The following is a 54606-nucleotide window of genomic DNA, read 5'->3' as shown; positions in this document are numbered from 1 at the left end:
GATCGAAGCCTATGACGACCCGCAGGTGGATGGCATTACCTGCTACGTGTCGCGCGCCCGCACCGGCGGCATCAAGGGCCAGCTCGGCATGGCCGAAGACCCGCCCGAGGCCTCGATCGCGTGCCGGCAGGTCGGGCCGATCGGCTTCAAGGGGCCGATCAGGCAGCAGGACAATGTCTTCTCCGAGCGCATGTCGATCCTGTTCAAGGCGCTGCACGTGGTGCGCGCCGTCGACCGCAAGCGCAATACGCTGGTCTACCTGACGTATTCGGATCGCATCGTCAGCGGCAGCCCGCAGAACAGCGTAACCGCCGTACCGGTGCCGGCCGGCACGGTGATCCCCGTGAAGTAGCCGGCCCGGACATCGGGCGGGTCAGGGCGCCAGCGCCGCGCTCTCCGCCTGGCAGTCGCGCGATGGCCGCGCGCCGGCGGCGCGGGCCTTCGCCACTTCGCGGCGGGCCTGTTCCAGGTCGGCGCGGAAGGTGGGATCGGCTTGTAGCCGCGCCACGGTGGCCGCGGCCATCATGCGGCCCTCGTTGACATCGCTCTGCCAGTGCACGTTGCACACCACGCGGCTCTGCCCGAAGGCGCGGCCGCGCGCCAGGATCTCATTGGCGCGCGCCGGCTCGACCTCGGTCAGGATCAGCGCCCAGGCCCAGCCGATGGCGCTGTGGCCGGACGGATAGGAACCGTCCTTTTCCAGCTTGGCAGCCTCTGCCGGCGTGCACATCGGGGTCTTGTTGGTCACGAAGGGGCGGGTGCGCTTGTAGTGGTCCTTGGCCTTGTAGGTGGACAGGCCGGCATCGACCAGGCTGCGGCGCAGCAGGATGTTCAGGTAGGGCGTGTCCTTCTCGCTGACCGGCACGCCCAGCGCGCAAGAGAACGCGCTGGCGGCTTGCGGGAACGTCAGCACGGCATCGTCGGCCGCCAGCTGCCAGCGCGGCGAGCCACGCAGCGGGCCGGCCTGGCGCGCGGCGTCTTCATCCAGCGCCAGCGCAGCAGAGCCCTGCGCCGGCGGCGCGGGCAGCAGCTTCAGGCTGTCGGGGCGCGCGTCGGCCGCCAGGTAGCCGGCAGGCACGCCTGGGCGCAATTCGGGGACCGCCGACAGGTTGGTGCCGCCGGTGGCGCAGCCCGCCAGCAGCGCGGCGAGCGCTGCCGCGGCGAGGGCCCGGACGGGGTTGGACAGGGATGGGTCCGGTTTGGTGGCTTGGTCCGTCACGTCGTTGTTCCTTGTTGTAGTGTCCGCGTTGGAGGCAGCCGTGCCAGCTCGGCCTAGGCTGCTGCGTCGAACAGCTTGCGCAGGTTCGACTTCATGATCTTGCCATTGGCATTGCGCGGCAGCATCTCGTGGTAAATCAGGATACGCACCGGCACCTTGAAGGCCGCCAGCCGCGCGCGCACGAAATCCTGCAGCTCGGTTTCGCTCGCTTGCATGCCCGGTTTCAGGCTCACCACGGCGGCCGGCTCCTCGCCCAGCGTCCGGTGCGCCAGCCCGACCACCGAGGCGTCCATGACCGCGGGGTGCTCGTACAGCGCGCTTTCCACTTCGATGCAGTAGATGTTCTCGCCGCCGCGGATCAGCATGTCCTTCATCCGGTCGACGATATAGACGTAGCCCTCTTCGTCGAGCCGGGCAATGTCGCCGGTGCGCAGCCAGCCGTCGACAAAGGTCTGGGCGGTGGCTTCGGGCTTGTTCCAGTAGCCGCGCACGACATTGGCGCCGCGCGCCATCAGCTCGCCGGTTTCACCGGGCGGCAGCGCCTGGCCGCGGCCATCGACCACCTTCATCTCGCCGATCGGCAGCGCCGGGCCGCTGCTGTCGGGCCGCATCACGTATTCTTCGGCGCTGTGGCTGGTGAAGGTGGACGAGGTTTCCGTCATGCCCCAGCCGATGCCGGGCGCGGCCAGCGGGAACACTTCGCGGATGCGCCGCACCAGCTCGGGCGAGGCGGGCGCGCCGCCGTAGTTGATGTTCTCCAGCGACGACAGGTCGAAGCGGCCGCGCTCGGGATGCTCCAGGATCTGCCACGCGATGGTCGGCACGCCGCCGGCCGCGGTGCAGCGCTCGCGCTCGATCAGCTCCATGCCGCGCAGCGCGTCCCAGCGGTGCAGCAGCACGATCTTGCCGCCGGTGGCGATGGCGCCGTTGAGCACCGCCATGCAGCCGGTGACGTGAAAGAACGGCACCGCCAGCAGCATCGACTTCTGCGGCGCGGCCGGATCCGGCGCCGGGATCGGCTCGCCCCGGCGCAACAGGTTGCGCAGCGGACTGAAGCCTCCGGCCACCGCCACCGAGGTGGAATTGCGATGCGTGCCCAGCGCGCCCTTCGGCTTGCCGGTGGTGCCCGAGGTGTAGAAGATGGTGGCGTCGTCGTCGGGATCGAGCTCGACGGCTGGCGGCGCCTGGTCCGGCAGCGCCGCCCAGCTTGCCGAAGGGCCGATCACGCTTTCCAGCGCCGTCACGCGTGGATCGGCCGGCGCGCCGCCGGCGCGCGAGACATAGATGCGTTCCAGCGCCGGACAGCCCGGCAGGTGTTCGAGGATGCGGTCGAGCCGCTCGGCATCGACGATGGCGATGCGGCTGCCGGAATCGGCGAGGCCATACTCCAGCTCCTGGCCGGTCCACCACGCGTTGAGCGGGGTCACGATGGCGCCGGCCAGCAGCGCGCCGTAGAACGCCACCGGCCACTCGGGCAGGTTGCGCATGGCCAGTGCCACGCGGTCGCCCTTGCGCACGCCGTCGCGCACCAGCGCATGGGCCATGGCGATGGCGGCGCGCACAAAGGCATCGTAGGAGACGCGCTCGTCCTCGTAGACGACGAAGGTACGGTCGGCAAACGCGCGCGTGGCCAGCAGCAGCTCGCGCAGCGTGGGCGGTGCGTTTTTCCAGACCGTGGTGGGGATGCCGCGGATCACGCGTATTTCCGTTTCGAACGGCGCGCCGGGCGCGGTCAGGCGCGCATGGGCCTCGGCCAGCGACATGACTGGCCAGGTGCCGGCCAACTGCGAATTGCTCGACATGGACTGCCTCCCGGAACTGCACTGCAGGTTGAGGGAAATGCAGGAAAGCGGCCGGCGCAGTCAGCGCCGGCCGCCTGGCAACGCTTGCGCCAAAGGCTCAGATGGTCACGCCGCCGTCCACCACCATGGCCTGGCCGGTCATGAAGGTGCTGGCCGCCGAGGCCAGGAACACGGCCGCGCCGGCGATCTCGATGGGCTCGCCGATGCGGCGCAGCGGGGCGCCCTGGGTGGATTGCTTGTAGCGCTCGGGGTCTTCCCACAGCGCGCGCGCGAAGTCGGTCTTGATCAGCCCCGGTGCGATGCAGTTCACGCGCACATTGTGCGGCCCGAACTCGACCGCGAGGTTGCGTGCCAGCTGGAAGTCGGCGGCCTTGGAAATGTTGTAGACGCCGATGGTGGGCGAGCCGCGCAGGCCGCCGATCGACGACACGATGATGATCGAGCCGTCCTTGCGGTCGATCATCTGCGGCGCCACCATCTGGATCAGCCAGTGGTTGGAGATGACGTTGTTGTCCAGCACCTTGCGGAACTGCTCGTCCGAGACGCCGCTCATCGGCCCGTAATAAGGGTTGGAAGCGGCATTGCAGACCAGCACGTCGATCTTGCCGAAGGCGCGGTTGGTCTCGTCGACCAGCCGCTGCAGGTCTTCCTTCGAAGAGATGTTGGCCGGGACCGCAATCGCGGTGCCGGCGCCATGGCGGGCGTTGATGGCATCCACCACCTCCTGGCAGGCCTCGGCCTTGCGCGAGGAAATCACCACCTTGGCGCCCTGTACGGCCATCTGCTCGGCGATGGCGCGGCCGATGCCGCGCGAAGAGCCCGTGACGATGGCAACCTTGCCCGTCAGATCGAACAATGACATGGAGTCTCCTGTATGGCTGCGCCGGCGTCAGCGCTGCTGGCCGGCTTGTGCTGCGGCGGGTGCCGCGCTGTTGTGCTGCGGACGCGCCCGCAGGCGGCATCGCCGGGACATTATGTGGCGCTGCCATGGCCGCGTCCACAGCGCGGGGTGGCGCATAACGGCCTTATCAGCATTCTTTCTGCGGGCAATGCGCGCGGTGCATGGAGCTGGGGCGGCATCGCGCCAGGGCGCTCTTCAGCTGCCTGCGGATGCCGTCGCAGGCGCCAGCAAGGCGGGCAGCGCGGCCATCAGGCCGTTGCGCAGGTCGTCATCCAGCCGGATGCCGAAACGGTCCGACAGCGCTTGCACCACGGCGTCGGCATGCTGCAGGTGCGTGCGGCGCACGCTGCCGTCCGGGGCGCGCTCGGCCAGTTCGCCGTTGGCCAGCGTCACCCGCGTGCCGCCATCGGTGCGCGCCGCCATCAGGCGCTGCAGGAAGACGCTGTCCGGGTGCGTCGAGACATACCAGTTGCGCGCGACGAAATCGATCGCCGGCTGCGGCGTCAGGTCGAAACGGTAGATCGGGATCCAGCCCGCATCGCCGCGCGCCTGCAGGTCGTAGCTGTGGAAGGCGCTGGCGGCGGCTTGCGCCGGGGAGGGCGCAAGCCGATAGGGGAAGGCATCGTCGGCCGGCTCGGACAGCGGCATCGCGCGGAACGGCGTGGGCCCGCCGAAGCCGACATCGGCCAGGTAGCTGCGGTGCGCCACTTCCACGCGCAGCAGCATGTGCGAGGTCATGGTCGGCACGTCGTCCGGCACGCCCCAGCGCACGCGCGCGGCCAGCGGCGTCACCACATAGCCCAGCGCGCCGAGCCCGGCCCCAAGCAGCGTATTGAGTTCGAAGCAGTAGCCGCCACGCCGGCGCGTGACCAGCTTGTCGAACACGGCATCCAGCTCGATGCGCACCGGGCGGCGCAGCAGCGGGTCGACGTTCTCGAACGGAATGCTGGCCAGGTGCGCGGCCAGCACCGTATCCAGCGCTTGCAGCGTGGGCGACGGCGGCGCGGCGATGCCCAGGCGTGCGAGCCAGGCGTCCAGTTGGGCGGCGTCCAGGATAGTCATGGTAGGCGGGGCTCCGGTACGGTGCGGTCAGTTGAGCGCTTCCAGCGCGGGCAGGTCGAGCAGTTCGATGCCGCCATATTGAAGACGCAGCAGGCCGTGCGCTTCCAGGTCGCGCAGCGCGTGGTTCACGGTCTGGCGCGACAGGCCCAGCATCTGCGCCAGTTGCTCCTGCGCAATGCGCACACGCCGCGTGGCACCCGCTTGCGGCAGGCTGCCGTAGCCATGCGCCATCGCGGCCAGCCGCCGCGCGACGCGGGCCGCCGGCGGCAGCAACTGCGCTTCCTCGACATAGTGGAAGGCCTCGCGGGTCTTGGCTGCCAGCAGTTGCCCGAACGCCTGCCACCATGCCGGCTGCTGCGCCAGGCGCTGCGCCAGGGCGGCGCGCGGCACATGCCAGAGCGTGGTTGCGGTGGCCGCGCACGCGTCGTGGGTGCGCGGCAGGCCGTCGAACAGGCAGATCTCGCCGAACCAGGTGCCGGGCTCCAGCAGGCCCAGCACCCCGGCCTTGCCCGATGCGGCGCTGGCGTGGATCTGCATGGTGCCGCTGGCGACACAATACAGGCCATCGAAGCGGTCGCCACGCGCAAACAGGGTCTCGCCCGCGACCAGCCGGCGCAGGCTGCCGTCATCTAGCAGCGCCTGGCGCAGCGCCGGCGGCAACTGGCTGAACCACGCGCCAGCGCGCACCGCGGCGAGTGGGTCGCTGCTGGGCAACATCGGGCCGGACATCGTATCGGGGGGGCGCATGTTGGGGTGGTGTGGAGGGAGGCGAGCGCGCCGTGGCTGGCGCGCTCCGGTCGCATCCGGTCTCGATTCTCGGCACCCGGCGGAATGTCAAAAACCTGACAGACCGGCCGATGCACGCCCACTACTATAAATCCACCTCGCGCCAGCCGCGCGCGCGCCCTAGCGCAGTCCAGGAGACACCCCGTGAAAACCCTGATCGAACATCTCGCCAACTACGCCGCCTACCATCGCGACCCGCGCAACGTCTTCACGCATTTCATCGGCATCCCGATGATCGTGCTGGCCGTGACCACGCTGCTGGCGCGGCCGGCGCTGGCGCTGGGCGATGGCAGCGCCGTGCTGACGCCGGCGATGCTGCTGTATATCCTGTCGTGCCTGTTCTACCTGCGCCTGTCGCTGGGCTTCGGCGTGGCGATGGCGCTGATCCTGGCGTTGTTCCTCTATGCCGGTGCGCGGATCGCGGCGATGCCGACAAGCTGGTGGCTCGCGATCGGCATCGGCCTGTTCGTGGTGGGATGGGTGATCCAGTTCATCGGCCACTATTACGAAGGGCGCAAGCCCGCCTTCGTCGACGACCTGGTCGGCCTGCTGATCGGCCCGCTGTTCCTGGTCGCCGAAACCGCCTTTGCGATGGGCCTGGCGCGCGATACGCGCGACGCCATGGCCGCCCGCGCGCACTGATCGAGGCTGCCGTGCCGGCGCGCGCAGCGCTGTCCGCGCGAGCGCGAACGGTAGCGCGCAGACACGCGCGCAGCGTTGCGCGCGGGGCTTCGCCCCTCGGCTGCGAATGCCAAAACGGGGGGACGTAGGCCGTTTTCGCGCTTGCACTGAGGCAAAGCCGCGACAAAACCCGGGGTTTTTACCGGGTTTTGCGCGTCGCATGCACGAAAACCCCTTGACTTACGGCACTTTCCGCTATGATTCAGTGGGCGTCGATCAGGCGATTGCGCAACGCTCAGTAGCAATGCATGACACCTGCCGGCATCCATCTGTTCAACCTACGAATATCGATATGGCGACCAAAGCGAAACCGACCGCGAAGACTGCAACCAAGCCCGCCGCCAAGAAGGCTGCGGCAACCAAGGCACCCGTGAAGGCTGCCGCCAAGAAGGCCACGCCGGCCAAGAAGGCTGCTCCCGCCGCTGCGCCCGTTGCGCGCCCGCTGAAGGACACCTTCAACAAGTCGAGCCTGGTCGCTCACCTGGTAGCTCAGACCCAGCTGGAAGCCAAGGCCGTGAAGACGGTGCTGGCCCATCTGGAAAACACCATCGTCGGCGCGCTGAACAAGAAGGGCGCGGGCGAATTCACGCTGCCCGGCCTGCTGAAGGTCACGGCGCAGCAAGTGCCGGCCAAGAAGAAGCGCTTCGGCAAGGACCCGTTCACCGGTGAAGAGCGTTGGTTCCCGGCCAAGCCGGCCAGCGTCAAGGTCAAGGTCCGTCCGCTGAAGAAGCTGAAGGACGCCGCAGCCTGATCTGCGCCAGTTGTCCAGAAAAAAAGGAGCCGCTTGCCGGCTCCTTTTTTTATTGCCTCCGGCACCAATCCGGCAGCGTTTAATCCAGGTCAAGTCGGTGGCCAAGTGCCCCACCTAGAATCGACTACGTCATGGGTGCGGGGGCGCTCCCCATGACAGAGCTTCCGGAGTCTTCCTGAAGCTTCCGCCCGCGGCCGCAACGGCCGCGGGTTTTTTATTGGGCGGCCGCCCGACGGCGCGGCGGCTCAAGCCACCAGTTGCTTGGCGTAGGTGGCGCGCACCATCTCGCACACTTCCACTGACACCTGCACGTTCTGTCCGGTGCCGCCGCCCGAGCGCACCGCTTCGGCAATCACATCGCAGACCGCCTGCGCCAGTGACTGGCGGACGGCGGTATCGCGCCCGTCCAGGATCGACAGGCGCGCATGGACAAAGGCCCGCTCGACGGCATCGATGCCCTGGCGGTAGGTCTGCAGCGTGATGCAGCGCGACTTGATATCCGCCTCCTGGAACTGGCCGGAAGCCAGCAGGGCGGCATTGGCTTCATCCAGCAGTTCTTCCTGCGAGCAGTTCAGGCGCGTGTTTTCAGTCAGTTCGATGACGAGGTGAGGCATGGCGGGTCCTGGCACAAAGCTCCGGCACGGGGCCGGCGACAGCGTGCATGATACGGGATCGCTGCGCCGGGCAGGCGCCAGGGCGGCGAAGCGGGGGCCGTTGGTATCGCGCGTTCAGCATCGCCGGATGCAAAACGGGGCGCCGGTGGGCGCCCCGTTGGCACTGCGTGGCAGCGGCAATTCAGGCGTGGATGGCCGTCACCTCGCGTGCCGGTGCCAGTGCGCTGCCGAAGCGGGCAGGGTTGTCCCGTGCCAGTTGCTGCAATTGCGCCAGCTTGGCCTTGAGCCCGGCATCCAGCTTCGGCGCCGGCATGACCGTCGATGGGCAGGCCACGCCCAGGATATCCAGCGCCTGCTGGAAGTTTTCCAAGGTCAGGCCCACGGCGGGGTCGACCGTGACCAGATGCTCGCGCAGCGCCGCGGGCATCGATTCGGCCGTGGCGCACGACAGGATCACGTAATGGACCGGGCGCGCGCCCTGGGCGAAAAATGCTTCGATCTCGGCGCCGTGGCCACCCGTGACCGGCGGCGTCATGGCTTCGACCTGCAGGTCCAGTTGCTGCAGGATCGCGGCCGGCGTGCCCCGGCGCCAGGCATCGGATACCACCACACGGGCGCCAGCCACGCCGAACAACCTGCGCACGAAGCCAAGCGCGACCGGGTCGAAGAACCTGACGTCGCGCGCCGTGCCCGAATCCGGAATGCCGCCCAGGCGGGCGCGGGAGCGGTCGGAGTACAGGACGCCGGGTACGTCCAGCATGATGATTCGTTCAGCCATGGTTTCCTGTGCGGGTGCCAGTTCAGTTGGTGTGAAGCAAGGTTACTCGCCGCAACCGGGCTGTCACGTTACCGGGGCTGGTTCAGTTGCAACATATCTGTAACTTCGTCGCGGAAGACGTAAATGCGGGTTACGTCGTCATGACAAATGTTTCGACCCGACACATCTTTGTCGCGGCCGCCAGCTCAGGGCTGCCGGAAGCGAAAGCGTGCCACGTCCGCGGCCAGCGCGGCGGCCTGCTGGTCGAGCCGCGCCGCCTGGCCGGCCAGTTCGTCGACCAGCACGGCGTTTTGCTCGGCCGTCTGGCGCAGTTGCGCAGCCGCCTTCTTGGCGTCCTCCACGCTGTCGGCCTGCTCGTCCGCGAGCGTGCGCAGGCCCTCGGCCAGCGCATGGCTGTGGCCCACCGTGGCGGCAATGCGGTCCATCGCCGCCACGACGCTGGCGCTTAGGCTGGCGCTTTGCCGGATCTCATGCGTGGCATTGCCGACGATGCCGCCGATCTCGCGTGCCGCATCGGCGCTGCGCTGTGCCAGCGCGCGCACTTCCTGCGCCACCACGGCAAAGCCGCGGCCGGCCGGGCCCGCACGCGCCGCTTCCACGGCGGCGTTCAGCGCCAGGATATTGGTCTGGAAGGCGATGCTTTCAATCACGCCGACAATCTCGGCGATATGGCGCGAATGCCCATGCAGGGCATCCATGGCGCCGCGCATGCGCTGCACTACGGCAGCGCCGTCATCGGTGGCGGCGCGCGCCGCGCTGGCCATCTCGCTCGATTCGGTGGCCTGCGCATGCGCCGCGGCCACGTGCGCGGCCAGCGCCTGCATGCTGTCGGTGGTTGCGTCCAGGGCACTGGCCTGCTGCTCGGTACGTGCCGACAGGGCCTGGTTGCCGGTCGCGATCTGCTGGCTGGCCGCGGTGATCTCGCCGGCGCTGGCATGGATACGCGCCAGCACGCCGGCCAGCTGGTCACGCATGCCGGCCACATGGTGCAGCATGCTGCTGTGGTCTGAGGGACGCAGCGCGATCCGGGCGGTCAGGTCGCCGGCGGCAATGCGGCGGGCGATGTCGGCGGCATCGCGCGGCTCGCCGCCCAGTTCGGCGCGCAGGCTGCGCGCGGCGATCCACGCCAGCGCGGCGGCAGCGAGCAGGCTGGCGCCGAGCAGTGCCGCCATCCAGGCCTGCGCGCGCAACTGGCTGGCGGCCACGCTGGCGACCGTGGCGGCGGCCTGTTGCTCCTGCTGGCGGCGAACCGCCTCGACCTGGCTGCTGAGCCGCTGCAGCTGCTCGGTGACGAAATGGCCGTCGACCGAGACTGCGCTGTCGAACTGCAGCGGATCCAGCGGCTGCTTGCGCAGCAGCGCCACGTAGGCCTGTGCCAGTTCGCTGGCGCGCTGGCGTTCGCGCAGCAGTGGCGCCGCCTGGGCCGGGGCGGCCCGCTGCACGCCGGCCAGGGCCGCGTCCAGTTGCGACAGGGCCGCCGTGATCTCGTCGGCGGCGCCGTCGCGCTCGGTGCCGCTGGTGGCCATGGTCAGCGCCAGCTGGGCCCGCCCGAGCGCGGCCAGTGCTGATTGCGCCCGCTCTGCCGAGATGGCGCCGTGCATGTCGCGCTGGTACAGGGTATCGGTGCGCGCCTTGATCGAAACCAGGTTGGCGATGCCAGTCAGGCCGACCGCGGCGCCGAACAGGTAGACCAGGGCAAAGGCGGCGCACAGGCGCGCCACCAGCGGCAGGCGGCCCAGCCGCGCCAGCCAGCGCGCGGGGGCAACTGCCCGGCGCTGGCCGGGCAGGGATGTCTTGAACACTTGCAACACGGAGATGACTCCAGACGGGCGCACCGGCGTGAGCGGCCTGCGCAGCCCGGGCTTGACCCGGTTCGCCGCTGGCGCCGTCCTCTGTACGGGACAGTCGCTGCGGCGCACGGGATCGTCGTCGATCAACGTGACGCCGACGTGACATTCGCGCAAGATCGACTGTCATCGTGCTGTCATGTGGATGTCATGCAATGTGGGCCGCGCTACGCCCCCCGAGCGCTTCCGCTCCATCCCCCGCTTGCACCTATGAATGGCCTGACTGTCGCCACGCTCCCGCACGATCCTGCGCCCGACGCCGCCGGCGTCGCCCCGGGCGGCAGCGTGCTTGCGCCGGCGCGTCTGCCGCCGCTGCATGCCGTGTTCCAGCCGATCGTGCAGGCAGACAACGGTGCCATGCTGGGCTACGAAGCGCTGATCCGCGGTCCGGTGGGCTCGCCCTGGGCGGCGCCGGACGCGTTGTTCCGACTGGCCCAAGGCGTCCCCGCCACCATCGCATTGGAGGTGGAAGCGGCGCGCACCGCGCTGGCCGCGTGGCGCAGTTTCGACCTGCCCGGCAAGCTCTTTCTCAATTTCAGCCCGCTGACCTTGCGCCACCTGCTGGCGGACCGTGGGCGCCTGATGGCGGCCCTGCTCGAAGCCGGCATTGCACCGTCGCGGCTGGTGATCGAGGTCACCGAGCAGACGCCGATCGGCGACGCGGCAAGCTTTGGCATGGCCATGGCGGTGCTGCGTGAGCTCGGCATGCAATACGCGCTGGATGATTTCGGCACCGGGCACGCCAACCTGGACCTGCTTGCCCACCTGTCGCCGCATTTCGTCAAGATCGACAAGTCGCTGGTGCGCGGCATCGCGTCCTGTTCGCGCCGGCTCGAGATCCTGCGTGCGCTGCTGCGCATGATGAGCGCCTTTGGCGGGCGCGTAATCGCCGAAGGCATTGAAGACGAAGATGAGCTGGCGGTGGTGCGCGACCTGGGCGTGACCGGTGCCCAGGGCTATTACGTGGGACGGCCGGTGACGCAGCCGGCGCCGCAGGCCGCGCTGCACGTGCGGCAGGCGCTGGCCTCGCGCCGCATCGCCGTGTTTCCGCAGATGGTGCGCTCGGGCTGGTCCGGCATCACCGCGGGACGGCTGTTGCGGCCGGCGCCGACGGTGTCGCCCGCGGCCAGCAACGATGCGGTGCTGCGCACCTTCCAGGACCAGCCCGAACTGCAGGCCGTGGCGGTGGTCAATGACGAAGGGCGGCCGCTGGCCATCATCGGCCGCCAGGCGTTTATCGACCGCTACGCGGCGCCGTTCCACCGCGAGCTCTATGGCAAGAAGGCGTGCATCGCCATGGCCAGCCGCGATCCGGCCTGTTTTGACCAGCGTGCCAGCCTGGAGGACATGGCGCAGATCCTGTCGGGCGAGAACACGCGCTCGCTGGCCGACGGCTTCGTGATCACCGACCAGGGCCGCTATATCGGGCTCGGCACCGGCGCCGACCTGATCCGGGCGATCACCGAGGTGCGCATGGAAGCGGCGCGCTACGCCAACCCGCTGACCTTCTTGCCGGGCAATATCCCGCTGAACCAGCATATCGAGCGCCTGATCGAGGCCGCCAGCGAGTTCCATGCCTGCTATGTCGACCTGAACCACTTCAAGCCGTTCAACGACAAGTACGGCTACTGGAAGGGCGACGAGATGCTCAAGGGCGCAGCCGCGATCCTGGCCGAGGCCTGCGACCCGGCCCGGGATTTTCTCGGGCACGTGGGCGGCGACGATTTCCTGGTGCTGTACCAGAGCGCCGACTGGGCCGAGCGCATGCGGGCCGCGATCCTGCGCTTCAACGATGCGGCGCGCGCCATGTATGCGCCACCGGACCGCGCCGCCGGCGGCATGCACGGCGAAGACCGGCACGGGCGGGCGGTGTTCTTTCCCCCGGTCTCGATGGCGGTGGGCGTGGTGTGCGTCAGCGGCGAGGGCGTGGCCGGCCTGCAGCGCCTGGGCAGCCAGCAGATCGGCGCCGCGGCGGCCGCCGCCAAGCGCGAAGCCAAGCGCTCCGCCGACGGCATGGCCGTGCTCGACTTCCTGGCGCTGTCGGCAACGCTGCCGGCGTAGCGCGCGTCAGTTGCCCGAGGGCCCGGACCTGTTGGTCCGCGTTGCCGCCCTGGGCAGCCTGGGTGCGATGCTCTCTTCCAGCACGTCAAGCCGGTAGCCGTGCGCATAGACCACTGTGATGACGATGCCGTTGGCGACGCCGATGCGCAGCGTCTTGCGCAGGCGCGAGATCAGGCCCGCCAGCGCCCGCGACAGCGGTGGCAGCTCGTGATGCCAGATCGCCTGCTGGATGCGCTCGCTGGCCAGCACGCGGCCGACGTTGGAGAACAGCATCATCGCCAGATCGAATTCCTTCGGCGTCATGGCGATGCGCTCGCCGTGCAGCGTGGCGAAGCGCCCCATGCTGTTGAGCTGGTAAGGGCCGGCCTGGACCACCAGGCCCTGGCGCACGCGTTCGCCGGTCACGCGCCGGCGCAATGCCGTGATGCGCGCCATCAGCACGCGCGCATTGAGCGGGCGGCAAACGTAGTCGTCGGCGCCCGCATCGAGCGCATCGACCAGTTTGTCTTCACTGTTGTCGGCAGCCAGCAGGATGATCGGTACATCGCGCGAGCTGGCGCTGCGGAGCGCGCGCACCACGTCCAGCGCCGGCAGGTCGGGCAGGGCATCGTCGATCAGCAGCATGTCGTAAGGCTCCTGGCCGACGCCGTGGATCAACTCCCGCCCGGTCTCGAACAGCCGGCAACGGAAACCGGCGCCCTCGAGCAATTCGGCAACGGTACGGAGATGGGGCGAAAAGCCCATGAGCAGCGCAATATTCATCGAAGGCGGACCACAGGGCAGGATACGAGCCGTCAGGCGAAAGCGGGGCAATGAACGCTCGGGCCGCGGCAGGCGAACGGCGGCGCCGCGCCCAGCCAGGAAGCGTATTAAAAGTGCAGTCGACAAAACAATCAGACATTGCTGAAATATCTGTCGATTTTCTTAATTCGCTGTGAGTGAAAGGCAGGCAGCCGAGGGATCGGCCGGCTCGCGGGCGCTACGGAAAGTTGTCCACAGCTCCTGTGGACAAGCGGAGCGGCGCGGCCCTGACAGCGGCCTGGCACCGTCATGCCATCGGCGTGCCAAAAAAGAAGGCAGCGCAGGCGAGCGGCAGGCGGCGGGCGCGCAGCCGGTGCCTACATCCGGACCGCGCTGTGCCAAAATAGCGCGCATCGCGACCCGGTCAGCGGACACAAGCCCACCGATGCTGCAGAGCCCGAGTGTCATCGCCATCATCGTGCTGGCCTTTCACGTCGTAGGCGTGGTGGCCGCGCTGCATGCCGTCATGACGGTGCGCACCGCGCCGGGGGCGATTGCGTGGGCGGGCTCGCTGCTGATGATGCCGTACTTCACCCTGGTGCCTTACCTGATCTTCGGGCGCAGCACCTTTGCCGGCTATGTCGATGCGCGCCGCTTCAACGACGACCGGCTGCGCGAGATCCGCCACGGCATGACGCCGCGCGAGCGCGAAGCGCGCAGTGCCTGCGTGGTCCACGCGCCGGTCCAGGCGTGCATGCGCGCGCTGCCGCGCCTGACCGGCATGCCGTGCCTGGCCAACAACGATGTGCGCCTGCTCATCGATGGCGAACAGACCTTCGAGGCGATCTTCGCGGCGATGGCGCGCGCCAGGCAGGTGTTGATCGTGCAGTTCTTCATCGTCCACGACGATGCGCTGGGCCAGCGCCTGCAGGCGCTCATGTGCGAGCGCGCGCAAGCCGGTGTCAAGGTGTACTTCCTGTTCGACCGCATCGGCTGCCATGCCATGTCGCGCCGCTACGTGCGCACGCTGCTCGATGCCGGGGTCGAGGCGAGGGCGTTCTCGACGCATCGCGGTTTCGTCAACCGGTTCCAGCTCAATTTCCGCAACCACCGCAAGCTGGTGGTCGTCGACGGCTGCGAAGCGTTCCTCGGCGGCCACAATGTCGGCGTCGAATACCTGGGCCAGCGCCCGCCGCTGGCGCCCTGGCGCGACACCCATATCGCGCTGCGTGGCAGCGCGGTGCTGGACCTGCAGATGGCCTTTGCCGAAGACTGGTACTGGGCGGCGCGCGAGGTGCCGCACCTGCTGATGCCGCCGCCCGAGGCGGGCGGGCGCATGACCTGCCAGGTGGTGCCGTCGGGGCCGGCCGATGCACAGGAAACCTGTTCGCTGTTCTTTGTCGAGGCGATCCAGTCGGCGCGCCACCGGCTGTGGATCACGTCGCCGTATTTTGTCCCGGACGAGGCCGTGTTCGCGGTGCTGAGGCTGGCGGTGCTGCGCGGTGTCGATGTGCGCATCCTGATCCCGGCGCGGCCAGACCATCTGGTGGTCTTTGCCGCCTCGACGCTGTACGCCCACAAGGCCATTGCCGCGGGTATCAAGATCTACCGCTACCAGCCCGGCTTCCTGCACCAGAAGGTGATCCTGATCGACGACGAGGCCGCCGCGATCGGCACCGCGAACCTGGACAACCGCTCCTTCCGGCTCAATTTCGAGCTGATGGTGATGACTGCCGACAAGGGCTTTGCGGCGCAAGTGGCGGCAATGCTCGACGCTGATTTCGCGCAGGCCCGTCGTGTCGGGCTGGATGAGTTCCTCGCCGCGCCGGCGCCGCTGCGCGTGGCGATGCACGTTGCCACGCTGTTCGCGCCGATCCTCTGAGCGCCGGCCTGCCGCCACCCCTGCGTCCTCGATGCAGCGAGCTTGTGACAGCTTGATTGTGTACACTGTTCACTATAAGACTGCGCACATCATGAACTGTCATTCGATTACCGGGAGGCTCGCATGAACCGGGAAGCCTCCGCACCGCCCGCGCGTGCAACCTATCGCCATGGCGACCTGCGCCGCGCGCTGCTCGACGCCGGCATCGACCTGGCGCGCGAGGGCGGCCCTGATGCCATCGTGCTGCGCGAAGCGACGCGGCGCGCCGGCGTGGTGCCCAATGCCGCATACCGCCATTTCGCCAGCCGGCAAGACCTGCTGCAGGCGGTGCGGGCCTGGGCCCTGTCTTCGCTGGCAATCGCCATGGAGGCCGAGATCGGCGGACTGCGCCCGGGCCGCGGCGCCGCCGCGCATGCGCGCGCCTGCCTGCGCGCGGTCGGCACCGGCTACCTGCGCTTTGCCCTCGCGGAAACCGGCTTGTTCCGCACCGCGTTCTCGGTACCGGACCAGGTGGAGGACGACGCCGACCCGGCCAAGGCGGGCAACAGCGGCCTGAACCCGTTCCAACTGCTGGGTGCGGCGCTGGACCAGCTGGTGGAAGCGGGCGTGCTGCCGCCCGAGCGCCGGCCGGGGGCCGAATACCTGGCGTGGTCGGCGGTGCACGGCCTGGCGATCCTGCTGATCGACGGCCCCCTGCGCGGACGCGCCGGCGAGCAGGTGGAGATCTTGGGCCAGCGCGTGCTCGATATGGTCGAAAAAGGGCTGTAGCCAGGGCTGCGGGCGCCACCAAAAAAATGCCACGATGGCGGGGACCATCGTGGCAATGCAAGGAGCCAGGAAGGGGGGCAACCTGGCTCTATCGGGCACCCAGGGTCGGGTGCAAGAGCAATGTATTCCGCTGATTCTCATATGAATATCGGACAGTTCTTAAATATGCCTTTGTTTTGTCCCGATATAGGCACCCGCGCAGCCATGGCTTAGCCCGGCGCGTCAGGCTGGGCGGCACACCGGAATGCAGCGCCGGCCGCGCGGTCTAACTTCCGTGCCTGGCAGGTCGGGCAGGCTGAACGCTGACGGTGGGAGGGTCATCATGCAATACGGAATCGGAGTCATCCTCGCGGCGACCGCGCTGGCAGGCTGCGTGGCCTACCCGTATGCCGGCGACCCGTATCCGGCCGCCACGTATGCTGCATATCCCGCTTACACGGTGTCGACGCCGTACTACCAGGCCTATCCCGCCTACCCGGCCTATCCGACCTACGGCTATCCGTACTACCGTCCGTGGCCGGCCTATGGCAGCTTCGCCTTCATCTATGGCGGCGGCGGACGCGGGGGTCATCACTGGCATGGCAATGGCCACCGCGGGCGCGGTGGCTGGCATGGCGGCGGGCGTGGCGGTGGCAGGGGAGGTGGCGGGCGTGGCCACTGAGCCTGGGCGTCCGCATGGCAATGCTGTGCCGCCAGGGTTACCATCGGCTCACGGTCGCCAACGGAGCCCTATCGCCATGAGCAAGCCCGCACAGAAGCACCAGCCCCAGCCCACGAAGCCCGCGCCGCAAGCCATCCAGGGACGAGCCATCCCGGGACGAACGGATCGAGCGCGAGCTGGATGAGGCGCTGAAGGAAACCTTCCCCGCCAGCGACCCGATCGCGGTCGATACCGACGTGCCACGCCGGCCCGGTAAGTCGAAGCCGGGGAAGTAATGCGTGGGGACGCGCGGGCGCGCTAGGGCAGCTGACGCAATTGCCCGATCACGGACATCAGCCGCCCGTGCGCGACGATGACGCCGGACTCATCCTGCAGCGCTTCCTGGTAGCGCTTGCGGAAGGCGGGATCGGCCCCATCGCTGAAGAGTTTCTCGGCGGCGCGCCCGACGGCACGGCAGGTGTCGTCGTGATGTTCCTTGGCCTCCAGCTCTTCGTCGATCTCGATGATCAGGCGCGACAGCGGGTCGAGCCAGCGAAAGTAGTTGTCTTCAGTCACCAGTTGGACAAAAAGGCCGGCCGGAATCGGACCGTTCAGGCGTTCATACTGCGCCCGGTCATAGCCGATGACTTCCTTGTGAACCTGCAGCAGGGCCGCGCGCAGGGCCTTCAGCCCTGAGCGGCGCGTTTCCTGCGTGGCGAGGAATTGTTCGTTGGGCATGCCCATCTCCGCGTTTCCACTGGATCGGGTCCGGGCAGCGGTGCGTCGTCGCGCGCCTGTACCGCCAGCGCTTGCGCTGCGGTGACTGTCTGCCGGAGGTTCCGTGCGCGGCGGCCAGCCTGTGCCGGCACTGTCCCGCGCGCCTGCCAGTATAGGCAGGCCCCGCAGGGCGAGCCAGAGGCGCCGGCTAGCGAAATACCCGTATTTGCGCCGTCCCCGGCGCATGGTTGGCGGACATGGCGAGTCGCTCAGGCGCTGTCGTTGGCATCCGTTGCCAGCAGGTCGGCCGCGCGCGAGCGGCGTGCATCGGCCGCGCGGAAATAACGGACCACCGTCGCTACGCTGGCATGGCCGGTCATGGCCATGGTTTCGGCCAGCGGCACCTGCTGCGCCGCGGCTTCCGTAACAAACCCGGATCTCAGCGAATGCGCGGAATAGTCGCCGTCCAGCCCAGCCAGCGCACAGCGCGCCTTGACGATGCGGCTGACCGCCGCATCCGACAAGCCCTCTCCCACATGCCCGCCGCGGCGGATGCGGCGAAACAGCGGACCGTGGTCGATCCCCGCGGCGGACAGCCATGCATCGAGGGCCTGTCCGGCGGCACCGGTGACGGGCCTGGCGATCTCGGCGCGCTCGCTGCCTGACTGGTTGGTCTTGGACCAGCCCAGCACATAGACAAAGTCGCCCGGGCCGACGCGCGTGAGGTTGTCCATGGTTGCGCGCGCGACTTCCGAGCGGCGGCGTCCGCCGCTCGCCCATGCGAACAACAGCAGCGCGCGGTCGCGCAGCCCGGCCAGCGAGCCATCGCAGGTATCGAGCAGGCGCAGCAGCGGCGCGCGCGTGAGCGCGGCCTTGCGCGCCTGGCGGTGGCCGCGACGCGCGTAGGCGCGGCGGGTGCTGGCCATCAATTCGCGCACGCTGGCGTCGGCGCACGGATTGGGCAGGCCCTGCAGGCGGTGGACCTTGGCGATGACCGCGAGCCGATGGGTCAGCGTGGACAGCGCGGGCGGGCCGGGTCGCGCCTTGCATCCATCAGCGACCAGCGCCTGGTCGATCGCCGCGGGCATCTCGCAGACGGGGCCCTGCGAAGTCTGGCGCGTGGCGTGGTCGACGATGAACTGGATAACGACCGCAGGCGCAAGCGGAAGCCGCACCGGCTGCCAGTAGCGCAGGGCGTACCAGGCAGACCAGTAACGCAATGCGGACCGGTAGCTTGCCACGGTGTTTTGGGACTCGCCTTCTTGACGCAACGCGTTGGCCGCCTGCTCGGCGAGAGGATCCAGTTGGGACGCGCGAAGCGGGGCCGGTAAGTCGACATCAGCGGGAATCGGTGGGAAATAAGCCTCGTGGGCGTCTCGGATGCGGATCATATTAAATATGATGTATGTTGTAATATATCATACGCAAAGAAGGGATAACAACCGATAAGTCTCCATTATCGAACCTTATTTGTGACTTTCCAGGAAATTGACGGATCTCAATCATGGAACCGCTCCGCAGCCGAGGCATCACCCGCGACGACGTCTGGCAAGCCGCCGACAGCCTGCTCAAGGCCGGCCAGCGGCCGACCATCGAACGTATCCGCCTGCATCTGGGGCGAGGCTCGCCCAATACGGTCAGCCCGCATCTGGACGCGTGGTTTGCCGCGCTGGGCGGGCGGATCCAGGATCCGCAAGGCTTCGCGCCGGCGCCGGGCTGCCCCGAGCCAGTAACCGAAGCCGCCCGCTACCTGTGGGAGGCGGCGCTGCAAAGCGCCAGGGCCTCGGCCGAGGCAGGGATGGCGCAGCGGGAAGCCGCGTTGGCTACAGCCAGCGCAGCGCTGCAGCAGGAGCGCGAAGCGCTGGCGCAGGAACGCCAGGTCATGCAGGCGCGTCTCGATGGCGCGGAGGCGGCCATGGCGGAGCTGACGCGCGCACGCGACGAGGCGGCGGAGCGCGCGGCGCGCGCCGAAACGGCTGCGGCCGCGTGGCAGCAGCAAGCCGAAGCGCTGCGCGCCGAACACGCGTCAGCGCTGGCCGCGCGCCAGGCCATGCAGAACGATTTCGAGACCCGGCGGGCGGCATGGGACCAGGAGCGCGAAACGCTGACGCAGCGCACCGCCGCCAACGAGCGCCGCATGGCGCTTGAGCTGGATGCGGCGCGCGTGGCCGCCCGGGAATCGCAAAAGCTGCTCGAGGCCGAACGCAAGGCGGCGCTCGAGCGCCTGGCGCGAGCCGCGGAGGCGGCGTCGCGCCAGGGCAGCGAGATGACCCGGCTGGGCCAGGCGATTGCGGTGCTGGAAGAGCGGGTGCGACAGCGGGAAAGCCTGCTCGCGGAGTACCGGGAGCAGGCCGGCGCGGCACCGGCCGAGTCCGCGATTGCCGGGACGCCGCCACGGCGGAGCCGACCGGCCCGCGTTGCGCTGTCCGTCGGCAAGGGCCGACGGCGGGGCCGTGGGCTGTAAGCCAATCGGTGCCTGCCAGCAAAAAAGCGCCGCGCAGTTCATGCTGGGCGTAAATCAAATGAGCTAAACTGAAAGCTCATTTGACGAGGTCTGCCATGCCGCGCATGCTCACGCCCAAAGGCCATTATCCACTCGCAGCCGAACGCCGGCCCGCTCGCGAGCTCAGCCTCAATAGCTATCTGGCGGTCTATGAGGCCACGCTGTCGACCGAAGGGGCCATGTCGGTGATCCACGCCATCCGTGAGGGCGTGCCGGCTTCCGACCTCAACCGGCTGGCCGAATCCATGGGGACGTCCAAGGAGCAGCTGATCAAGACGCTGGACTTGCCGCGTGCCACCGTTGACCGCAAGGCGCGCGCGCACCAGAACCTGTCGAGCGAGCAGAGCGAGCGCGTGCTGGGCATGGTGCGGCTGGTGGGCCAGGTGCAGGCGCTGGTGGAAAGCTCGGGCGATCCGCGCGGCTTCAATGCGCCACAGTGGGTGGCGCAGTGGCTGGAGCAGCCGTCGCCGGCGCTGGGTGGGCAACGTCCCGCCGAGCTGATGGATACCGTCGCGGGCCAGCGCATCGTCTCCGACCTGGTGGCCAGGATGCAGAGCGGGGCCTACGCTTGAAGCCGGCCTGGCGCATCGCCACCGACACGCCCGCCTACACCGCGGACGATGCCAGCGGTGCCGGCGCCAGGGCCACCGGAGGGCGCTGGAACCGGCAGGGAACGCCGCTGATCTATGCGGCGTCCAGCATCGCGCTGGCTTGCCTGGAAACGCTGGTTCACCTGGGCTCGGCCGGGCTGCCGCTGAACCGCTACCTGGTTCGAATCGATATCCCTGATGACCTGTGGGCCGCGGCACGGCATCTGACGGCGGCCAGCGCGCCGGTCGGCTGGGATGCCATTCCCGCCGGCAAGACCAGCCTCGACACCGGCGAGGACTGGGTCCGCGAGGGCACCAGCGCCTTGCTGCTGGTGCCTTCCATCGTGGTTCCCGAAGAGTTCAACGTGCTAGTCAATCCCTTGCACGCGGATGCCCGGCGGCTGGTCTATACCAAGGTTCGCCGCTGGCAGTACGACGCCCGCCTGGCCTGAGTCACGATCAGGCCGCGCGGCCCGCGCGCAGCAGGTGTTTCTGGATCTTGCCGCTGGTGGTCTTGGGCAGCGCATCGCCTTGCGATCCCATTCGCGGATCAGGTGCGGCGCCATCGACGCGCCGCCATACTCGACCAGCCGCAGCGAGGGCAGGTCGCGGGTGCGGCGCGCGGGTCACATGGAAATAGCGATTTCCTCTTTCTTTATGCCCGTTGGGCCCTAAGGGCGTTTCCGGGCCACGTCGCTACTGTATATTTGTACAGTTTCCGTTGTGCCCATCGTCTGTGTCCGCCGCCATCGCGCCCCCTTCCGTCACGCCCGCATCGGCCCCTGCGCCAGCGCAGCCCGCGTACGTCGTCGCCGTCCGGGCGCTGTGCGAGTTCACCGCCAAGGCGGGTGACCTGGACTTGCGCTTCGTGCCGACGCCGTCGGCGCAGGAGGGTGTGGCGGGGCATGGCGTGGTGACCGGCCGTCGCGGCGCCGGCTACCAGGCGGAAGTCGCGCTGTGCGCGGATTTCGGTCCGCTCCATGTGCGTGGCCGTGCCGACGGCTACGATCCGGCTGCCAACCGGCTTGAAGAAATCAAGACGGTCCGCGGCGATGCCGCCGTACCGGACAACCACCGCCACCTGCACTGGGCGCAAGCCAGGATCTACGGCTGCCTGCTGTGCCGCAAGCTGGGGCTGCCCGGGCTGGAGATCGCGGTGGTTTATTTCGACATCGTCAGCCAGCGCGAGCACCCGGTGGTGGCGCATTTCGACGCGCCCGCACTCGAGGCGTTTTTTGTCCAGTCCTGCGAGCGCTTCCTGCACTGGGCCCAGGCCGAACTGGCGCACCGGCACGCGCGCGATGCCGCGCTGGCGCAACTGACGTTTCCGCACCAGGGCTTCCGCCCGGGCCAGCGCGAGCTGGCGCAGGCGGTCTACAACGCCAATCGCGCCGGCCGCCACCTGCTGGCGCAGGCGCCCACCGGTATCGGCAAATCGGTCGGGACGCTGTTTCCCGTGCTCAAGGCCATGCCGGGCCAGCGGCTCGACAAGGTGTTCTTCCTGTCGGCCCGTTCCACCGGGCGCGGGGTCGCGCTGCACGCCGCCGAAGCGTTGCGCGGCCATGGCGCGCAGCCGCTGCGCGTGCTGGAACTGACTGCCCGGGACAAGGCCTGCGAGCATCCGGAGCTGGCCTGCCATGGCGAATCGTGTCCGCTGGCGCGCGGTTTCTATGACCGCCTGCCGGCCGCGCGCGAAGCGGCGCGCGCCGTGCCGGTGCGCGACCGCGCCGCGGTGCGCGAACTGGCGCGGCATCATGCCATCTGCCCTTACTACCTGGCACAGGAGCTGGTGCGCTGGAGCGACGTGGTGGTGGCCGACTACAACTACTATTTCGACCGCAGCGCGATGCTGTATGCGCTGACCGTGGCCAATGGCTGGCGCGCCAGCGTGCTTGTGGACGAGGCCCACAACCTGGTCGATCGCGGCCGCGCGATGTACACGGCGGAGCTGGATCCGCACGCGCTGCGCGCGTTGCGCCGCAGCGCGCCGGCGCCGGTAGCCAGGCCGCAGGCCCGGCTCGCGCGCCAGTGGAGCGCGCTCGCGCGCCAGGGGGACGATGCCTATGAGGTCCTTCCAGAAGTGCCCGCGGCCTTTCGCCGTACGCTGGACGAAAGCTGTGCGGCGGCACTGGCCTACATGACCGAGCATCCGGGCGCGCAGGATCCGGCGCTGCAGCGCTTCTACTTCGACGCGCTGCATTTCGCCCGCCTGGCCGAACAGCTCGATGCGCATTCGCTGTTCGATATCCAGCGCGCGCCACGCAGCCGCCGCGGCCACCAGGCCCGGCTGTGCCTGCGCAATGTCATCCCGGCCCCGTTCCTGCGCCCGCGGCTCGCCGCCGCGCATTCGGTCACGCTGTTTTCCGCGACCCTCGATCCCGCGGACTATTACCTGGACACGCTCGGCTTGCCGGCCGATTGCGCGCGCGTGCAAGTGCCATCGCCGTTCAGCGCCGCGCAGCTGTCGGTGCGGATTGCCGCGCGCATCTCCACCCGCTATGCGCGGCGCGAGCAGTCGCTGCCGGCCATCGTGGCGCTGATGGCGGACCAGTTCCGCGCGCGCCGCGGCAACTACCTGGCATTCTTCAGCAGCCACGAATACCTGCAGCAAGCCGTCGCCCGCTTTGCCGAATCGCACCCTGACATCCCGCATTGGGTCCAGGCACGCGGCATGGACGAAGCCGCGCAGGCGGCGTTCCTGGACACCTTTGCCGAGGGCGGCGCGGGGATCGGCTTTGCGGTGCTCGGCGGCGCCTTTGCCGAGGGTGTCGACCTGCCGGGCGAGCGCCTGATCGGCGCCTTCGTCGCGACGCTGGGACTGCCGCAGTTCAATGCCGTCAACGAGCAGTTTCGCGGGCGCATGGAGCAGGCGTTCGGGCGGGGCTACGCCTATGCCTACCTGTATCCCGGGCTGCGCAAGGTGGTGCAGGCGGCCGGCCGGGTGATTCGCACGCAGCAGGACCAGGGCGTGCTGTATCTGATCGACGACCGCTTTGCCACGGCAGAGGTGCGCGGCTTGCTGCCGTCATGGTGGGAAATCGCGCCGGCGGCGTAGAAATTACACGGTGGCGGCGCGGATGCGGCATGCTGCTGCCGTGGCCCGCCTCACGTCGGCCTCACGTTCGCCTCATGTCCGCGCCGCGCTGCCCGCCTGGAACGAATCTGGCAGGCTTACCGTCACGCGCTCTCCCTATGAAAGGGAAACACCAAAGGAAACACCATGCCGATGACCCAACACTACGCAGCCACCGAGCCGACCCGCACGGAAGTGGATACGCTGTCCGGCGCCACCGTGCTGGAGTTCGGCGCGCCCTGGTGCGGCTACTGCCAGCGGGCGCAGCCGGCGCTGGCCGAAGCCTTTGCCGTGCATCCGGACTTGCGCCACCTGAAGATCGAAGACGGCAGCGGACGGCCGCTGGGCCGGTCCTTCCGCATCAAGCTGTGGCCGACGCTGGTATTCCTGCGCGATGGCCAGGAAGTGGCCAGGCTGGTGCGCCCGACCGAGGCCGAGCCGATCCGCGAGGCGATGCGCCGCATTGCCTGAGCGCCGCGCGCGCCGGCGCCGGCCTACTTGGCGAACACCTGGCTCAGGTCGCCGAAGGCCTTGAACTCCAGCGCGTTGCCGGACGGGTCCAGGAAGAACATGGTGGCCTGCTCGCCGACCTGGCCCTTGAAGCGCACGTGCGGCTCGATCACGAACTGCGTGCCGGCCGCGCGCAGGCGGTCGGCCAGCGCCTCCCACTGGTCCATCGGCAGGATCGCGCCGAAATGGCGCACCGGCACATCGTCGCCATCGACGGCGCTGGTGGCGCGGTGGCCGCATTCCTCGGGTGCCAGGTGCGCCACCACCTGGTGGCCATAGAAGTTGAAATCCACCCACGCCTCGGAACTGCGGCCTTCCGGGCAGCCCAGCAACCCGCCATAGAAACGCCGCGCCTCGGCGAGGTCGCGCACGGGAAACGCCAGGTGGAACAAGGGGATCGAGGAAGTCGTGCTCATGGGCTTTCTGATGGAAGGAAAGGTTCTGGCCGGGGATCGGCTGGCGGGTTGATTGTAGTCAGCACGATCCGTAATATGAAGCGAATCATTTTTGCCCTGAGCATCAAGAATTTCGATAGATGATCCGCTACTTCCAGACCTTCCTGACGGCTGCCGAAACCGGCTCGTTTTCCGCCGCGGCGGCGCGGCTGGCGCTGACGCAGTCGGCCGTCAGCACGCAGATCCGGCGCCTTGAAGAAGAGCTGGACTGCCGCCTGTTCGAGCGCACCGGCAAGTCGGTCGCGCTCAGCGAAGCCGGGCACCGGCTGCTGCCCGAGGCGCGACGCTTGGTCGAGCTGTACGCCGCGATGAAGGACCGCGCCGGTCCGCACGCCGATGCCGCGCCGGTCGAGCTGGGGGCGGTGTCGACGGTCCAGGCCACCTTGCTGGCCGGGGCGATGCGGCATTTCCGCCAGCGCTTCCCGGACTCGCACGTCAACGTGGTGCCCGGCATGTCGACCCAGTTGCTGACGCAGGTCGATGCGCGCGAGCTGGACGTGGCCGTGCTGATCCGGCCGCGCCTGGGTTTGCCGCCCGACTTGAAGTGGGTGCCGCTGGTGCGCGAGCGCTTTGTCGGTATCGGGCCGGCGGGCGCGCCAGCGGAACTGCGCGCGCTGCTCGAGGCGCTGCCGTTTATCCGCTACAACCGCCACAGCACCGGCGGCCAGCTGGTGGACCGCTACCTGAAGCGGCAACGGCTCTGGGTGCGGGAAGGGATGGAGCTGGACGAGCCCGCGGTGATCCTGCAGATGGTGTCGGCGGGCCTGGGCTGCGCCATCATTCCGGCCGAACTGGTGCCGCTGCGCGAGACCTCCGGCGTGGTGCAGGTGCCGCTGCCGGGCGGGCCGCTCTATCGCGAGGTGGGCGTGCTGGTGCGTGAATCGGCACTGCGCCGCGCGCCGGTGGCGGCGGTGATCGACGCCTTCGTGGCTGCGAGCGCGCGCTGGCAGCCTGCCGAGGCTTAGGGAAGGCTCAGAGGCTGGCCGGCAACACCATCGTCACCAGCACCGAGGCATCCGACACCGCCGTCACGTCGTAGCGCACGCAAGGCCCCAGGTAAAGCAGGTCGCCCTGGTGCAGATGGCGTTCACTGCCATCCACGCGCACGCGGACCTCGCCCTCCAGGCATTGCACGGTCATCGGCCCGTCCACCGCGTGAGGGGGCACATGCTTGCCGGCCTTCAGCACCAGCCGCATCACTTCGAGCGGGCCTTCCTTGAACAGGGCCTGGGTGGCGGTCTGGTCCAGCCGCACGCCCAGGGGCAGCACGCTGGCGATCTGTCCGGAAGCAAGATGGGGAAGGGACATGCGCGGCTCCTCGCGTCTGGTGGGGTGGCTTGTCAGGCGCGCCGACGCCGGGCGGCGGCACGCCTTCTCAATCTAGCACCGGAGCGCGCATAGCTGTAGCACGCGGTGTGGGGTCACCGCCAGATCAGGCCGCGGCGGCCGCGCGTGCGCCGCGATGGGCCGGCGCCGCGGAGACACCGCTGCGGTCCAGGCCGGCGACGTCTAGGCCGGCGGCGCGGTTGGCACCGTCGGTGAACGGGTCACGCTTGTCGTTGACGCGCGCGCCATCGGTGAAGGGGTCGCGCTGGTCGTTGACGCGCGCACCGTCGGTGAACGGATCGCGCTTGCCGTTGTGCAGGGCGTAGCCGTAGCGGTCAGCGGCGATGCCGCGATCGTTCAGGCCTTGTGCCATGGCGGGGGTCGCTGCACTGATGGCTGCGAGGGAGAGGGACGTGGCCAGAAGGGCTTTGAGAGCGTTTTTATGCATGTCTGCTGTTTTTTCGGGTAGGGGGACGGCTGGCCCGCGAAGGGCCGCGCAAGGCTGGCGGGTTTGCCGCCTGCGCCGTCCGGATTCGCCTTTTGGGCGGTGCCGCGCGTGGGTATCTGCGCGGCACGGGACGAAGTGTAGTCACGCGGAGCTATTCCCGTGATGATTTAACCTTCCATCATTCAGTCGCTTTTTTCATCCGTCGATCCGGGGACGGCGGCCAGCTTGCGCGCGGTCTGCCAGCCGCCGCCGAGCGCCAGGAACAGGTCGACTTGCCGCGCGGCAAGCTGGCCCGCGGAGGCCGCCAGCGCCGCCTGCGCGGCGGCGCAAGCGCGCTCGGCGTCGAGATGCGCGAGATAGGGCAGGCGCCCCGCCTCCCACAGCCGGCGCTGCTGCCGCGCGGCTTGCGCGGCGTGCTCGCTGGCGGCATGCAGCGCTGCGTGGCGTTCCAGTTCACGCGTGTAGGCCGACAGCGCGGTCTCGGTTTCCTGCAGCGCGCGCAGCACCACGCCGTCAAAGCGCGCCAGCGCGGCATCCGCGTCGGCTTCCAGGCCGTGGATGCGATGCCGCACGCCGTTGGTGGGCCAGGTCCAGCTCAACAGCGGCCCCAGGCTCCAGCGCGCGGTGGGGCCGCTGCCAAGGTGGCTCAGCACGCCGGTCAGTCCGGCGCTGGCGCCGATGCGGATCGACGGGTACAGGTCGGCCGTGGCCACGCCGATGCGCGCGGTGGCGGCGGCCAGTTCGCGTTCGGCCTGGCGGACATCGGGCCGCCGGCGCAGCAGCGCGGCGCCATCGCCGACCGGCAGCGGCGCACGCAGCGCGGGCTCGGCGTCGCATGCCACCGCGGCCTCCGGCAGCGCCGTGGGCGCTTGGCCCAGCAACAGCGCCAGCCGGTATCGCGCCGCACTGCGCGCGGCTTGCAGCGGGGGCAGCGTGGCGCGCAGCGCTTCGGCGCGGGCACGTTCGCGCGCCACCTCGGCGGGCCCGGCGCGGCCCGCGGCGAGCAGGCGGCGGGTGGCGTCCAGCGTGCGCTGCTGCACCGCCAGCTGCTGCGTGGCGGCGTGCAGGTCATGGGTCGCGGCGCATCCTTGCACGTAGGCGCGCACGGTCTGCGCCACCACGGCGACGCGCACCATGTCCAGCGTCGCCTCGCTCGCCTGCGCACCGGCCAGCGCGGCCTCGTCGGCGCGCGCCAGCTTGCCGAACAAGTCGATCAGGTAAGACGCGCCGAAGCCCAGGTCGCCCAGGTTGAACACCGGCGGCTGGGCCTGCTGCAAGAAGCTTTCACCCGACAGCTGCGCGCGCGACACGCCGGCGCCGGCGCTGCCCTGTGGCAGGCTTTCGGCTTCCACTTCGTGCAGCCGCGCCAGCGCGCGACGCAGGTTGGCGCCGGCGGCGCGGATGTCGGTGTTGGCCGCCAGCGCCTGCGTGACCAGCCGGTCGAGCCGTTCGTCGTCATAGAGGCGCCACCAGTCGTCGGGCACCGGTGCAATCGCCACGACCGGTGCCCGCGCACCCTGCAGCGGGCCATTCGCCGCGGCCGCGCGTAGCGCCGCGTGCTCGGGCACGCGATAGTCCGGTCCCACCGTGGTGCAGGCGCTCAGGCATGTGCACAGCCACGCCACCCAGGCACGGCGCGGCCTCACGATCGCGGCCCCGCGCGGCGCGCGGCGCCCGCGCCGGCTGCCGGTTCTCGTACCGCCACCGTGGCGGTGCGGCCAGATACCAGGCGCACGTCGGCAGGCACGTCTTCCAGCACGATGCGCACCGGCACGCGCTGCGCCAGCCGCACCCAGTTGAAGGTGGGATTGACGTTGGGCAGCAGGTTGGATCCCGCGCTGCGGTCGCGGTCCTCGATGCCGGCGGCGATGCTGTGCACGTGGCCGCGCAGGTGGCGGGGCTCGCCCATGATATGCACGTCGACCGGGCTGCCGATGTGGATGCGGTGCAGCTTGGTTTCCTCGAAATAGCCTTCCACGTGGAAGGAGCCGGCGTCGACCATCGACAGCACCGGGCGCCCGGTGGACACGTAGTCGCCCAGGCGCGGCAGCCGGTCGTTGAGGTAGCCCGCCACCGGGCTGCGCACGCTGGTGCGTTGCAGGTTCAGCCGCGCCAGCCGCACCGCGGCTTCGGCCTGCGCCAGCGCGGCCTGGCCTTGCTCGACGCGGGCACGCCCCTGTTCCGCGACTTCGGCGGCGACCACGCCGTCCAGGTTGCGGTTGCGCGCGGCTTCGCGCCGCGCCTGGGCCAGCGCGGCACGCTGCGCCGCAAGCGTCGCCAGTGCCTGCTGCAGCGCCAGCGCGTAGCGGTCGCGGTCGATCTCGAACAGGACGTCGCCGGGCTGGACGTACTGGTTGTCGCGCGCCACCACGCGCGTGACCAGCCCCGATACGTCGGGCGCCACCTGGACGATGTCGGCACGCACGTGGCCGTCGCGAGTCCAGGGCGCGGCGGTGTAGTAGTCCCACAGGTGGCGCAGCACCAGCAGCGCGGCGATGGCGGCCAGCAGCGTCGGCAGCACGGGAAGCAAGGAGCGGAGTCGGAAGGTCATGACGGCAGTCCGGGCACCGCGGCAAAAACGGCGGCCACGGCGCCCAGGACGATCACATAGAGGGAAAGGTTGAACAGCGAGCGGTGCCAGATATGGCGGTAGCAACCCAGTGCGGCCAGCACCATGCGGATCGCGGTGGCCGCGGCAAAGGCCAGCACGGCCAGCACCAGCACGCCGGGCACGAACACGCCGTAGAGGTCGATTTCACTAAGCATGGAGCGGCAGTGCGGAGGATGGGAGATCAGCGGGACGGGGTCATGGCTGCAGCGGGCAGCAGCGTGACCTGCAGTACTACCAGCGCGCCCAGCGTGCCGCGCTGGCCGGCGCGGCCGCTGGCCGCCACCGCGGCGATGGCCTCGCCCACGGCGGTGGCCAGCCCCGCTGGCACCGGCACGCGCTGGCCGGCGCGCCCTTGCGCGCGGAAATGCCGCGCCACCGCGGCCAGCACGCGGCGCACCGGCTTGCGCGCCGGCGCTGGCAAGTCCGGCAGCGCCTTGTGCAGCGCCAGCGCGCAATAGCCGACCTGCAGCGCATGAAAGCCGTCCGCCGACAAGGGATCGCCGGCGGCGCCGAGGCGCGGCACCAGTTGCCCGAGCCGGTCCAGCATGCGTGCGCCCAGCCGCGCATCGCCATCGGTGGCGCGCAGCGTGGCGGCCTGCGCCAGGTCGTGCCAGCTGGCGCGCACCAGCCGCCGCGCCGCGGCGCGCGCGCCGAACGGCCGTGCCGCCACCGACCACAGCGGCGCGAACACCATGGCCGCGGCACTGGCCAGGCAGGTATTGAAGAGGGCGAGGAAATCCGCGTCGAACACCGCCTGCACATTGGCAAAGGCAGCGGTGTTGACCGACAGCAGCATCGCGATCAGCTGGAACCCGGGCCGCGCCACGAGCAGGCCGATGCCCAGATAGGGCAGCGCCAGCATCGCCGCCAGCGCTTCGAAGGTGTGCGCATGCGGCACCACCAGGAACAGGTAGCCGGACGAAATCAGCAGGCAGATCGTGCTCCAGCGCACGAAGGCGCCGGCCATGCGCCGCGGCTCGTCGACGGCGGCAAAGAAACAGCACGCGATCGAAGCCACCACCACGGCTCCGGCGCCGTCCTCCCAGCCCGAGAAGATCCACAGCAGCCCGGCGCTGAACACGGCGAGTCCGCTCGACACCGCGCCGAACAGCAGCATGCCGTGGTCATGGTGATGGCCCGCCGCTTCCGCCCCGGGTTCGCCGCGTGCCAGTGGCGAGCCGGCGCGGTGGTCGCCGATGCCTTGCTGCAGGGCGCGGCATTCGCCGTACAGGGTGCGCAGGCGCTGCAGCTGGTCGGCCGCCGTGGCGGCAAGGCGGTCATGCCAGCCGCTCGCGCCGGAGCCGGGCGTGAACGGCGCGCCCGCGAGCGCGGCGGGAGGCGCCGCAACCGCATGCCCGCCAAGCCATGCCGCGGTCGCCGCCAGCGCGTCGCGCAGATCCGGCGGGATGCTGCCCGTGTGGCAGCGCAGCGCCTGCAGCACGCTGTCCAGCGACGACAGCAGCGGCATCAGCATGGTCATGCGCCGGCGCAGCGCGCGCGCGTGGCGCAGCGTGTGGCTGCCTTCGGTGTCGTACGCCAGCTGGCTGATCAGCTGGTCCAGCTGCAGGATGTCGGCGGCCAGCCGGTGGCGGCTGTGGTCGGCGCGCGGGCTGCCAAGGAGGATGTCGGTGGCCCACGCCGCGGCGTCGGCGAGCCACGTATCGGCACGCGCGCGCAGCGCCGGGGCGACCCTGGCCGGAAACACCACCGAGCCCACCAGCCCGGCGCAGACGATGCCGATCACGATCTCTTCGATCCGTGCCACCGCGATGTCGAAGATCTGCGCCGGCTGGCTGACCGCCGGCAACGCCACGATCGGCAGGGTATAGGCCGCCAGCAGGCACACGTAGCTGCGCGGCGTGCGCTGCAGCAGCGACAGGTACACCAGCACGCTGATCCACAGCGCGATCGCGCCCATCAGCACGATCGGCATGTTGACCAGTTGCGGCACCGTCGCCACCGCGGCGGTGGCGCCCAGCACGGTGCCGGCGACGCGATATGCCGCCTTGGAGCGGGTCGCGCCGGTGAGCGGATGCGAGACGAAGTACACCGTCGCCATGGCCCAGTACGGCCGCGCCAGGCCCAGCGCCAACGCGATGTAGAGCGCCAGCATCGCGGCGGCGAATGCCTTCAGCGAGAACAGCCACTGTCGTGCATTCGGCCAGCTAGCCATGGGGCGGGGGTCTTGAAGGGAAGTTTGGGGGCGCTCGCCGCCGCCTGCCGCTCCGCGCTTCATTGGGGGGCGCGGTTGGACAGGGGCGACATGTGGAAGCGAAGTGTAGCCGCACCTTTCGCATTCCATTCATGATTTAATATTGGCCTTTCCATTCGCCTTATTCATGGAAGTGCGAAACTGCCCGGCATTGCCCGCGCAGCCTCCTTCCACCCGACCATGCCCATCGATATCCGCGCGCTGCGCTATTTCGTCGAGACCGCGCGGCTGCGCAGCTTTACCCAGGCCGCCTCGTCGTTGTTCGTGACCCAGTCGACCATCAGCAAGATGGTCCGCCAGCTCGAGGATGAAGTCGGCCAGCCGCTGCTGATCCGCGAAGGCAAGAGCGTGCGCCTGACCGATGTGGGCCGCGTGGTGTACGAGCGCGGCCAGGAGGCGCTGGGCGTGGTGCACCGGTTGACGCTTGAGGTAGCGGACCTGTCCTCGCTCGGGCGGGGGCAGTTGACGGTCGGCATCCCGCCGATGGTCAACCTGTTCTTCTCGCCGGCGGTCAGCGCGTTCCGGCAGCGCTATCCGAACTTGTCACTGACGCTGGACGAGCACGGCGGGCAGGTGGTGGAACAACTGGTGGCCAGCGGCGAGCTCGAGGTCGGTGCCACGGTGCTGCCGGGCGACAGCGGCCTGGCGCTGGAAACGCGCCAGTTCGGCCGCCATCCGATCTGGGCGGTGGGGCCGCGCAAGGCGGCCTGGGCGCGCGAGCGCACCGTGTCGCTGGCGGCGCTGCGCGACGAGCCGCTGGTGATGCTGACCGAGGATTTTTCGCTGACGCGCAAGCTGCGGCAGGCGTTCGTCGAAGCGCGTATCGAGCCGCGCGTGGTGGCGCGCAGCGGGCACTGGGACTTCCTGGCGTCGATGGCGGCGGCGGGGCTGGGCACCACCTTCCTGCCCCAGCCGCTGGCCGAGCGCCTGCAGGCGCAGGACACGCTGGCCATGGCGCGCCTCACCGAACCGGCGGTGGACTGGACCATGGCCCATATCTGGTCGCCGGGGCGCTACCTGTCGCACGCGGCGCGCGCGTGGCTGGCGGTCTGCGAAGAGGTGCTGGGGAACGGGCGCGCGGCCTGAGCCGGTCGGCTCACTTGCCGCGGCACTGGTCCGGCGGGATGTCGAGCAGGACCAGCGGCTTCTGTCCGGCCGCATAGTGATAGCGCAGCCTGACGCCCAGCTTGCCCAGCACCGGCACGTCCGGGTTGCGGCAGATGCCGCGCTCGAGGATCGGCTTGGCCGTGGCCATGAAATCACGGGTGTCGTCGCGGCTGGCATCGACGCCGGAGACCTTCAGGTGGAAGTCGACGATCTTGCCGGGCCGCGCCACGCAGCCGTCGAAGCGCGTGGTGTCGTCCAGGTCGACCGGGCCGGCGCGCATCAGCTCCTGGCAGGCCAGGCGCAATTGCCGGTCGGCGTCGCCGGTGGTCAGGCGCGTGACGCCGTTCATGCCGGTCGGCTTGCCGCGCACCGTGCCCAGCAGCAGCGTGGCGAGCCCGGACAGCGGCGGCGCGGCCACGGTCGCGGCTGCCGTGGCGGGAACGGCAAGTGCCATGGCCAGCCACGACACGCCCAGGTGCACGGCGGTGCGGCGCCAGCGGCGGAGATCGGGGGTGGGAACGGCGTGGACGGCGGCGGGGTCAGGAGGCATGAGGCAGACAGAACGGGGGCGGCGGGTGCGCTGCTACTTTAGCCCTGTGTCCTTGCGGCCGTTGTCAGGTTTTGTCCTACGCCGCAACGGTGCGCTTGCCGTGCCGGTCCCGGCATGCCAGCGGTAGAATCGCCGCTGGATCGAAACGCTCGCCGCAGCCCCATCGCCATGTCCCTGCAAATCCGTCCCGAAGTGCCGGCCGACGCCGACGCCATCGCCAGGCTGACCACTGCCGCCTTCCTGAGCGCGCCGCATGCCAGCCAGACCGAGGCCTTCATCGTCGATGCGCTGCGCCGCGCAGGCCAGCTGACGCTGTCGCTGGTGGCGCAGGACGGCGACGCGCTGGTCGGGCACGTCGCGGTCTCGCCGGTCACGGTCTCGTCCGGTGCGGCGGGATGGCAGGGGCTGGGGCCGCTGTCGGTGGTGCCGCCGCGGCAGGGGCAGGGCATCGGCGCGCAACTGGTGCGCGCCGCGCTGGACGCGCTGCGCCGCCAGGGCGCGGCCGGCTGCGTGGTGCTGGGCGAGCCGGCCTACTACGGACGCTTCGGCTTTGCCGCGCAGCCCGGGCTGGTGCTGCCGGGCGTGCCGCCGGAATATTTCCAGGCGCTGGCGTTCGGGGGTGCCTGCCCGGCCGGCACGGTCCGTTATCACGACGCCTTCAACGCCACGGCCTGACGCCGGCGCGCTCAGAGCTCCAGCACCAGCCGGCCGCCACCGCAGGCGCGCGAGCAGCACGCCATCATGCGGTGGTTGGCGTCGCGCTCGGCGCGCGTCAGCACCACGTCGCGGTGGTCGACCTGGCCCGCCAGCACGCGCACTTCGCATGAGCCGCACAGGCCTTCCTCGCAGTCGCTCTGCACGTCGATATTGGCGCCGCGCAGCGCGCCCAGCAGCGTCTGCCCCGCCGGCACTTCCAGCACCAGGCCGGAGTCCTTCAGCTCCACGGTAAAGGCCTGTTCCTTCGACGCATCCAGGCTGCCCAGCCGCGAGACGAAATGCTCGACGCGCAGCGCGTCTGCCGGCCATGCCGCGCAGCATTCGGCCAGCGCATCGAGCAGGCGCTGCGGGCCGCAGGCATAGATCTGGGTGTCCGCGTCAGGCTGCGCCAGCAGCTTGCCGAAGTCGGCGCGCCGGCCTTCGTCGCTGGCGTGCACGTGCAGCCGCGCGCCGTGCAGCGTCTGCAGTTCGTCTAGCATGGCCATGGCGTGGCGCGAGCGCCCGCAGTAGTGGAAGGTGTAGTCGATGCCGAGCGCGCGGGCGCGCCGCGCCATCGCGCTGACGGGCGTGACGCCGATGCCGCCGGCGATGAAGATGGCCCGCCGGCATTGTTCGTCGAAGCGGAAATGGTTGCGCGGCCCGCGGATGCGCAGGCGGTCGCCGGCGCTGACGCTGCCATGGACCCAGGCCGAGCCGCCGCGGCTGGCGGGATCGCGCAGCACCGCGATCTCGAGCGCCGCCGCATCGTCCGGATCGCCGCACAGCGAATACTGGCGCGACAGCCCGGTGTCGCCGCATTCCACGTCGATATGCGAGCCCGGCGCCCAGCGCGGCAGCGGCTTGCCGTCGGGCGCCACCAGCCGCAGCCGCAGCACGCCGTCGGCAGCCGGCGTGGCGCTTTCGACCACCACCGTGCGCGCGGTGGTGTGCGCCGAGGGCTCGCCGATGCGCACCGGCTGGCGCACCGCCAGCAAGGCCGGGTCGCGGCGCTCGGGGTTTTGCGCGGGATCCCACTCCACCAGCAGGTGCTCAGGCCCGCGGAACGAAGTGTTCGGCACATAGGTGAAGGCCTGCGCGGCCAGGCGCATATGCGGCAGCCGGCGCGTCAGTTCTTCCAGGAAGACCTGCATCTCCATGCGCGCCAGGTTCTTGCCCATGCACTGGTGCGAGCCGTAGCCGAAGGTCAGCTGCTCGCTGGCGTTGTCGCGGCGGATGTCGAACAGGTCGGCATCGGCGAAATGGCGCTCGTCATGGTTGGCCGACGCGGTCACGATCAGCAGCTTGCTGCCCGCCGGCAGGCGGATGCCGCCCACCTCGGTGTCGCGCGTGACCAGCCGCCGCCACGCCGCCACCGAGCCGTTGTGGCGCAGGCATTCCTCGACCGCATTGGGAATCAGCGCAGGGTCTTCGCAGATTTCACGCCACGCATCGGGATGCTGCAGCAGCAGCTTGATGGCGTTGGCCGAGGCGTTGGCGGTGGTCTCGTGCGCGGCCACGATGCCGGCCATCATCATCGAATGCAGGTAGGAGTCGGTCACTACCTCGGGCAGCTCCTTCTGCTTGCGCAGCCCGTACTGCATCCAGCCGGGGCCGGACGGGTCCTCGCGCATCTTGTCGAGGATGCGGCCGGCCAGCTGCCAGAAGTTGCCCACCGCGTGCGCCACCGCGACCTGTTCCTCCGGCTTGGGCCGGCCCCAGGTGTTGACGGTATGGGCAATGGAGTACTGGCGCAGCAGGTCCATGTCTTCTTCGGGCACGCCCAGGAAATGCAGCGCCACCGTCAGCGGCACTTCCCACAGCATCTGGTCGACCAGGTCGGCGCGGCCATCGTCGATAAAGCGGTCGACATACTCGCGCGTGAGGCGCCGCACCAGCGGCTCGTGGTGCGCCAGTTCGGCCGGCGTGAACGGCGCCATCAGGGCACGCCGGCGCGGCATGTGGGCGGGCTCGTCCTCATTGACCAGCGTGCGGTTCATGGCGTAGCCGTAGCTGGCCAGCACGGCATTGGCCTCGTCGCCGGTGGGCGTGATCTTTTCCAGCGCGATCGACGGGCTGAAGGTCAGGTTGTCGCGGAAGATCGCCTTGATGTCGTCGTAGCGCGTGACCACCCAGTAGCCCAGCTGCGGGCTGTAGAACACCGGCTCCTGCTCGCGCGACCAGCGCACGTATTCGGGCGGGTCCTGCTGGTAGCCGTCGCCGAAGGGATCGAACTGCGCCGCGTTGTGGCTGACCGGGCAGCCGTTGGGGGCGGTCAGGGTGCTGTGGTCGATCGGGCAGCCGCGCGCGGCGGCGGGGGAGGCGGTGCTCATGCTGCGGACTCCTGGCAGGCATCGATGCCTGGCAAAAAGCGCTGCCGCCCGGGCGCGCCGGACGGCCAGCGGTGTTGCGGCCGGACTCAGTTGTCCAGCGTGATCTTCAGGTCGCGGATCAGCTTGCTCCAGCGGCCGGATTCGGTGCGCAGCAGCTCGCTGAACTGCGCCGGCGTGTTGCCCACCGGTTCGACACCAAAGTCGACCAGCCGCTTGTTAACCGCCGGCTCGCGGATGGCCGCGACCACGTCCTTGTTCAGCGTGTTGATCACCTCCGGCGGCGTGCCGGCCGGCACCACCATGCCGACCAGCGCCGCGGCTTCGACCCGCGGGTAGCCCAGCTCGGCGAAGGTCGGCACATCGGGCAGCTGCGGCAGGCGGGTGGCATTGGCAACGGCCAGCGGGCGCACCTTGCCGCCCTTGATGAAGCCGGCACCCGCGGCATAGTCGACCATCATCGCGGCGACCTGGCCGGCGGCGACGTCGGACAGCGCCGGCGCGGCGCCGCGGTACGGCGCGTGTGTCATCGGCAGGCCGGCTTCGACCTTCAGCAGTTCCATCGCCAGGTGGTGCGGGCTGCCTGCGCCGGCCGAGCCGTAGTTGATGCCGCCCTGCGTGGCCTTGGCCTGCGCGATGAATTCCCTGGCGCTTTTGGCCGGGCTGGCGGCGCCCACCACCAGGATCATCGGGAAGCGGCCCAGCAGCGTCACCGGCGCCAGGTCCTTGCCGGGATGGTAGGACAGCGACTTGTACAGCACGGGATTGAACACCAGTGTGCCGTTGTCGGCCGACAGCACGGTATAGCCGTCCGCGGCCGCGCGCGCGGTCTCGGCGGCGCCGATGGCGGTATTGCCGCCGGGCTTGTTGTCGACCACCACCGGCTGTCCCACCTTGGCCGACAGGCCCTGGCCGATGGTGCGCGCGAGGAAATCGGAGCCGCCGCCGGCGGCGTACGGCACGATCCAGCGGATCGGCTTGGCGGGATAGGGATCGGCGGCTTGGGCAACACTAGTGGCGAGCATCGGCAAGGCCAGCGCGCCGACGGCCAGGCGCACGGCAAGGGCAAAGCGGGGGCGGGGCATGGTGTTTGTCTCCTGAAGGATGGACCGGGTCCTGGCCCGGCGTTTTCTGTTTTGCGTAAATCATATACGCATTGCGTAACGATTGAATGCGGGTTAACCTTGAACCGCTCCCCGTCACGGGGTGGCAGCGTCCGCTGTCGCCGTGACGACCCGTACCTTCTCGCGCCGCTCCGTTCGCCATGCCCCGATCCAAAGCTCCCGAATCCGCCACTGAGCCCTCTACCACCCGCACCCGGGAACGGCGCCAGCGCGTGCAGTCCGCCGTCACCGGCATGGCGGTATTGAAGGGGCTGGCCCGCCTCGGCGGCCGTGCCAGCCTGACCGCGCTGGCCGCGCATATCGACGAAAGCCCGGCCAAGGTGCACCGCTACCTGGTCAGCCTGCTGGAAGAAGGCCTGGTGGCGCAGGAGCCCGGCACGCAGCAGTACCACCTGGGCTTCGAGGCGCTGCAGATCGGCATGGCCGCGATGCGCCAGGCCGATCCGATCCGGCTGGCCGAGGCGTCGCTCGTGCGCCTGCGCGAGACCCTGGAGGTGACCTGCTTTGTCGCGGTGATGGGCAACAAGGGGCCCACCATCATGCGCTTCGAGGAACCGGGCCTGCCGGTGACGGTGAACGTGCGCGCGGGCTCGGTGATGCCGCTGCTGTGGTCGGCCACGGGGCGCGTGTTCCTGGGGCTGCTCGATGAAAAAGGGGTCCTGGCGCAGGCCAGGGAAGAGCTTGCGGCCGCCAGCCCGGCGCGGCTGGCGCAGCTCGATGCCGACGACCCCATTGGCGCGTTGCGCCGCGCGGTGCGGGCCGACGACTGCGCCTGGGTGCGCGACACCAACCTGACCGGCATCAGCGCGGTGGCTGCCCCGGTGCGCGACTACACCGGGCGGGTGTGCGCGGTGCTGACCGCGCTGGGTGCCACCGGCGGCTTCGACCCCGCCATCGACGGCCCCATCGGCAGCGCCGTGCGGCGCGAGGCGCGCGCGGTCAGCGCGGCGCTGGGATTCAACCCCGGGGCGTGACGCCGGACCTCGACGCACAATGATTGGCAATACGAGGCAAGCTCATCGCCGGCCCCGGAGCCGTCACGCCACCTCGCGCAGCGCGGTCCGGCGCGGCACGGCAGCACCGGCGGCGGGCCGCAGCGACGGGTAGCCCGCCGCAAACACCAGCCGTCCGCCCGACCAAGTGTGCGTGACCATCGGCTGGCCGGCCACCTCGGACACCGCGATCACGTCGGCGCGCAGCCCCGGCGCCAGGCGGCCGCGGTCGGCAAGCCGGCAGGCATCGGCGGGGTGGGCGGTGACCAGCGCCAGCGCCTGGTGCAGCGGCAGGCCGGCCTGGCGTCCGGCGGCATATGCGGCGGCGATCAGGGTGGAAGGCTGGTAGTCCGAGCACAGGATGGTGCCGGCGCCCGCCCGGATCGCGTCGATGGCGCGCATCGATCCGCTCTGGCTCTTGCCGCGCAGCACGTTGGGCGCGCCCAGGATGGTCGGCAGCGCGCACGCGCAGGCCGCCTGCGCGGTCTCCAGGTTGATCGGGAACTCGCTCATGCGCACGCCCAGCGCGTGCATGGCGGCGATGCGCTGCGGCGAATCGTCGTCGTGGCTGGCGGTGGGAATGCCCAGCGCGTGCGCCGCGGCCACCAGCCGGTTGACGCGCTCGTGCGCGCCCTCCAGCGCCGCGGCCTTCTGGCGCGCGGCATCGGCGGCCGCGTCGCGGCTCATGCCGTGGTTGCCCATCATGTAGGCCAGGTAGGCGTCGAGGGTCTTGAACTGGCCCTGGCCGGGCGAGTGGTCCATCACCGAGAGCAGGTCGACCACGCCTTCGGCCATCAGCGCTTCCAGCACCGGCACCGCGCCGGCGTCGGTGACCTCGTAGCGGCAGTGGATGCGGTTGTCGACCAGGCTGTGCTGCCGGTAGGCGGCGACCGTGCGCACCACCGTGGCCGCGGTGTCGACGTTGCGCACGCCGAACTGGTTGCCGGCGAACGACAGCGCGTGATAAGGCGTGGTGATGCCGGCGGCGGCGTTGCGGCGGTCGACCTGGGCCACGGCGAAGTCCAGCGGGAACAGCACGCTGGCGCGCGGCTCCACCTCTTTCTCGATGGCGTCGGAATGCACGTCCACCAGGCCTGGCATCAGGGTGTGGCCGTGCAGTTCGATCACGGCGGCGTGCGCGGGCACGGCCGCGGCATCGGGCTCGATCGCGGCGATGCGGCCATCCGCGATCAGCAGCGCGCTGTCGTGCAGCACGCGGTCCGGCAGCACCAGGGTGGCGTGGGTCAGGTAGGTCGCAGACATGTCTGGCTCCGTTCGGGGCGGTTCGGTTCAGGCGAGGGCGGTCGCGCTAGCGGGGTGCAGCGGCAGCAGGCGCGTGGCCACCGCGTCGCGCACGGCTTCGTCGTGGAAAATGCCGATCAGCGCGCGGCCTTCGGCCAGCGCTTCGCGGATCAGCGTGACCACCACGGCGCGGTTGTCGGGGTCGAGCGAGGCGGTGGGCTCGTCCAGCAGCAGGACAGGATGGCCGCCGATCAGCCCGCGCGCGATGTTGACGCGCTGCTGCTCGCCGCCCGAGAAGGTGGCGGGCGGCAGGTCCCACAGCCGGCGCGGCAGGTTCAGCCGCGCCAGCAGCTCGGCCGCGCGGGCGCGCGCCTCGTCCTGGCCGGCGCCGCGCTGCCGCAGCGGATCGGCGACCACGTCGAGCGCGCCCACGCGCGGGATCGCGCGCAGGAACTGGCTGACATAGCCGATCACGTCGCGGCGCAGCTGCAGCACGCGCTGTTCGGTGGCACCGCCCAGCGTGACCCACGGCGCGCCGTCGGCGCTGGTATCGCGCAGCCGGATGCTGCCTTCGGTGGCAAGGTAATTGCCGTACAGGCAGCGCAGCAGCGTGCTCTTGCCGGTGCCGGACGGCCCGGACAGAACCAGGCATTCGCCGCGCGCGGCATCGAAATCGATCGCGCGCAAGACCGGCAGGCGGATGCCGCCCTGGTTGCGCAACGTAAACATCTTGCCGAGGCCGCGCACCTCGACCAGCTTCTGTGGTTGTTCTGCGTGCATCGTGCTCAGCCCTGCAGGATGGAAGAAACCAGCAACTGTGTGTACGGATGCTGGGGATCGTCGAGGATCTGGTCGGTCAGGCCCTGCTCGACCACGCGCCCGCCCTGCATCACCAGGGTGCGGTGCGCCAGCAGCCTGGCCACCGCCAGGTCGTGCGTGACCAGCACCGCGGCCAGGTCAAGGTCCGCCACCAGGCGGCGCAGCAGGTCCAGCAGGCGGGCCTGCACCGACACATCGAGCGACGCCGTGGGCTCGTCCATGAACACCAGGCGCGGATGCGTGACCAGGTTGCGCGCGATCTGCAGCCGCTGCTGCATGCCGCCGGAAAAGGTGCCGGGCACGTCGTCCAGCCGCGTCAGGTCGATCTCCATCTTCTCCAGCCAGCTGCCGGCGACTTCGCGCAGGTTGCCGTAGTGGCGCTCGCCCACGGCCATCAGCCGTTCGGCGATATTGGCGCCGGCGCTGACCTGCATGCGCAGGCCGTCGCGCGCATGCTGGCGCACGAAGCCCCAGTCGGTGCGCGCCAGCAGCCGCAGGCGCGCGCTGGACAAGGTGGCCAGGTCGGTCAGGCCGGATTCGCGCATGGCGTAGCTGACCGTGCCGCGCTGCGCCGGCGCCTGCATCGACAGCGCCTGCAGCAGTGTGCTCTTGCCCGAGCCCGACTCGCCCACCACGCACAGCACCTCGCCGGGATACAGGTCGAAGCTGACGTCATGGCAGCCGTGCAGGCCGTCCCAGGTGCGCGTCAGGTTGCGCACCGACAGCAGCGGGGCGGCGTTCATTGCGCACCTCCGGCAGCGCTTTTCAGGGCTTGTGCCGCTTGCCGGTCGGCGCAGTACTCGGTGTCCGAGCATACGAACCGGCGCGTGCCGGCGTCGTCGGTGATGATCTCGTCCAGGTAGCTGTCGGTGGCGCCGCACTGCGCGCAGCAGTTGGACCATGACTCCACGGTGAACGGGTGGTCGGCAAAGTCCAGGCTCTTGACGGCGGTGTACGGCGGCACCGCATAGACGCGCTTTTCCCGGCCCGCGCCGAACAGCATCAGCGCCGGGCTGAGGTCCAGCTTGGGGTTGTCGAACTTGGGGATCGGCGAAGGCCGCATCATGTAGCGCTGGTTGACGATCACGGGGTAGTCGTAGGTGGTAGCGATGTGGCCGTGGCGGGCGATGTCCTCGTACAGCTTGACGTGCATCGCGCCGTATTCCGCCAGTGCGTGCATGGTGCGGGTCTCGCCTTCGCTCGGCTCCAGCCAGCGCAGCGGCTCGGGAATCGGCACCTGGAACACCACGGTCTGGCCCGCGCGCAGCGCGGTCTCCGGAATCCGGTGGCGGGTCTGGATGATGCTCGCCTCGGCGGTGCGCTCGGTGGTCGGCACGCCGGTGACGCGGGCGAAGAAGCGGCGGATATTGATGGCGTTGGTGGTGTCGTCCGAGCCCTGGTCGATCACCTTGAGCACATCGTCCTTGCCGATGATCGCGGCGGTCACCTGGATGCCGCCGGTGCCCCATCCGTACGGCAGGGGCATCTCGCGGCTGCCGAACGGCACCTGGTAGCCCGGAATCGCCACCGCCTTCAGCAATGCGCGGCGCAGCATGCGCTTGGTCGATTCGTCGAGATAGCCGAAGTTGTAGTGCTCGTCGCGGGCGATGCCCGCGGCCATGGTGGTGTCGGCGGCGTTCATGCCAGCGTCTCCTCTTGCGGATGTGGCTGCGGCTGTGGCTGTGATTGCGGCTGCGGCGGTGCCGCCGCGGTCGCGGGCATGACGCCGTCCGGCGCGCCGGCGCGCAGCCGCCGCAGCAGTTCCAGGTTGGCCTGGAAGTCCACGTAGTGCGGCAGCTTCAGGTGCTGCACGAAGCCAGAGGCCTCGACGTTGTCGCTGTGGTACAGCATGAATTCGATATCGTTGGCGGGCGCGTCGGCGGCCTCGCCGAGTGCTTCGGCGCGCATGGCGCGGTCGGCCAGTGCCATCGACATGGCCTTGCGCTCGTTGTAGCCGAACACCAGCCCATAGCCGCGCGTAAAGCGCGGCGCCTCGTCGGCATTGCCGGCGAACTGGCTCACCATCTGGCATTCGGTCAGCTCGATCTCGCCGATGGTGACGGCGAAGCCGAGCTCTTCGACGAACAGCTCCACCTCGGCCGTGCCGTAGCGGATCTCGGCCGCGAACGGGTGCGAGTTGCCGTAGCCGCGCTGGGTCGAGTAGCCCATCGACAGCAGGAAGCCCTCGTCGGCGCGCGCCAGGTTCTGCAGGCGCGCGGCGCGGCCGGCGGGGAAGGTCAGCGGCTCGCGCGTCAGGTCGGGCGGCGCGGGATCGCCGGCCGGAATCTCGTCGGCTTCGACCAGCTCGTCCGCTTCCAGCAGGCTGGTCACGCGCGGCATGGTGCCGGCCAGTGGTTCCTGCTCAGCGGGCAAGGGCTGCGGCGCGCGGCCGGTTTCGAGCGAGAAATCCAGCAGCCGCTGCGTGTAGTCGTAGGTGGGTCCCAGCACCTGGCCGCCCGGCAGGTCCTTGAAGGTCGACGAGATCCGGCGCTGCAGGCGCATCGCGCCAGTATCGAGCGGCTGCGTATAGCCGAAGCGCGGTAGCGTGGTGCGGTACGCGCGCAGCAGGAAGATCGCCTCGATCTGATCGCCGGCGGCCTGCTTGAGCGCCAGCGCCGCCAGGTGCGGGTCGTACAGCGAGCCCTCGGCCATCACGCGCGCCACCGCCAGCGGCATCTGCTCGCGGATCTGTGCCAGCGTCAGTTCCGGCACCGCGGTGTCGCCGCGGCGATAGGCGTCGAGCATCCGGTAGGAATTGAGGATGGCGCGTTCGCCTCCTTTGACGGCTACATACATGTCAGTCCTCCACGATGGTGGTGCGGGTCAGCGCGCAGAACCGGTCGCCGCTGCACAACAGCAGGTCCACGCCGAGCGGGAAGCCGGCGTTGTTGGCGCGCCAGGCCGCGCGAAAGCCCGCGGGCAGGCCGGTAACGCGCAGCGCCTGGATCTGCTCGATGCCGGGGCCGCGCAGCGTCAGCGTGTCGCCGTCGGCAAGCGAGGCCACCTCCAGCAGCACCGTGGCCGAGCGGTCAGGGAAGGCGGGGTCGCCCTGCGCGCAGTCCGCCAGCGCCGGCATGGCGTGGCCGGCCGGCACGCAGACGAAGGCCGCGGTGCCGGGTTCATCCGTCAGCCGGCAGCCGCAGTGGAAGCGCAGGAAGGCACGCGCCGCGGCCGGCACGGCGGCCGGCAGCCAGACCGGCGTATCGGCATCGGCCAGCGTCAGCAGCAGCGCGGCCAGTGCCGGTGACAGGCCCTCGGGCACCCCGCTGCAGGCCGGCAGCGCCTGCAACTGGCCCGGGTGGGCGAACGCCTGCAGCGCGGCGCGGAACACCTGCTGGGCATCGTCGACCGGATCGTTGAAGCCGGGCAGCAGCGCTGCGGCCGGCGTGGATGGCATCGGTTGGGCGGTGTGCATCTCAGTCTTCTCCGCGGACCATGGTGAAAAACTCGACGCGCGTCTGCGCGGCCGTGGCCGCCGCGTGCGCGGCGCGGCGGGCGTGGGCGTCGGCCAGCGGCGCGAGCACCAGGTCCTGCACGCGCCGGTGCCAGGCCGGACGCTGCAGCAGCGCGTCCAGCACCGCGGCCTGCTCGGCATGGCGCACGCTGCGGCCCTGGACATAGGCGACGCCCGCGGCGGCGTCGGCGGCACCCTCGCCGGCGCTGTCCTCGAGCACGACCGCGCAGCGCGTCACCGTGATTTCGCCAAGGTTGAACTGGGCCCCGGTGCCGCCGGCGCGGCCGCGTACCATGGCCATGCCGGACTCCGGCCTGCGCAGCAGCCGGTAGGCGGGCAGGGCCTGCGCTTGCGCAAGCCGCTGGTAAGCGTTGTCGAGTGCTTCGGCTGGAGCCGTCGCCAGGATCCGCAGCCAGGCGGTGCGGGCGGCGTTGGCGGCAGGCACCTCGGTGCCCGCGGTTTCGCTTTGCATCATCCCCCCTATACGTCTATACGTTTAGATGTCGTTGCTGAAACACGCAGCCACTAGACCACAGGCAAATGAAGCTTTCATGACGGGGCAGGGGATTGCTCGGGCACGCTGCCAGTACGGCATGACTCAGGCACAATCGCACGGCATGGGTTAACGCTTGATGACAAGAGGACAGCGCAAGATGTCTGATCGAGAAGTGGAACGGGGTTCGGGTGTTGCCGTCTGGCGCCAGATTGGCGAGGCGCTCGCGGACGACATCCGCAAGAAGCTGTACCTGCCGGGCGAGCAATTGCCGCCGGAGCCGGAACTCGCCAACCGCTTCGCCGTGAACCGCCATACCATCCGCCGCGCCATGGGCGAGCTGGAACTGAGCGGGCTGGTGCGCATCGAGCAGGGTCGCGGCACCTTTGTGCAGGAGCACGCGATCGACTACGCCATCGGGCGCCGCACGCGCTTCTCGCAGAACCTGGCCGCGCAGGGCGTGCGCGGCCATACCGAAGTCGTTGCCAGCCAGGTCGTGCGCGCGCCGGACGTGGCCAGGCAACTGGGTCTGGCGCGCACCGCCGAGCTGCTCCATGCGCAGATGATCGGCAAGGCCGAGGACCGCACCATCGACGTGGCCGAGCATTACTTTGACCTCAAGCGCTTTCCCGGCATCGACGAGGTGCTGCGCGCCAGGCAATCCGTATCGCGCGCGCTGGCGCATTTCGGCATTGCCGATTACACGCGCAAGTGGTCGCGCATTACCGCCGCGATGCCGAGCGCGCCGGTGGCGCGGATGCTGAACCAGCCCAAGACGCGCCCGGTGCTGCAGGTCGAGGCGCTGAACGTCGATATCGACGGCAACCCGGTGCAGTACAGCGTGGTGCGCTTCGCCGGCGACTGGGTGCAGCTGACGGTGTCCGACCATGACTGAGGCGGCCGCGCGGGATTGGTCTAGACATCCGGCTGTCATCTGCCTGCGCTACTGTCTGCGGTCAACCCCACCAAACCGGGGCAGTCTGCGCCGGCGCGCGCATGACGCCGCTGGTAACCTTGCCGCATGACTCAAGCCGCGTACCGCTACGCCATCTATCTGTCGCCCTCCGGCCCGCTGGGCACCTTCGGCAAACACTGGCTGGGCCGCGACGCCGACACCGGCGCCTCGCTGCCTCCGCCCGGCGACTTGCCCGCCGCGCCGCCGGACTGGATCGAGGCGCCGGCCCACTACGGCCTGCACGCCACGCTGAAGCCGCCGTTCCGGCTTGCCGACGGCGCCAGTGGGGCGATGGTCGATGCCACCGCGCTGGATCTTGCGCGCCGGCACACGCCGTTCGATGCAGCGCTGGCGCTGCGCGCGCTGCGGGGCTTTATCGCGTGGACGCTCGCCGATGGCGGCTCGCCGCCGATGCAGGCGCTGGCCGATGCCTGCGTGCTGGCGTTTGATCCCTTGCGCGCGCCGCCGTCGCCGCAGGAGCTGGCCAGGCGCACGCCGGAGCAGTTGAGCGATACAGAGCGCCGCATGCTCGACGCATGGGGCTACCCCTATGTGTTCGGCACCTTCGTGTTCCATATCACCCTGACCGGCGTGCTCGATGCCGCCGGCCAGCGCGCCGCGATGGCGCAGCTGGAAGCAGCCAGCGGCAAGCTGCTGCAAGCGCCGTTGCATGTGGACCGCCTCAGCGTCTTCGTGCAGCCTGCCGCGGGCGAAGACTTTGTCGTCGCCCGCCATTACGGCTTCGACGGCAGCACTACGGACGGCGCCGGCGCGGCGTATCTCGGCGCATGAGCGCCGCGACCGTGGCCGACGGACACGGCCTGTTCTACCTGATGGGCCCGTCCGGCAGCGGCAAGGACTCGTTGCTGCGCGCGCTGCGCGAGCGCCTGGGAGCGGATCACCGCATCGTCATCGCGCATCGCTACATCACCCGCGCCGCCGACGCCAACGAGGCCTCGGTGGCGCTGACGCCGGAAGAATTCCACCGCCGCCGGGCACTCGGCTGCCTGGCGCTGGACTGGCACAGCCACGGGCTGCATTACGGCATCGGCATCGAGATCGAGCAGTGGCTGGCGCGCGGCCTGACGGTCATCGTCAACGGCTCGCGCGAGTACCTGCCGCAAGCGGTGGCGCGCTACCCCAGGCTGTGCGCGGTGCACGTGCGGGTGCAGCCCGAGGTGCTGGCCGCGCGGCTGCGCCAGCGCGGACGCGAAGCGGAAGACGCGATTGCCAGACGGCTGGCCCGCGCGCGGCAGGCGTTCGCCGTGCCGGCGGGATGCCGGCTGGTCGAGATCGACAACAGCGGCGGGCTGGAGAGCGCGGTGGCGGCGCTGGCGCAACTGGTGGGTGCGGCGCCGGGCGCCTCACCTGCAGCGGCGCGGCGGGCCTGAGTTCAGAGCCCGATGCTGAAGCTGATGCCATGCTCGGTAAAGCCGAGCTGGCGATAGAACTGGTGGGCGCGCAGCCGCCGCGCATTGGATGACAGCGCCAGCTTGGCCGCGCCGGCCTCGCGCGCCAGGCGCATCGCCTCGCGCATCATGGCCTTGCCGATGCCCATGCCGCGCGCGGCCGGCGCCACCACCACGGCTTCGACAATCGCCTCGGGGCGCCCGTCGTGGACCATCACCGGAAACACCAGCAGGCTGAAGGTACCCAGCGGCACGCCGTCCGCGCCCACCATCATGTAGCAGCGGTAGTCCGGATGGCGGCGCATGGTGGCATAGCGCTCGCGCATGGTGGCCAGCGGCAGCGGCGCTTCGCCGTCCATCGCGGCCAGCAGCGCGGACAGGTGCAGCAGCTCCGCGTCGGAGCCGCGCACTTCGCGCAGCGCCAGCGAGACTTCGGTGGTCGGCATGGGGTTCAGACCAGCACCTTGCGGATCTGGGCGGACAGGATGTCGATGGCCGAGACGAACACGATGATGATGATCATCACGGCACAGGTCTGCCCGTACTGGAAGCTGCGGATGATTTCCCACAGCACGGTGCCGATGCCGCCGGCGCCGACGATGCCCACCACCGAGGCCGAGCGCACGTTGGATTCGAAGCGGTACAGCGCGAACGACAGCCACAGCGGCAGCACCTGCGGAATCACCCCATAGACGATCTCCGCGACCGGGCCGGCGCCGGTGGCGCGCACGCCTTCCACCGGGCGCGGGTCGATGGCCTCGACCGCTTCGGCAAACAGCTTGGCCAGCACGCCGGTGGTGTGGATCCAGATCGCCAGCACGCCGGCGAACGGGCCCAGCCCGACAGCGACGATAAACAGCATGGCGAACACCATTTCATTGATGGCGCGGCACGCATCCATGATGCGGCGCGCGGGCTGGTAGACCCAGGCCGGCACGATGTTGGCCGAGCACAGCAGCCCCAGCGGCACCGCCATCACCACGGCCAGTGCCGTGCCCCACAGCGCGATCTGCACGGTGACCAGCATCTCGTCCAGGTAGTGGCGCCAGTCGCGGAAATCGGGCGGGAAGAAGTCTGCCGCAAAGCGCGCCATGTTGTCGGAATCGCGCAGCAGGTCGAGCGGGCGCATGTCGGCGCCTTGCCACGAGAGGGCCAGCATGGCCAGCAGCACCGCCCAGGTCAGCGGCACGGCAAGGGGCGTGCGCGGCGGTCGCACATGGCTTCGGGGCGTGGGAGGCAGGCCAGGCGTGGCGGTGACGGTCATGGAGCGGTCCGGAAACGGGGAATTCGAGAACGGTGCGAGGCCGCGGCGACGCGCCGCCGGCCCCGGCAAGGCAGGGGAACGGCGTGCTCGCCGCGGGCTGCTTACTGCGTGCTGCTGGCGCTGCCGGCGGCCTTGTCCAGCTCGGCCAGGCGGCGGGTCACGTCGGACAGGCGCTTTTCTTTGTCGGCGGCGGCCAGGGTGGTGTCCGATTCGATCTTGGCCTTCTCGCGCGCCAGCTCGATCTGGCGGATCGGCACCAGTTGCGCGTCGTTCGAGGCGCGGAAGCCCTGGTAAGTCAGGGCCGCCAGCACCTGCTTCTCGCGCGCGGCGTCGGCGCCCTTGCCGTAGTTGACGAAGAAGGTCTGGATCTTCTTCTTCAGTTCGGGCGCCAGGTCCTTGCGGTAGACCATCGGGTCGGCCGGAATCAGCGGCGACTTCCACAGCACGCGCACCTGGTCATAGGCGTTCTTGCCGGTGTTGATGCGGTAGCGCTCCATGTTCTCGGTGTTGTTGACGGCCACGTCCACCTGCTTGTTCAGTACCGACAGCAGGTTGGTTTCATGGTTGCCGATGCGCACCGCCTTGAACAGCGTCTTCGGCTCGACCTTGTTGGCGCTCCACAGGTAGAAGCCCGGCACCGCCGTGCCCGAGGTGGAGTTCGGGTCGCCGGCGCCGTAGGTCAGTTCCTTGCCGCGCCTGATCACGTCTTCGACGCTCTTCAGGTCGCTGTCCTTGTTGACCACCAGCACCGACCAGTAGCCCGGGTTGCCGTCCTTGTCGATCACCGACGCAAAGACCTCGCCGCTGGCACGGTCGACCGCCTCCATCGCCGACTTGTTGCCGAACCAGGCGATCTGCACCTTGTTGAAGCGCATGCCTTCGATGATGCCGGCATAGTCGGAGGCAAAGAACGGCTTGACCGGCACGCCCAGGGTCTTGCTCAGGTCGTCGATCAGCGGCTGCCAGGCGGTTTTCAGGTTCGACGACGATTCGGTCGAGATAAAGCCGATGCTCAGGCTCTTGGCGTCCTGGGCGAAGGCGGGCAGGGCGGGAAGGGTAATTGCGGCCGAGGCCGCGACGGCGATGAAGGTTCTGCGAAGCATGGGCAACTCCGGTGGAAAGCGGTTTGGGGTGAGTGGCTATGCGGCAACCGCTCAGGCGGCGGCCAGGTTCATCGTGACCAGCGCCGGCGCCGGCATGGGCGCGGTGGCGGCGTCGTCTTCCGGCACGGGCTCGCGCAGCAGTTCGTCGGCTTCGGTGCCGTAGAGATCGCGCAGCATGGCCGGCGTCAGCGCCGCCGAGGGGCCGTCAAAGACCACCTTGCCGTGGCGCAGCGCCACCACGCGCGGGCAGTAGCGCATGGCCACGTCCACCTGGTGCAGCGATACCACCACCGCCACCTTGCGGGTGCGGTTGATCTGCCTGAGCAGCGACATCACGCGGCGCGACGATTCCGGATCGAGCGAGGCGATCGGTTCGTCGGCCAGGATCACGCTGGCGTTCTGCACCAGCGTGCGCGCGATGGCGGCGCGCTGCTGCTGGCCGCCCGACAGCGTCGAAGCCCGCTGAAAGGCATAGTCGTCTATACCAACTTGCGCAAGCGCATCGAGCCCGCTGCGGATCTCATCGGCCCTGAACACGCGCAGCAGGCCGCGCCACCTGGGTACGCGCGCCAGCATGCCGACCAGCACATTGGTGATGACGGGCAGGCGTCCCACCAGGTTGAACTGCTGGAACACGAAACCGATCTCGCGCCGCACCTGGCGTACGTTGCCCGCCAGCCGGCCATTGCGCTGCACGTGGCGGCCGTTGACCAGGATCTCGCCAGCGCCGGCGTCGCCGGTGACGAATCCGGCCACGTGGCGCAGCAGCGTAGACTTGCCGGACCCGGACGCGCCCAGCAGCGCGACCATCTCGCCCGGTGCGATCTGCAGCGTGACATCGTCAAGCGCCTTGCGGTCCGCACGGAACGATTTGCTCAGCCCGCGAACTTCAATTGCGTGCGTCATGTCGCCTCCCTGACTTGAATGACCTGCGCATTCTGGCGGGGGTGGATGACAGAACGATGACCGGTGGACCGATCCAGGCCGGGGACCGGACACCGGTTTCCACGCGGCCAGACCCGGGGGAGACGGTAAAGTCTCGTATATTTCCCAGCGCCGGCTGCGCTGGCTTGCCGGCAAACCACGGTCTCGACAGTCTGATATGAACCAAACTCTTGAAAGGGCAATGCAGGGCATTGCCGTCGCTGCGGCGCTGCTCTGCGGCGCCAGTGCCCATGCCGGCGTCGATGCCGGCACGCTCAAGCGTGTCGTCGACGCGGCGATCCAGCCGGTCATGCAGGCGCATGACGTGCCGGGCATGGCCGTGGCGGTCACGGCCGGCGGCAAGCAATACCATTTCCACTACGGCGTCGCCGACAAAGCCGATGATCGCAAGGTCGACGCCGACACGCTGTTCGAGATCGGCTCGGTCAGCAAGACCTTCACCGCGACGCTGGCCGCCTATGCGCAGGCCCGCGGCGACCTGTCGCTGGCCGACGCTGCGGCGAAGTACCTGCCGCAGCTCGCCGGCAGCAGCGTGGGCGCGACCAGCCTGCTGGACCTCGGCACCTATGCCGCCGGCGGCCTGCCGCTGCAGTTTCCGGCGGCCGTCACCGATACCGGCAAGATGGTCGACTATTTCCGCAACTGGCGCCCCCGCTACGCCTCGGGGACCTACCGGCAATACTCGAATCCCAGCATCGGCCTGTTCGGCTACCTCGCCGCGCGCAGCATGGGGCATCCGTTCGACGTACTGATGGAGAAGACCCTGTTCCCCGCGCTGGGGCTGCGCAGCACCTACATCACGGTGCCGCAGGCGCGCATGGGCGACTATGCCTATGGCTATGCGAAAGATGGCAAGCCGGTCCGCGTGACGCCGGGCGTGCTCGATGCCGAGGCCTACGGCGTGAAAACCACGTCGGCCGACATGATGCGCTTCGTCATGGCCAACATTGACAGCAGCGGGCTGGACCAGACCCTGCGGCGCGCACTGGCCACGACCCGCACCGGCTACTTCCGGGTCGGCGACATGGTGCAGGGGCTGGCCTGGGAAATGTACCCGTGGCCGGCGCGGCGCGACAGCGTGCTGGCCGGCAGTTCGCAGCAGGTGGTGTTCGAGGCCAACCCGGTGGCGCGCCTGGAGCCGCCGCAGGCCGCGCGCGGCGGCATGCTGGTCAACAAGACCGGCTCGACCAATGGCTTCGGCGCCTATGTCGCCTACGTGCCGTCGCAGCGCATCGGCATCGTGATGCTGGCGAACAAGAACTATCCGGTCGCCGAGCGGGTGAAGGCGGCGTTCCAGGTGCTGCAGTATCTGGACGGCCAGGCGGCGGGGGAGGCGAAGCCTTGAAGCGACGTTGGTGGTTGCGGGCCAAGGCCTGCAACGTCGGAGAAAATTTTTCGTCCATGATGGAATAGCCCGGGCGCCTCGCGTGTATACGCAGGTAACCCTCCCGGACCAGGCACACGCCAGGCCGGGCCAACCGGAGACCCTGCGATGCAACGGAGTTCCCCACACCATGGCGCCGGCCCAGCGGCACGCGCCATGGCAGCGCTGTGCCTGTCGGCGGCAAGCTTTGCCGCACCAGCCCAGAACACGCACCAGCACGCCGCCCACGCGGCGGCACCGCCGCCCTTTGTCGCCAGCACCGCCAAGCCCTATGCCGGCCTGATCGATGACGCCATGGACGTGATGCATCACGGCATGACGCACGCTCCCACCAACGGCGTGCCGGACCATGACTTCGTCGCCATGATGATCCCGCACCACCAGGGCGCGATCGACATGGCCAAGGCGCTGCTGCTGTACGGCAAGGACCCCGCGCTGCGCAACCTGGCCCAGGGCATCATCACCGAGCAGCAGAACGAGATACGGCTGATGCAGGCGTGGTTGCAGCGCCACCGGGCGCAGCCGCCCCAGGTCACGCCGCGCTGACCATGCAAGTCCCGCCACCCGTGCCAACCGCATCCCGTTCCGTCACCGCCATGAACAAGAAAACCCTCGCCGCCCTGGCCATCTCCCTCGTCGCGCCGCTGGCCGGCGCCGCCCCGCAACCGCAGGACCGCGTGTACACCGCGGACCAGAACAGCAACACCGTGTCGGTGATCGATCCCGTCGGGAACCGCTTGCTAGGCCAGATCCGGCTCGGCAATGCACGGCCCGACGTGCTGTCGCCGCTGTACAAGGGCGAACTCAACGTCCACGGCCTCGGGTTCTCCCCGGACCACCGGACACTGATCGCCATCTCCAATGGCTCCAACTCGGTCGCGTTCATCGATACCGCCACCAACCGGGTCAAGGGCATCGCGTATATCGGCCGTTCCCCGCATGAGGGCTTCTTTACCGCCGATGGCAAGGAGGTGTGGGTGGTGGTGCGCGGCGAAGACTACATCTCGGTCATCGACCCTGCCACGTTCCGCGAAACCCGCCGCATCCCGACCACGGCGGGGCCGGGCATGGTGCTGTTTCACCCGGCGGGCAAGCTTGCGTTCGTCGTGTCCAGCTTCAATCCGGTGGTCGACGTGATCGACGTCAGGGCCCACAAGGTAGTCAAGCGGCTGGACGTGGCCAGCCCGTTCTCGCCGTTCCTGCAGTTCACGCCGGATTTCAAGGAAGTCTGGATGACGCACAAGGACGTGGGCAAGGTCACGCGCATCGATACCGACAAGCTGGCAGTGAAGGGCGTGTTCGATACCGGCTTCATCACCAACCACCTGGCCTTTGCCCGCACCGCGCGCGGCACGCTCGCCTACGTGACGGTGGGGGGCGAGAACGTGGTGAAGGTGTTCACCACCGACGCCACGCCCACGCTGGTCGCGGCCATCCCGGTCGGCGCGCTGCCGCACGGCATCTGGGCGGCCGATGACGGCTCGCGCGTTTATGTCGGCCTGGAAAACGGCGATGCCGTGGATGTGATCGACACCGCCTCCAACCGCGTCACGGCGCGCGTGCCGGTGGGCCAGGCGCCGCAGGCGCTGGTCTATGTCAGCAATGCCGTGCCCGCCGGTGCCGGCACCGACAACCTCGTGCCGCGGGCCAACAGCGAACCGGTCAACGTTGCACTCAAACCGCCCCGCGGCGAGGCCAGGGGTTTCGTGGTCGCGCGTAACCTGGGCGTGGTCGACGCGCTGGAAGTCTCGCTGTTCAAGCTGAAGCCGCAAACGCAATACAGCGTCTATGTGGGCGCGCAGAAGACGCCGGTGGCGAGCTTCAGGACCAACCCTGCCGGCATGGCCAATGGCACTGCCATCGGTCCGCTGCGCGAGGTGGTGTCGACGCTGTCGCCGCAGGCGCCGTCACCGGTGCAACTGGTGGTGATGGAGGGCAACGCGGCGCCAGACCCGGCCAACGCGGTGCTGGTCAGCGCGCCGTGACCGCGCTCGCGAGACGCGTGGCAGCACGGGGCAGCGTGTTCATGGCACATTGCTCTGGGTGAAATCGAACGGCTTGCCGGGCACTTCGTAGGCGCCGCCAAACTCGAACGGCGCATTGCCCGACTTGCCGATGCCCATTTGCAGCGGCGTATTGCCGCCTTGCAGCGCGATCGGCGCGTAGCGGTAGTTCATCACCTGCCTGCCGGTGTAATCCGTAATGGTGATCACGCTGGTCAGCAAGGGGTTCTGCTGGGTCTCGTCCACTGCGATGGGATCGACGATGCGCGAGTCCTGCAGCGTCTTTTCCACGGTCAGGCCCACCATGTCGACCAGCTGGATCTTCTGCGCGCCGCGCGATACCACCCACAGCCTGGTGTTGGAATTGCCCAGTCCCATGTTGACATGGTGCTTCATGCTGGTGGGATTCTTGCCGACCTGCACGCTCAGCATCTCTTCGATCCGCTCGGGATCGGGGTTGCGGCCCGATTGCAGTCCCGCCACCGAGAACGCGCGGATCTTCCCTTCTTCCGTGGCCACCCAGGCGCGGCCGGGAATCGGCAGGATCGAAATCCTGACCGCGGTGGGCTTTTGCGGCAGGCGCACCGACTTGACGATGGTGGGCGCGTAATTGTCGACGGCAAACACCGGCGGCCACTGGGCATCGCCGAGGCCGGTGTTGGCCAGGGTCGATTGCAGCGCGGCATGGCTGCCTTCGAAGTAGACCCGGTTGACCTTGTCGAACAGCGGCTTCAGGTTCAGGAAGATCACCTTTTTCTCGGACTTCGAGATCACCGTCGCCACGCCGGCCCGCGACACCAGCTTGCCGTTGATGCCGGCGCGGGTGAAGCTCTTCTGGTTGACGCTGCTGGTGGCCGGGTTCACCTCCGTCATGGTCAGGCTGGCGCCGCGGCGTCCGACCGGGTCGATCAGCCAGCCCTGGGTGCTGTTGTCCTGCATCACGCCAAAATCCGTGACCGCCGAGATGTCCGTCGGCGCCACCATCCCGGGCAGGTCGATAAAGCCCAGCAGCTTGATAAAGACAAAGTTGGACATGTTGCGCAGGCCGGGGTAAAGGCCTGGCCACGACCCCGCGCTGGGATCATAGGGCCCGCCCACCTTGCTGCCATCGGCCAGGCTGCCCAGCGCCAGCACCGCCACCTGGCCCTTGAAGTTGACGGTATCCCATACCGTCACCAGCGCGAATTCCGAATTGGTCGTGATCGCAATCGCCGTGGGCACCTTGCCCGCAGGGAATTTCACCGCGGCGGAGTGCGAGGCGGTATTGCTGCCGACCGAGGCAATCAGGCCGTTCTGGAAGGCGATCAAGGCCTGGGCGCAATCGTGCTCGCTGCAGCGCCCCATGGCGATCGGGCGCCTGGGCAATTGGCCGCCATTGGCCGCGACATGATTATTCAGCTGGGGATCGGTCGCGACATGCCCGTACACCCACGGCAGCTGCGGTTTTTCGGCAATCGTCCCGGCGCTCAGCGCCAGCGTCAGCAGCGAGGTAACCCCGGGGTCCGACGCCGCATCCGGGCGATAAATCACGTCCCCCATATTGCTGCCGTAATCGTTGCGCGAGCAATCCAACTGGCCCAGCTGATAGATGATCTTCAGGTTGTGGTCCAGCTCGGACTTGGGAAACTCCTTCTGATAGCAGGCATTGGCGTGCGGGTAGAAGGTCTTGTCCTCCGGCTGCCAGTGGGTTGGCGCCGACGCCACCGGCTTGGTATTGGCCGGCCCGTAGCGATAGGCGATGGCCTCGTCGCTGCTGTAATC

At 69.4% G+C, this 54606-nt stretch carries 55 protein-coding genes (2 of these 55 only partly in view); 22 read left to right on the top strand and 33 right to left on the bottom strand.

Going from position 1 to position 54606, the window contains the following annotated elements; all coding sequences use genetic code 11:
* Positions 1-352 carry the 3' portion of a CreA family protein gene (locus LIN44_RS18330; RefSeq protein ID WP_227316455.1) on the top strand. The gene continues 131 nt to the left of window position 1, outside the view, so 352 of the gene's 483 nt are visible here — the last part of the coding sequence; the start codon falls outside the window, past its left edge; its stop codon occupies positions 350-352.
* Between the two features lie 21 nt (positions 353-373).
* On the opposite strand, the gene LIN44_RS18325 is transcribed toward LIN44_RS18330, so the two are convergent.
* From LIN44_RS18325 to LIN44_RS18305, 5 genes are all read right to left on the bottom strand, one after another.
* Positions 374-1219 carry a phosphatase PAP2 family protein gene (locus LIN44_RS18325; protein WP_227315691.1) on the bottom strand — a complete coding sequence of 282 codons (846 nt, stop codon included), beginning with the start codon at positions 1217-1219 and terminating at the stop codon, positions 374-376.
* 53 nt (positions 1220-1272) lie between these two features.
* The gene (locus tag LIN44_RS18320; protein WP_227315690.1) at positions 1273-3021 is read right to left on the bottom strand and encodes a class I adenylate-forming enzyme family protein; all 1749 of its coding nucleotides are present in this window, start codon (positions 3019-3021) and stop codon (positions 1273-1275) included.
* A 97-nt stretch (positions 3022-3118) separates the two neighbouring features.
* Entirely contained in the window at positions 3119-3883 is a 765-nt protein-coding gene (locus tag LIN44_RS18315; RefSeq protein WP_227315689.1) for an SDR family oxidoreductase, read from the bottom strand.
* Between the two features lie 234 nt (positions 3884-4117).
* Positions 4118-4984: an arylamine N-acetyltransferase gene (locus LIN44_RS18310; protein WP_227315688.1), complete on the bottom strand. Its 867-nt coding sequence runs from the start codon at positions 4982-4984 to the stop codon at positions 4118-4120.
* A 27-nt stretch (positions 4985-5011) separates the two neighbouring features.
* Entirely contained in the window at positions 5012-5701 is a 690-nt protein-coding gene (locus tag LIN44_RS18305) for a Crp/Fnr family transcriptional regulator (RefSeq protein ID WP_227316454.1), read from the bottom strand.
* A 213-nt stretch (positions 5702-5914) separates the two neighbouring features.
* On the opposite strand from LIN44_RS18305, the gene LIN44_RS18300 reads away from it, so the two are divergent.
* Both LIN44_RS18300 and LIN44_RS18295 read left to right on the top strand, forming a co-directional pair.
* Positions 5915-6412: a DUF962 domain-containing protein gene (locus LIN44_RS18300; RefSeq protein ID WP_227315687.1), complete on the top strand. Its 498-nt coding sequence runs from the start codon at positions 5915-5917 to the stop codon at positions 6410-6412.
* Positions 6413-6743: 331 nt separating this feature from the next.
* The gene (locus LIN44_RS18295) at positions 6744-7202 is read left to right on the top strand and encodes an HU family DNA-binding protein (RefSeq protein ID WP_025581493.1); all 459 of its coding nucleotides are present in this window, start codon (positions 6744-6746) and stop codon (positions 7200-7202) included.
* A gap of 245 nt (positions 7203-7447) precedes the next feature.
* Here the strand turns inward: LIN44_RS18295 and LIN44_RS18290 are convergent, their stop codons facing one another.
* The 3 genes from LIN44_RS18290 to LIN44_RS18280 all read right to left on the bottom strand — a co-directional run bounded on the left by LIN44_RS18290 (position 7448) and on the right by LIN44_RS18280 (position 10405).
* Positions 7448-7816, bottom strand: a complete 369-nt coding sequence (locus LIN44_RS18290; RefSeq protein WP_227315686.1) for a 5-carboxymethyl-2-hydroxymuconate Delta-isomerase — start codon at positions 7814-7816, stop codon at positions 7448-7450.
* Positions 7817-7997: 181 nt separating this feature from the next.
* The gene (locus LIN44_RS18285) at positions 7998-8594 is read right to left on the bottom strand and encodes an HAD domain-containing protein (RefSeq protein WP_227315685.1); all 597 of its coding nucleotides are present in this window, start codon (positions 8592-8594) and stop codon (positions 7998-8000) included.
* A 185-nt stretch (positions 8595-8779) separates the two neighbouring features.
* Positions 8780-10405 (bottom strand): methyl-accepting chemotaxis protein, encoded by a 1626-nt coding sequence (locus LIN44_RS18280; protein WP_227315684.1) that lies wholly within the window; start codon positions 10403-10405, stop codon positions 8780-8782.
* A 246-nt stretch (positions 10406-10651) separates the two neighbouring features.
* Here LIN44_RS18280 and LIN44_RS18275 point away from each other — a divergent pair, with 246 nt between their 5' ends.
* Positions 10652-12502 carry a phosphodiesterase gene (locus tag LIN44_RS18275; RefSeq protein WP_227315683.1) on the top strand — a complete coding sequence of 617 codons (1851 nt, stop codon included), beginning with the start codon at positions 10652-10654 and terminating at the stop codon, positions 12500-12502.
* A 6-nt stretch (positions 12503-12508) separates the two neighbouring features.
* On the opposite strand, the gene LIN44_RS18270 is transcribed toward LIN44_RS18275, so the two are convergent.
* Positions 12509-13264, bottom strand: coding sequence for a response regulator transcription factor (locus tag LIN44_RS18270; RefSeq protein ID WP_227315682.1), 756 nt, complete (start codon positions 13262-13264; stop codon positions 12509-12511).
* A gap of 424 nt (positions 13265-13688) precedes the next feature.
* Here LIN44_RS18270 and cls point away from each other — a divergent pair, with 424 nt between their 5' ends.
* From cls to LIN44_RS18255, 3 genes are all read left to right on the top strand, one after another.
* Complete coding sequence (gene cls, locus LIN44_RS18265; RefSeq protein WP_227315681.1) at positions 13689-15125, top strand: cardiolipin synthase; 1437 nt, start codon at positions 13689-13691, stop codon at positions 15123-15125.
* 123 nt (positions 15126-15248) lie between these two features.
* The gene (locus LIN44_RS18260; RefSeq protein ID WP_227315680.1) at positions 15249-15893 is read left to right on the top strand and encodes a TetR/AcrR family transcriptional regulator; all 645 of its coding nucleotides are present in this window, start codon (positions 15249-15251) and stop codon (positions 15891-15893) included.
* Between the two features lie 322 nt (positions 15894-16215).
* Positions 16216-16554, top strand: coding sequence for a hypothetical protein (locus LIN44_RS18255; protein WP_227315679.1), 339 nt, complete (start codon positions 16216-16218; stop codon positions 16552-16554).
* Between the two features lie 297 nt (positions 16555-16851).
* Here LIN44_RS18255 and LIN44_RS18250 read toward each other — a convergent pair whose 3' ends face one another.
* Positions 16852-17277 carry a hypothetical protein gene (locus tag LIN44_RS18250; protein WP_092316998.1) on the bottom strand — a complete coding sequence of 142 codons (426 nt, stop codon included), beginning with the start codon at positions 17275-17277 and terminating at the stop codon, positions 16852-16854.
* A gap of 242 nt (positions 17278-17519) precedes the next feature.
* Positions 17520-18641 (bottom strand): site-specific integrase, encoded by a 1122-nt coding sequence (locus tag LIN44_RS18245; protein ID WP_227315678.1) that lies wholly within the window; start codon positions 18639-18641, stop codon positions 17520-17522.
* A gap of 113 nt (positions 18642-18754) precedes the next feature.
* On the opposite strand from LIN44_RS18245, the gene LIN44_RS18240 reads away from it, so the two are divergent.
* The 5 genes from LIN44_RS18240 (at position 18755) to LIN44_RS18220 (ending at position 23887) form a co-directional block, all read left to right on the top strand.
* Positions 18755-19714, top strand: coding sequence for a DNA-binding protein (locus LIN44_RS18240; RefSeq protein ID WP_227315677.1), 960 nt, complete (start codon positions 18755-18757; stop codon positions 19712-19714).
* A 95-nt stretch (positions 19715-19809) separates the two neighbouring features.
* Positions 19810-20325, top strand: coding sequence for an antitoxin Xre-like helix-turn-helix domain-containing protein (locus LIN44_RS18235; RefSeq protein ID WP_227315676.1), 516 nt, complete (start codon positions 19810-19812; stop codon positions 20323-20325).
* Positions 20322-20795 (top strand): RES family NAD+ phosphorylase, encoded by a 474-nt coding sequence (locus LIN44_RS18230; RefSeq protein WP_227315675.1) that lies wholly within the window; start codon positions 20322-20324, stop codon positions 20793-20795. Before LIN44_RS18235 ends, LIN44_RS18230 begins: the two co-directional genes overlap by 4 nt.
* 296 nt (positions 20796-21091) lie before the next feature.
* Positions 21092-23398 (top strand): ATP-dependent DNA helicase, encoded by a 2307-nt coding sequence (locus LIN44_RS18225; protein WP_227316453.1) that lies wholly within the window; start codon positions 21092-21094, stop codon positions 23396-23398.
* A gap of 165 nt (positions 23399-23563) precedes the next feature.
* Entirely contained in the window at positions 23564-23887 is a 324-nt protein-coding gene (locus LIN44_RS18220) for a thioredoxin family protein (RefSeq protein WP_062803140.1), read from the top strand.
* A 23-nt stretch (positions 23888-23910) separates the two neighbouring features.
* Here the strand turns inward: LIN44_RS18220 and LIN44_RS18215 are convergent, their stop codons facing one another.
* Positions 23911-24342, bottom strand: a complete 432-nt coding sequence (locus tag LIN44_RS18215) for a VOC family protein (protein WP_227315674.1) — start codon at positions 24340-24342, stop codon at positions 23911-23913.
* Between the two features lie 119 nt (positions 24343-24461).
* Here LIN44_RS18215 and LIN44_RS18210 point away from each other — a divergent pair, with 119 nt between their 5' ends.
* A complete protein-coding gene (locus tag LIN44_RS18210) occupies positions 24462-25346 on the top strand; it encodes a LysR family transcriptional regulator (protein WP_227315673.1) in 885 nt (294 codons plus the stop codon).
* A 7-nt stretch (positions 25347-25353) separates the two neighbouring features.
* Here the strand turns inward: LIN44_RS18210 and LIN44_RS18205 are convergent, their stop codons facing one another.
* The 6 genes from LIN44_RS18205 to LIN44_RS18180 all read right to left on the bottom strand — a co-directional run bounded on the left by LIN44_RS18205 (position 25354) and on the right by LIN44_RS18180 (position 30939).
* Positions 25354-25689: a cupin domain-containing protein gene (locus LIN44_RS18205; protein WP_227315672.1), complete on the bottom strand. Its 336-nt coding sequence runs from the start codon at positions 25687-25689 to the stop codon at positions 25354-25356.
* A 124-nt stretch (positions 25690-25813) separates the two neighbouring features.
* Entirely contained in the window at positions 25814-26080 is a 267-nt protein-coding gene (locus LIN44_RS18200) for a hypothetical protein (protein WP_370641720.1), read from the bottom strand.
* Positions 26081-26337: 257 nt separating this feature from the next.
* A complete protein-coding gene (locus tag LIN44_RS18195; protein WP_227315670.1) occupies positions 26338-27801 on the bottom strand; it encodes an efflux transporter outer membrane subunit in 1464 nt (487 codons plus the stop codon).
* Positions 27798-28706 (bottom strand): HlyD family secretion protein, encoded by a 909-nt coding sequence (locus LIN44_RS18190; protein WP_227315669.1) that lies wholly within the window; start codon positions 28704-28706, stop codon positions 27798-27800. The genes LIN44_RS18195 and LIN44_RS18190 overlap by 4 nt, the downstream gene beginning before the upstream one ends.
* Positions 28703-28921: a DUF1656 domain-containing protein gene (locus LIN44_RS18185; protein WP_116358604.1), complete on the bottom strand. Its 219-nt coding sequence runs from the start codon at positions 28919-28921 to the stop codon at positions 28703-28705. The genes LIN44_RS18190 and LIN44_RS18185 overlap by 4 nt, the downstream gene beginning before the upstream one ends.
* A 26-nt stretch (positions 28922-28947) precedes the next feature.
* Complete coding sequence (locus tag LIN44_RS18180; RefSeq protein ID WP_227315668.1) at positions 28948-30939, bottom strand: FUSC family protein; 1992 nt, start codon at positions 30937-30939, stop codon at positions 28948-28950.
* A 219-nt stretch (positions 30940-31158) separates the two neighbouring features.
* Between LIN44_RS18180 and LIN44_RS18175 the strand changes: the two genes are divergently transcribed.
* A complete protein-coding gene (locus LIN44_RS18175) occupies positions 31159-32064 on the top strand; it encodes a LysR family transcriptional regulator (protein ID WP_227315667.1) in 906 nt (301 codons plus the stop codon).
* A 10-nt stretch (positions 32065-32074) separates the two neighbouring features.
* Here LIN44_RS18175 and LIN44_RS18170 read toward each other — a convergent pair whose 3' ends face one another.
* Positions 32075-32635 (bottom strand): hypothetical protein, encoded by a 561-nt coding sequence (locus tag LIN44_RS18170; RefSeq protein WP_227315666.1) that lies wholly within the window; start codon positions 32633-32635, stop codon positions 32075-32077.
* Between the two features lie 168 nt (positions 32636-32803).
* Between LIN44_RS18170 and LIN44_RS18165 the strand changes: the two genes are divergently transcribed.
* Complete coding sequence (locus tag LIN44_RS18165) at positions 32804-33310, top strand: GNAT family N-acetyltransferase (RefSeq protein WP_227315665.1); 507 nt, start codon at positions 32804-32806, stop codon at positions 33308-33310.
* Positions 33311-33321: 11 nt separating this feature from the next.
* Here the strand turns inward: LIN44_RS18165 and LIN44_RS18160 are convergent, their stop codons facing one another.
* Complete coding sequence (locus LIN44_RS18160) at positions 33322-35661, bottom strand: cytochrome P450/oxidoreductase (protein ID WP_227315664.1); 2340 nt, start codon at positions 35659-35661, stop codon at positions 33322-33324.
* Between the two features lie 86 nt (positions 35662-35747).
* Complete coding sequence (locus LIN44_RS18155) at positions 35748-36743, bottom strand: tripartite tricarboxylate transporter substrate binding protein (protein ID WP_227315663.1); 996 nt, start codon at positions 36741-36743, stop codon at positions 35748-35750.
* Positions 36744-36922: 179 nt separating this feature from the next.
* Between LIN44_RS18155 and LIN44_RS18150 the strand changes: the two genes are divergently transcribed.
* Complete coding sequence (locus tag LIN44_RS18150; protein ID WP_227315662.1) at positions 36923-37756, top strand: IclR family transcriptional regulator; 834 nt, start codon at positions 36923-36925, stop codon at positions 37754-37756.
* A gap of 63 nt (positions 37757-37819) precedes the next feature.
* Here the strand turns inward: LIN44_RS18150 and LIN44_RS18145 are convergent, their stop codons facing one another.
* The 7 genes from LIN44_RS18145 to phnG are packed head-to-tail and all read right to left on the bottom strand — an operon-like array spanning position 37820 to position 43764.
* Entirely contained in the window at positions 37820-39037 is a 1218-nt protein-coding gene (locus LIN44_RS18145) for an alpha-D-ribose 1-methylphosphonate 5-triphosphate diphosphatase (protein WP_227315661.1), read from the bottom strand.
* A gap of 27 nt (positions 39038-39064) precedes the next feature.
* The gene (gene phnL, locus LIN44_RS18140) at positions 39065-39796 is read right to left on the bottom strand and encodes a phosphonate C-P lyase system protein PhnL (protein WP_227315660.1); all 732 of its coding nucleotides are present in this window, start codon (positions 39794-39796) and stop codon (positions 39065-39067) included.
* A gap of 5 nt (positions 39797-39801) precedes the next feature.
* A complete protein-coding gene (phnK, locus tag LIN44_RS18135; protein WP_227315659.1) occupies positions 39802-40578 on the bottom strand; it encodes a phosphonate C-P lyase system protein PhnK in 777 nt (258 codons plus the stop codon).
* A complete protein-coding gene (locus LIN44_RS18130; RefSeq protein ID WP_227315658.1) occupies positions 40575-41477 on the bottom strand; it encodes an alpha-D-ribose 1-methylphosphonate 5-phosphate C-P-lyase PhnJ in 903 nt (300 codons plus the stop codon). Before LIN44_RS18130 ends, phnK begins: the two co-directional genes overlap by 4 nt.
* On the bottom strand, positions 41474-42631 hold the full coding sequence (locus LIN44_RS18125; protein WP_227315657.1) for a carbon-phosphorus lyase complex subunit PhnI: 1158 nt from the start codon (positions 42629-42631) through the stop codon (positions 41474-41476). The genes LIN44_RS18130 and LIN44_RS18125 overlap by 4 nt, the downstream gene beginning before the upstream one ends.
* Position 42632: 1 nt before the next feature.
* Entirely contained in the window at positions 42633-43250 is a 618-nt protein-coding gene (gene phnH, locus LIN44_RS18120; RefSeq protein WP_227315656.1) for a phosphonate C-P lyase system protein PhnH, read from the bottom strand.
* A 1-nt stretch (position 43251) separates the two neighbouring features.
* Entirely contained in the window at positions 43252-43764 is a 513-nt protein-coding gene (gene phnG, locus LIN44_RS18115) for a phosphonate C-P lyase system protein PhnG (RefSeq protein WP_227315655.1), read from the bottom strand.
* Positions 43765-43942: 178 nt separating this feature from the next.
* Here phnG and phnF point away from each other — a divergent pair, with 178 nt between their 5' ends.
* From phnF to phnN, 3 genes are all read left to right on the top strand, one after another.
* Entirely contained in the window at positions 43943-44677 is a 735-nt protein-coding gene (gene phnF / locus LIN44_RS18110; protein WP_227315654.1) for a phosphonate metabolism transcriptional regulator PhnF, read from the top strand.
* A 126-nt stretch (positions 44678-44803) separates the two neighbouring features.
* On the top strand, positions 44804-45529 hold the full coding sequence (locus tag LIN44_RS18105; protein WP_227315653.1) for a DUF1045 domain-containing protein: 726 nt from the start codon (positions 44804-44806) through the stop codon (positions 45527-45529).
* Positions 45526-46128: a phosphonate metabolism protein/1,5-bisphosphokinase (PRPP-forming) PhnN gene (phnN, locus tag LIN44_RS18100; RefSeq protein WP_227315652.1), complete on the top strand. Its 603-nt coding sequence runs from the start codon at positions 45526-45528 to the stop codon at positions 46126-46128. Before LIN44_RS18105 ends, phnN begins: the two co-directional genes overlap by 4 nt.
* Positions 46129-46130: 2 nt before the next feature.
* Here phnN and LIN44_RS18095 read toward each other — a convergent pair whose 3' ends face one another.
* The 4 genes from LIN44_RS18095 to phnC all read right to left on the bottom strand — a co-directional run bounded on the left by LIN44_RS18095 (position 46131) and on the right by phnC (position 49419).
* Positions 46131-46592: a GNAT family N-acetyltransferase gene (locus LIN44_RS18095; RefSeq protein ID WP_227315651.1), complete on the bottom strand. Its 462-nt coding sequence runs from the start codon at positions 46590-46592 to the stop codon at positions 46131-46133.
* A 5-nt stretch (positions 46593-46597) separates the two neighbouring features.
* A complete protein-coding gene (gene phnE / locus LIN44_RS18090; RefSeq protein WP_227315650.1) occupies positions 46598-47410 on the bottom strand; it encodes a phosphonate ABC transporter, permease protein PhnE in 813 nt (270 codons plus the stop codon).
* A 101-nt stretch (positions 47411-47511) separates the two neighbouring features.
* Entirely contained in the window at positions 47512-48513 is a 1002-nt protein-coding gene (gene phnD, locus LIN44_RS18085; protein ID WP_227315649.1) for a phosphonate ABC transporter substrate-binding protein, read from the bottom strand.
* 51 nt (positions 48514-48564) lie between these two features.
* Entirely contained in the window at positions 48565-49419 is an 855-nt protein-coding gene (gene phnC / locus LIN44_RS18080) for a phosphonate ABC transporter ATP-binding protein (RefSeq protein ID WP_227315648.1), read from the bottom strand.
* 196 nt (positions 49420-49615) lie between these two features.
* Here phnC and ampC point away from each other — a divergent pair, with 196 nt between their 5' ends.
* From ampC to LIN44_RS18065, 3 genes are all read left to right on the top strand, one after another.
* Entirely contained in the window at positions 49616-50803 is a 1188-nt protein-coding gene (gene ampC / locus LIN44_RS18075; RefSeq protein WP_370641719.1) for a class C beta-lactamase, read from the top strand.
* 147 nt (positions 50804-50950) lie between these two features.
* Entirely contained in the window at positions 50951-51388 is a 438-nt protein-coding gene (locus LIN44_RS18070; RefSeq protein WP_227315646.1) for a DUF305 domain-containing protein, read from the top strand.
* Positions 51389-51438: 50 nt separating this feature from the next.
* A complete protein-coding gene (locus tag LIN44_RS18065; protein WP_227315645.1) occupies positions 51439-52827 on the top strand; it encodes a YncE family protein in 1389 nt (462 codons plus the stop codon).
* A 39-nt stretch (positions 52828-52866) separates the two neighbouring features.
* On the opposite strand, the gene LIN44_RS18060 is transcribed toward LIN44_RS18065, so the two are convergent.
* On the bottom strand, positions 52867-54606 hold the 3' portion of the coding sequence (locus tag LIN44_RS18060) for a hypothetical protein (RefSeq protein ID WP_227315644.1). Its footprint extends 288 nt past the window's final position; 1740 of the gene's 2028 nt are visible here — the last part of the coding sequence; its start codon lies off the right edge, out of view — the gene reads right to left on this strand; the stop codon is at positions 52867-52869.

The sequence above is a fragment of the Cupriavidus sp. MP-37 genome (genome assembly GCF_020618415.1).
Taxonomy (GTDB): Bacteria; Pseudomonadota; Gammaproteobacteria; order Burkholderiales; family Burkholderiaceae; genus Cupriavidus.
The sequence above is the reverse complement of the archived record's forward strand: the minus strand, read 5'-3'. Positions and strand labels throughout refer to the sequence as shown.

Bases quoted from the DNA above. Each gene is read 5' to 3' on its own strand.
- LIN44_RS18320 (WP_227315690.1), bottom strand. From the start codon at position 3,021: ATGTCGAGCAATTCGCAGTTGGCCGGCACCTGGCCAGTCATGTCGCTG.
- LIN44_RS18315 (WP_227315689.1), bottom strand. From the start codon at position 3,883: ATGTCATTGTTCGATCTGACGGGCAAGGTTGCCATCGTCACGGGCTCT.
- LIN44_RS18310 (WP_227315688.1), bottom strand. From the start codon at position 4,984: ATGACTATCCTGGACGCCGCCCAACTGGACGCCTGGCTCGCACGCCTG.
- LIN44_RS18305 (WP_227316454.1), bottom strand. From the start codon at position 5,701: ATGTTGCCCAGCAGCGACCCACTCGCCGCGGTGCGCGCTGGCGCGTGG.
- LIN44_RS18295 (WP_025581493.1), top strand. From the start codon at position 6,744: ATGGCGACCAAAGCGAAACCGACCGCGAAGACTGCAACCAAGCCCGCC.
- LIN44_RS18290 (WP_227315686.1), bottom strand. From the start codon at position 7,816: ATGCCTCACCTCGTCATCGAACTGACTGAAAACACGCGCCTGAACTGC.
- LIN44_RS18285 (WP_227315685.1), bottom strand. From the start codon at position 8,594: ATGGCTGAACGAATCATCATGCTGGACGTACCCGGCGTCCTGTACTCC.
- LIN44_RS18275 (WP_227315683.1), top strand. From the start codon at position 10,652: ATGAATGGCCTGACTGTCGCCACGCTCCCGCACGATCCTGCGCCCGAC.
- LIN44_RS18270 (WP_227315682.1), bottom strand. From the start codon at position 13,264: ATGAATATTGCGCTGCTCATGGGCTTTTCGCCCCATCTCCGTACCGTT.
- cls (WP_227315681.1), top strand. From the start codon at position 13,689: ATGCTGCAGAGCCCGAGTGTCATCGCCATCATCGTGCTGGCCTTTCAC.
- LIN44_RS18260 (WP_227315680.1), top strand. From the start codon at position 15,249: ATGAACCGGGAAGCCTCCGCACCGCCCGCGCGTGCAACCTATCGCCAT.
- LIN44_RS18255 (WP_227315679.1), top strand. From the start codon at position 16,216: ATGCAATACGGAATCGGAGTCATCCTCGCGGCGACCGCGCTGGCAGGC.
- LIN44_RS18250 (WP_092316998.1), bottom strand. From the start codon at position 17,277: ATGGGCATGCCCAACGAACAATTCCTCGCCACGCAGGAAACGCGCCGC.
- LIN44_RS18245 (WP_227315678.1), bottom strand. From the start codon at position 18,641: ATGATCCGCATCCGAGACGCCCACGAGGCTTATTTCCCACCGATTCCC.
- LIN44_RS18240 (WP_227315677.1), top strand. From the start codon at position 18,755: ATGGAACCGCTCCGCAGCCGAGGCATCACCCGCGACGACGTCTGGCAA.
- LIN44_RS18235 (WP_227315676.1), top strand. From the start codon at position 19,810: ATGCCGCGCATGCTCACGCCCAAAGGCCATTATCCACTCGCAGCCGAA.
- LIN44_RS18220 (WP_062803140.1), top strand. From the start codon at position 23,564: ATGCCGATGACCCAACACTACGCAGCCACCGAGCCGACCCGCACGGAA.
- LIN44_RS18215 (WP_227315674.1), bottom strand. From the start codon at position 24,342: ATGAGCACGACTTCCTCGATCCCCTTGTTCCACCTGGCGTTTCCCGTG.
- LIN44_RS18210 (WP_227315673.1), top strand. From the start codon at position 24,462: ATGATCCGCTACTTCCAGACCTTCCTGACGGCTGCCGAAACCGGCTCG.
- LIN44_RS18205 (WP_227315672.1), bottom strand. From the start codon at position 25,689: ATGTCCCTTCCCCATCTTGCTTCCGGACAGATCGCCAGCGTGCTGCCC.
- LIN44_RS18200 (WP_370641720.1), bottom strand. From the start codon at position 26,080: ATGGCACAAGGCCTGAACGATCGCGGCATCGCCGCTGACCGCTACGGC.
- LIN44_RS18190 (WP_227315669.1), bottom strand. From the start codon at position 28,706: ATGACCTTCCGACTCCGCTCCTTGCTTCCCGTGCTGCCGACGCTGCTG.
- LIN44_RS18185 (WP_116358604.1), bottom strand. From the start codon at position 28,921: ATGCTTAGTGAAATCGACCTCTACGGCGTGTTCGTGCCCGGCGTGCTG.
- LIN44_RS18180 (WP_227315668.1), bottom strand. From the start codon at position 30,939: ATGGCTAGCTGGCCGAATGCACGACAGTGGCTGTTCTCGCTGAAGGCA.
- LIN44_RS18175 (WP_227315667.1), top strand. From the start codon at position 31,159: ATGCCCATCGATATCCGCGCGCTGCGCTATTTCGTCGAGACCGCGCGG.
- LIN44_RS18170 (WP_227315666.1), bottom strand. From the start codon at position 32,635: ATGCCTCCTGACCCCGCCGCCGTCCACGCCGTTCCCACCCCCGATCTC.
- LIN44_RS18165 (WP_227315665.1), top strand. From the start codon at position 32,804: ATGTCCCTGCAAATCCGTCCCGAAGTGCCGGCCGACGCCGACGCCATC.
- LIN44_RS18160 (WP_227315664.1), bottom strand. From the start codon at position 35,661: ATGAGCACCGCCTCCCCCGCCGCCGCGCGCGGCTGCCCGATCGACCAC.
- LIN44_RS18155 (WP_227315663.1), bottom strand. From the start codon at position 36,743: ATGCCCCGCCCCCGCTTTGCCCTTGCCGTGCGCCTGGCCGTCGGCGCG.
- LIN44_RS18150 (WP_227315662.1), top strand. From the start codon at position 36,923: ATGCCCCGATCCAAAGCTCCCGAATCCGCCACTGAGCCCTCTACCACC.
- LIN44_RS18145 (WP_227315661.1), bottom strand. From the start codon at position 39,037: ATGTCTGCGACCTACCTGACCCACGCCACCCTGGTGCTGCCGGACCGC.
- phnL (WP_227315660.1), bottom strand. From the start codon at position 39,796: ATGCACGCAGAACAACCACAGAAGCTGGTCGAGGTGCGCGGCCTCGGC.
- phnK (WP_227315659.1), bottom strand. From the start codon at position 40,578: ATGAACGCCGCCCCGCTGCTGTCGGTGCGCAACCTGACGCGCACCTGG.
- LIN44_RS18130 (WP_227315658.1), bottom strand. From the start codon at position 41,477: ATGAACGCCGCCGACACCACCATGGCCGCGGGCATCGCCCGCGACGAG.
- LIN44_RS18125 (WP_227315657.1), bottom strand. From the start codon at position 42,631: ATGTATGTAGCCGTCAAAGGAGGCGAACGCGCCATCCTCAATTCCTAC.
- phnH (WP_227315656.1), bottom strand. From the start codon at position 43,250: ATGCACACCGCCCAACCGATGCCATCCACGCCGGCCGCAGCGCTGCTG.
- phnG (WP_227315655.1), bottom strand. From the start codon at position 43,764: ATGATGCAAAGCGAAACCGCGGGCACCGAGGTGCCTGCCGCCAACGCC.
- phnF (WP_227315654.1), top strand. From the start codon at position 43,943: ATGTCTGATCGAGAAGTGGAACGGGGTTCGGGTGTTGCCGTCTGGCGC.
- LIN44_RS18105 (WP_227315653.1), top strand. From the start codon at position 44,804: ATGACTCAAGCCGCGTACCGCTACGCCATCTATCTGTCGCCCTCCGGC.
- phnN (WP_227315652.1), top strand. From the start codon at position 45,526: ATGAGCGCCGCGACCGTGGCCGACGGACACGGCCTGTTCTACCTGATG.
- LIN44_RS18095 (WP_227315651.1), bottom strand. From the start codon at position 46,592: ATGCCGACCACCGAAGTCTCGCTGGCGCTGCGCGAAGTGCGCGGCTCC.
- phnE (WP_227315650.1), bottom strand. From the start codon at position 47,410: ATGACCGTCACCGCCACGCCTGGCCTGCCTCCCACGCCCCGAAGCCAT.
- phnD (WP_227315649.1), bottom strand. From the start codon at position 48,513: ATGCTTCGCAGAACCTTCATCGCCGTCGCGGCCTCGGCCGCAATTACC.
- phnC (WP_227315648.1), bottom strand. From the start codon at position 49,419: ATGACGCACGCAATTGAAGTTCGCGGGCTGAGCAAATCGTTCCGTGCG.
- ampC (WP_370641719.1), top strand. From the start codon at position 49,616: ATGAACCAAACTCTTGAAAGGGCAATGCAGGGCATTGCCGTCGCTGCG.
- LIN44_RS18070 (WP_227315646.1), top strand. From the start codon at position 50,951: ATGCAACGGAGTTCCCCACACCATGGCGCCGGCCCAGCGGCACGCGCC.
- LIN44_RS18065 (WP_227315645.1), top strand. From the start codon at position 51,439: ATGAACAAGAAAACCCTCGCCGCCCTGGCCATCTCCCTCGTCGCGCCG.